48 protein-coding genes and 1 pseudogene (2 of these 49 running past the window's edge) are annotated in these 57671 nt (G+C 66.9%); 33 read left to right on the top strand and 16 right to left on the bottom strand.

All coding sequences use genetic code 11. The features are described 5' to 3' along the window. The 14 genes from recF to POS15_RS17650 all read left to right on the top strand — a co-directional run. On the top strand, window positions 1-457 hold the final stretch of the coding sequence (gene recF, locus POS15_RS17715) for a DNA replication/repair protein RecF (protein WP_284128595.1). It extends 641 nt beyond the left edge of the window; 457 of the gene's 1098 nt are visible here — the last part of the coding sequence; its start codon lies off the left edge, out of view; its stop codon occupies window positions 455-457. A 113-nt stretch (window positions 458-570) separates the two neighbouring features. Continuing rightward, on the top strand, window positions 571-3030 hold the full coding sequence (gyrB, locus tag POS15_RS17710; RefSeq protein WP_070426277.1) for a DNA topoisomerase (ATP-hydrolyzing) subunit B: 2460 nt from the start codon (window positions 571-573) through the stop codon (window positions 3028-3030). A 67-nt stretch (window positions 3031-3097) separates the two neighbouring features. After that, on the top strand, window positions 3098-3949 hold the full coding sequence (locus tag POS15_RS17705; protein WP_261997921.1) for a CPBP family intramembrane glutamic endopeptidase: 852 nt from the start codon (window positions 3098-3100) through the stop codon (window positions 3947-3949). Between the two features lie 71 nt (window positions 3950-4020). Then, window positions 4021-4827 (top strand): M48 family metallopeptidase, encoded by an 807-nt coding sequence (locus POS15_RS17700; protein WP_070426279.1) that lies wholly within the window; start codon window positions 4021-4023, stop codon window positions 4825-4827. Between the two features lie 142 nt (window positions 4828-4969). Beyond that, a complete protein-coding gene (locus POS15_RS17695) occupies window positions 4970-6166 on the top strand; it encodes a tetratricopeptide repeat protein (RefSeq protein ID WP_019184053.1) in 1197 nt (398 codons plus the stop codon). Window positions 6167-6423: 257 nt separating this feature from the next. Beyond that, window positions 6424-6981 carry an energy transducer TonB gene (locus tag POS15_RS17690; RefSeq protein ID WP_026069914.1) on the top strand — a complete coding sequence of 186 codons (558 nt, stop codon included), beginning with the start codon at window positions 6424-6426 and terminating at the stop codon, window positions 6979-6981. Between the two features lie 86 nt (window positions 6982-7067). Beyond that, entirely contained in the window at window positions 7068-7826 is a 759-nt protein-coding gene (exbB, locus tag POS15_RS17685; protein WP_019184055.1) for a TonB-system energizer ExbB, read from the top strand. A 57-nt stretch (window positions 7827-7883) separates the two neighbouring features. Further along, window positions 7884-8309, top strand: coding sequence for a biopolymer transporter ExbD (locus tag POS15_RS17680; RefSeq protein WP_019184056.1), 426 nt, complete (start codon window positions 7884-7886; stop codon window positions 8307-8309). A gap of 3 nt (window positions 8310-8312) precedes the next feature. Beyond that, window positions 8313-8726 (top strand): biopolymer transporter ExbD, encoded by a 414-nt coding sequence (locus POS15_RS17675; RefSeq protein WP_019184057.1) that lies wholly within the window; start codon window positions 8313-8315, stop codon window positions 8724-8726. Window positions 8727-8841: 115 nt separating this feature from the next. Beyond that, a complete protein-coding gene (cls, locus tag POS15_RS17670) occupies window positions 8842-10302 on the top strand; it encodes a cardiolipin synthase (protein WP_046272265.1) in 1461 nt (486 codons plus the stop codon). A gap of 68 nt (window positions 10303-10370) precedes the next feature. Beyond that, window positions 10371-10631 carry a hypothetical protein gene (locus POS15_RS17665; RefSeq protein ID WP_019184059.1) on the top strand — a complete coding sequence of 87 codons (261 nt, stop codon included), beginning with the start codon at window positions 10371-10373 and terminating at the stop codon, window positions 10629-10631. Between the two features lie 4 nt (window positions 10632-10635). Continuing rightward, window positions 10636-11379 carry a pyridoxine 5'-phosphate synthase gene (locus tag POS15_RS17660; protein WP_284128594.1) on the top strand — a complete coding sequence of 248 codons (744 nt, stop codon included), beginning with the start codon at window positions 10636-10638 and terminating at the stop codon, window positions 11377-11379. A gap of 286 nt (window positions 11380-11665) precedes the next feature. After that, window positions 11666-12757, top strand: coding sequence for a PA0069 family radical SAM protein (locus tag POS15_RS17655; protein WP_284128593.1), 1092 nt, complete (start codon window positions 11666-11668; stop codon window positions 12755-12757). A 104-nt stretch (window positions 12758-12861) separates the two neighbouring features. Next, a complete protein-coding gene (locus POS15_RS17650) occupies window positions 12862-13227 on the top strand; it encodes a hypothetical protein (RefSeq protein ID WP_019184062.1) in 366 nt (121 codons plus the stop codon). Here the strand turns inward: POS15_RS17650 and POS15_RS17645 are convergent, their stop codons facing one another. The 3 genes from POS15_RS17645 to POS15_RS17635 form a co-directional block, all read right to left on the bottom strand. Then, window positions 13228-13938: a 2OG-Fe(II) oxygenase gene (locus tag POS15_RS17645; RefSeq protein WP_019184063.1), complete on the bottom strand. Its 711-nt coding sequence runs from the start codon at window positions 13936-13938 to the stop codon at window positions 13228-13230. It abuts the gene before it with no gap. A gap of 109 nt (window positions 13939-14047) precedes the next feature. Then, window positions 14048-15064, bottom strand: coding sequence for a class 1 fructose-bisphosphatase (locus tag POS15_RS17640; protein WP_019184064.1), 1017 nt, complete (start codon window positions 15062-15064; stop codon window positions 14048-14050). 167 nt (window positions 15065-15231) lie between these two features. Beyond that, a complete protein-coding gene (locus POS15_RS17635; RefSeq protein ID WP_019184065.1) occupies window positions 15232-16434 on the bottom strand; it encodes an amino acid aminotransferase in 1203 nt (400 codons plus the stop codon). A gap of 176 nt (window positions 16435-16610) precedes the next feature. On the opposite strand from POS15_RS17635, the gene POS15_RS17630 reads away from it, so the two are divergent. Next, complete coding sequence (locus POS15_RS17630; protein WP_284128592.1) at window positions 16611-18737, top strand: TonB-dependent receptor; 2127 nt, start codon at window positions 16611-16613, stop codon at window positions 18735-18737. Window positions 18738-18747: 10 nt separating this feature from the next. Here POS15_RS17630 and POS15_RS17625 read toward each other — a convergent pair whose 3' ends face one another. After that, window positions 18748-19089 (bottom strand): hypothetical protein, encoded by a 342-nt coding sequence (locus POS15_RS17625; protein ID WP_284128591.1) that lies wholly within the window; start codon window positions 19087-19089, stop codon window positions 18748-18750. Between the two features lie 144 nt (window positions 19090-19233). On the opposite strand from POS15_RS17625, the gene POS15_RS17620 reads away from it, so the two are divergent. The 3 genes from POS15_RS17620 to ligD all read left to right on the top strand — a co-directional run bounded on the left by POS15_RS17620 (window position 19234) and on the right by ligD (window position 23261). Then, window positions 19234-19629: a hypothetical protein gene (locus POS15_RS17620; RefSeq protein ID WP_019184068.1), complete on the top strand. Its 396-nt coding sequence runs from the start codon at window positions 19234-19236 to the stop codon at window positions 19627-19629. A 98-nt stretch (window positions 19630-19727) separates the two neighbouring features. Next, window positions 19728-20669 (top strand): Ku protein, encoded by a 942-nt coding sequence (locus POS15_RS17615; RefSeq protein ID WP_019184069.1) that lies wholly within the window; start codon window positions 19728-19730, stop codon window positions 20667-20669. A 6-nt stretch (window positions 20670-20675) separates the two neighbouring features. After that, a complete protein-coding gene (gene ligD / locus POS15_RS17610) occupies window positions 20676-23261 on the top strand; it encodes a DNA ligase D (protein ID WP_284128590.1) in 2586 nt (861 codons plus the stop codon). Here ligD and POS15_RS17605 read toward each other — a convergent pair whose 3' ends face one another. From POS15_RS17605 to adh, 4 genes are all read right to left on the bottom strand, one after another. Continuing rightward, window positions 23262-23657, bottom strand: a complete 396-nt coding sequence (locus POS15_RS17605) for a hypothetical protein (RefSeq protein WP_284128589.1) — start codon at window positions 23655-23657, stop codon at window positions 23262-23264. 56 nt (window positions 23658-23713) lie between these two features. Further along, on the bottom strand, window positions 23714-24091 hold the full coding sequence (locus tag POS15_RS17600; RefSeq protein WP_284128588.1) for a DUF779 domain-containing protein: 378 nt from the start codon (window positions 24089-24091) through the stop codon (window positions 23714-23716). A gap of 112 nt (window positions 24092-24203) precedes the next feature. Continuing rightward, window positions 24204-25232, bottom strand: coding sequence for an alcohol dehydrogenase AdhP (adhP, locus tag POS15_RS17595; RefSeq protein WP_284128587.1), 1029 nt, complete (start codon window positions 25230-25232; stop codon window positions 24204-24206). Window positions 25233-25318: 86 nt separating this feature from the next. Continuing rightward, the gene (adh, locus tag POS15_RS17590) at window positions 25319-26848 is read right to left on the bottom strand and encodes an aldehyde dehydrogenase (RefSeq protein ID WP_284128586.1); all 1530 of its coding nucleotides are present in this window, start codon (window positions 26846-26848) and stop codon (window positions 25319-25321) included. A gap of 240 nt (window positions 26849-27088) precedes the next feature. Between adh and POS15_RS17585 the strand changes: the two genes are divergently transcribed. After that, complete coding sequence (locus POS15_RS17585; RefSeq protein WP_284128585.1) at window positions 27089-28972, top strand: sigma-54-dependent Fis family transcriptional regulator; 1884 nt, start codon at window positions 27089-27091, stop codon at window positions 28970-28972. A gap of 19 nt (window positions 28973-28991) precedes the next feature. Here the strand turns inward: POS15_RS17585 and eda are convergent, their stop codons facing one another. Together eda and POS15_RS17575 are read right to left on the bottom strand one after the other, a co-directional pair. Continuing rightward, a complete protein-coding gene (gene eda, locus POS15_RS17580; RefSeq protein WP_284128584.1) occupies window positions 28992-29630 on the bottom strand; it encodes a bifunctional 4-hydroxy-2-oxoglutarate aldolase/2-dehydro-3-deoxy-phosphogluconate aldolase in 639 nt (212 codons plus the stop codon). After that, window positions 29617-30633, bottom strand: a complete 1017-nt coding sequence (locus POS15_RS17575) for a sugar kinase (protein WP_284128583.1) — start codon at window positions 30631-30633, stop codon at window positions 29617-29619. The genes eda and POS15_RS17575 overlap by 14 nt, the downstream gene beginning before the upstream one ends. 271 nt (window positions 30634-30904) lie before the next feature. Between POS15_RS17575 and POS15_RS17570 the strand changes: the two are divergent. The 3 genes and pseudogenes from POS15_RS17570 to POS15_RS17560 all read left to right on the top strand — a co-directional run bounded on the left by POS15_RS17570 (window position 30905) and on the right by POS15_RS17560 (window position 41075). After that, window positions 30905-33662: pseudogene (locus tag POS15_RS17570) on the top strand (TonB-dependent receptor). A 263-nt stretch (window positions 33663-33925) separates the two neighbouring features. Continuing rightward, window positions 33926-37105 carry a TonB-dependent receptor gene (locus tag POS15_RS17565; RefSeq protein ID WP_284128582.1) on the top strand — a complete coding sequence of 1060 codons (3180 nt, stop codon included), beginning with the start codon at window positions 33926-33928 and terminating at the stop codon, window positions 37103-37105. A gap of 151 nt (window positions 37106-37256) precedes the next feature. Next, complete coding sequence (locus POS15_RS17560) at window positions 37257-41075, top strand: LamG-like jellyroll fold domain-containing protein (protein ID WP_284128581.1); 3819 nt, start codon at window positions 37257-37259, stop codon at window positions 41073-41075. A 27-nt stretch (window positions 41076-41102) separates the two neighbouring features. On the opposite strand, the gene POS15_RS17555 is transcribed toward POS15_RS17560, so the two are convergent. From POS15_RS17555 to POS15_RS17545, 3 genes are all read right to left on the bottom strand, one after another. Next, entirely contained in the window at window positions 41103-41942 is an 840-nt protein-coding gene (locus POS15_RS17555; protein WP_019184081.1) for a PhzF family phenazine biosynthesis protein, read from the bottom strand. An 80-nt stretch (window positions 41943-42022) separates the two neighbouring features. Then, window positions 42023-42613 (bottom strand): cysteine dioxygenase family protein, encoded by a 591-nt coding sequence (locus POS15_RS17550; protein WP_284128580.1) that lies wholly within the window; start codon window positions 42611-42613, stop codon window positions 42023-42025. Window positions 42614-42729: 116 nt separating this feature from the next. Beyond that, window positions 42730-43548 carry a rhamnogalacturonan acetylesterase gene (locus tag POS15_RS17545; RefSeq protein WP_284129665.1) on the bottom strand — a complete coding sequence of 273 codons (819 nt, stop codon included), beginning with the start codon at window positions 43546-43548 and terminating at the stop codon, window positions 42730-42732. Window positions 43549-43798: 250 nt separating this feature from the next. Here POS15_RS17545 and POS15_RS17540 point away from each other — a divergent pair, with 250 nt between their 5' ends. Then, a complete protein-coding gene (locus POS15_RS17540) occupies window positions 43799-44122 on the top strand; it encodes a hypothetical protein (RefSeq protein WP_157267051.1) in 324 nt (107 codons plus the stop codon). A gap of 33 nt (window positions 44123-44155) precedes the next feature. On the opposite strand, the gene POS15_RS17535 is transcribed toward POS15_RS17540, so the two are convergent. Next, entirely contained in the window at window positions 44156-45778 is a 1623-nt protein-coding gene (locus POS15_RS17535) for a carboxylesterase/lipase family protein (RefSeq protein WP_284128579.1), read from the bottom strand. Continuing rightward, window positions 45771-46763 (bottom strand): alpha/beta hydrolase, encoded by a 993-nt coding sequence (locus tag POS15_RS17530; protein ID WP_037553396.1) that lies wholly within the window; start codon window positions 46761-46763, stop codon window positions 45771-45773. The genes POS15_RS17535 and POS15_RS17530 overlap by 8 nt, the downstream gene beginning before the upstream one ends. A 151-nt stretch (window positions 46764-46914) precedes the next feature. On the opposite strand from POS15_RS17530, the gene POS15_RS17525 reads away from it, so the two are divergent. The 10 genes from POS15_RS17525 to POS15_RS17480 all read left to right on the top strand — a co-directional run bounded on the left by POS15_RS17525 (window position 46915) and on the right by POS15_RS17480 (window position 57554). After that, a complete protein-coding gene (locus POS15_RS17525) occupies window positions 46915-47736 on the top strand; it encodes a hypothetical protein (RefSeq protein WP_019184088.1) in 822 nt (273 codons plus the stop codon). Between the two features lie 37 nt (window positions 47737-47773). Further along, on the top strand, window positions 47774-48778 hold the full coding sequence (locus POS15_RS17520; RefSeq protein ID WP_026069922.1) for a TRAP transporter substrate-binding protein: 1005 nt from the start codon (window positions 47774-47776) through the stop codon (window positions 48776-48778). Between the two features lie 12 nt (window positions 48779-48790). Next, window positions 48791-49321 carry a TRAP transporter small permease gene (locus POS15_RS17515; protein ID WP_019184090.1) on the top strand — a complete coding sequence of 177 codons (531 nt, stop codon included), beginning with the start codon at window positions 48791-48793 and terminating at the stop codon, window positions 49319-49321. Between the two features lie 3 nt (window positions 49322-49324). Beyond that, window positions 49325-50608 (top strand): TRAP transporter large permease, encoded by a 1284-nt coding sequence (locus POS15_RS17510; RefSeq protein ID WP_019184091.1) that lies wholly within the window; start codon window positions 49325-49327, stop codon window positions 50606-50608. Further along, complete coding sequence (pelA, locus tag POS15_RS17505) at window positions 50581-51738, top strand: pectate lyase (RefSeq protein WP_284128578.1); 1158 nt, start codon at window positions 50581-50583, stop codon at window positions 51736-51738. Before POS15_RS17510 ends, pelA begins: the two co-directional genes overlap by 28 nt. 38 nt (window positions 51739-51776) lie before the next feature. Further along, window positions 51777-53357, top strand: a complete 1581-nt coding sequence (locus tag POS15_RS17500) for a family 43 glycosylhydrolase (RefSeq protein WP_019184093.1) — start codon at window positions 51777-51779, stop codon at window positions 53355-53357. A 43-nt stretch (window positions 53358-53400) separates the two neighbouring features. Further along, complete coding sequence (locus POS15_RS17495) at window positions 53401-54459, top strand: LacI family DNA-binding transcriptional regulator (RefSeq protein WP_046274231.1); 1059 nt, start codon at window positions 53401-53403, stop codon at window positions 54457-54459. Between the two features lie 219 nt (window positions 54460-54678). Beyond that, window positions 54679-55527 carry a 5-dehydro-4-deoxy-D-glucuronate isomerase gene (gene kduI, locus POS15_RS17490; protein ID WP_070426314.1) on the top strand — a complete coding sequence of 283 codons (849 nt, stop codon included), beginning with the start codon at window positions 54679-54681 and terminating at the stop codon, window positions 55525-55527. Between the two features lie 66 nt (window positions 55528-55593). Beyond that, window positions 55594-56349, top strand: coding sequence for a 2-dehydro-3-deoxy-D-gluconate 5-dehydrogenase KduD (gene kduD, locus POS15_RS17485; protein ID WP_284128577.1), 756 nt, complete (start codon window positions 55594-55596; stop codon window positions 56347-56349). Window positions 56350-56450: 101 nt separating this feature from the next. After that, window positions 56451-57554, top strand: a complete 1104-nt coding sequence (locus POS15_RS17480; RefSeq protein ID WP_284128576.1) for a GDSL-type esterase/lipase family protein — start codon at window positions 56451-56453, stop codon at window positions 57552-57554. A 79-nt stretch (window positions 57555-57633) separates the two neighbouring features. On the opposite strand, the gene POS15_RS17475 is transcribed toward POS15_RS17480, so the two are convergent. Further along, a protein-coding gene (locus POS15_RS17475) for a DUF4375 domain-containing protein (RefSeq protein WP_284128575.1) crosses the window boundary here: on the bottom strand, window positions 57634-57671 show its 3' end. The gene runs 613 nt beyond the window's last position; only the last 38 of its 651 coding nucleotides appear in the window; its start codon lies beyond the right edge, outside the window — the gene reads right to left on this strand; its stop codon occupies window positions 57634-57636.

The following is a 57671-nucleotide window of genomic DNA, read 5'->3' as shown; positions in this document are numbered from 1 at the left end:
CCTGGCCCCCAATCTGGGCATCCAGTCGCTGAGCTTGAGCCCAGGGTGGCGCAAGCAGGAGGTTTCACTCTCCGATGCCCTGCTTCTGGCCCGGGAACGTGACCGGATGGCCGGCTATACCTCGGTCGGTCCACACCGGGCCGACTGGAGCGTCGGATTCGAGACCATTCCCGGCCGGGATGCACTCTCGCGGGGGCAGGCGAAACTGACGGCCCTCACCTGCCTGCTGGCACAGGCCGAAGACTACGCCGAGCAGCGCGGCGAATGGCCGGTCATCGCATTGGACGACCTGTCTTCGGAGTTGGATCGACACCACCAGGCACGGGTGCTGGAGCGCTTGAAGGCCGGCCCGGCGCAGATCTTCATCACCGCCACTGAAGTTCCGGCGGCACTGATCGACGCGACAGATATCACGCGGTTCCACGTGGAACATGGACAAGTCCAGCTTGTGCCATAGTGGTCCCCCAGGGGCCACGGTGCCCGGCTGGTATAATTGCTGTTGCAACCCCTTATTACTCGGCGCCCCGCCTCACCGCGGCGGACCGACCTGCGGAGCCTACGGCAAGCGCAATGACTGAAGAACAGAACATCCCCGCAAATAGCGGCAACTACGACGCCAACAGCATCACCGCCCTGGAAGGCCTCGAGGCTGTCCGCAAGCGTCCTGGTATGTACATCGGCGACGTCCATGACGGCACCGGTCTGCACCACATGGTGTTCGAGGTCGTCGACAACTCCATCGACGAAGCCTTGGCCGGCCACGCCGACCATGTGTCGGTGATGATCCACGCAGACGGTTCGGTCTCGGTGTCGGACAACGGGCGCGGCATCCCGACCGGCAAGCACGAGCAGATGAGCAAGAAGCTCGATCGCGAAGTCTCCGCCGCCGAAGTCGTGATGACGGTCCTGCACGCCGGTGGCAAGTTCGATGACAACAGCTACAAGGTGTCTGGCGGCCTCCACGGCGTGGGCGTCAGCGTGGTCAATGCGCTCTCGCAGAAGTTGCTGCTGGATATCTACCAGGGCGGCTTCCACTACCAGCAGGAATTCGCTGACGGTGCTGCGGTCAACTCGCTCAAGCAGGTTGAAGCCAGCACCAAGCGCGGTACCACCCTGCGCTTCTGGCCGTCGGTGAAGGCGTTCCACGACAACGTCGAGTTCCACTACGACATCCTGGCCCGCCGCCTGCGTGAGCTGTCCTTCCTCAATTCCGGCGTCAAGATCGTGCTGGTGGACGAGCGCGGCGACGGCCGGCGCGACGACTTCCATTACGAAGGCGGCATCCGCAGCTTCGTGGAGCATCTGGCGCAGTTGAAGACGCCGCTGCACCCGAACGTGATCTCCGTCACCGGTGAGTCCAACGGGATCGTCGTGGACGTGGCGCTGCAGTGGACCGATTCCTACCAGGAAACGATGTACTGCTTCACCAACAACATCCCGCAGAAGGATGGCGGTACCCACCTCGCCGGTTTCCGCGGTGCGCTGACCCGTGTGCTCAACAATTACATCGAGCAGAACGGCATCGCCAAGCAGGCCAAGATCAACCTGACCGGCGATGACATGCGCGAAGGCATGATCGCGGTGCTGTCGGTGAAGGTGCCGGACCCGAGCTTCTCCAGCCAGACCAAGGAAAAGCTGGTCAGCTCGGACGTGCGCCCGGCGGTGGAAAGTGCCTTCGGTGCGCGCCTGGAAGAATTCCTGCAGGAAAACCCCAACGAAGCCAAGGCGATCGCCGGCAAGATCGTGGACGCGGCGCGTGCACGTGAAGCGGCCCGCAAGGCGCGCGATCTGACCCGCCGCAAGGGCGCGCTGGATATCGCCGGCCTGCCGGGCAAGCTGGCCGACTGCCAGGAAAAAGATCCGGCGCTGTCCGAACTGTTCATCGTCGAGGGTGACTCGGCAGGTGGCTCGGCCAAGCAGGGCCGCAACCGCAAGAACCAGGCCGTGCTGCCGCTGCGCGGCAAGATCCTCAACGTGGAACGCGCCCGCTTCGACCGCATGCTCGCCTCGGACCAGGTCGGTACGCTGATCACCGCGCTGGGCACCGGCATCGGCCGGGACGAGTACAACCCGGACAAGCTGCGCTACCACCGCATCATCATCATGACCGACGCCGACGTCGACGGCGCGCACATCCGTACGCTGCTGTTGACCTTCTTCTACCGTCAGATGCCGGAGCTGATCGAGCGTGGCCACATCTACATCGGCCTGCCGCCGCTGTACAAGATCAAGCAGGGCAAGCAGGAGCTGTACCTGAAGGATGACCCGGCGCTGGATGCGTACCTGGCCAGCAGCGCGGTGGAAAACGCCTCGTTGATCCCGGCCGAGAGCGAACCCGGCATCGAAGGCGTGGCGCTGGAGAAGCTGCTGCTTTCCTACGCCTCGGCGCAGGAAACCATCGCGCGCAACAGCCATCGTTATGACCGCCAGGTGCTGGAAGCGCTGATCGATTTCACGCCGATGGATCTGGAACACCTGCGCAAGGCCGGCGCAGACGAGGGCCTGGCCGCGCTGGCCACCCGCCTCAACCAGGGCAGCCTCGGTTCGCCGCGCTATACGCTGGAACTGCAGGAACCCACCGACGAACGTCCGGCAGCCGTGCTGGTCACGCGTCGCCACATGGGCGAACAGCTGATCCAGGTGCTGCCGCTGGCCGCATTCGAGACCGGCGAACTGCGTGCCCTGCACCAGTCCTCCCTGCTCCTCCACGGCCTGGTCCGTGCCGGTGCGAAGATCAGCCGCGGTGCCAAATCGGCCGAGGTCGGCAGCTTCGCCGAGGCGCGCAACTGGCTGCTGGATGAAGCCAAGAAGGGTCGCCAGATCCAGCGATTCAAGGGTCTGGGTGAAATGAATCCGGAGCAGCTCTGGGACACCACGGTCAATCCCGACACCCGCCGCCTGCTCCAGGTGCGGATCGAGGATGCCGTGGCCGCCGACCAGATTTTCAGCACGCTGATGGGCGACGTGGTCGAACCGCGCCGCGACTTCATCGAAGACAATGCGCTGAAGGTCGCCAACCTGGATATCTGACACAATCGGGGCAAGGCCGGCCGGGGGCGACCCTGGCCGGCCATCGCCCCCCGATGCCAGGAATCCGATGTCCGTTACCCCCCCGGCGTCCATGACGCCTCCGCTTCCCCCCGCTGTTCCATCATCACCGCGCAGGCCGGGTTCTCCGCTTGCAGGGTTCTTCATCGATCTGGGCATCGGCGTGGCGGTGCTGCTCTCGCTCAGTCTGATCAGCGGCTTGGCCTGGGGGCTCTACCGCGGTGCGATCGTCGGTTACCAGGCGGCGCGCGACGGTGCGGATGCGTCCGCGGTCGCCGGTCTTGCCCAGCAGCTCGGACAACCCGGTGCCCTCGCCCAGATCCTGATGGCGCTGGTCGCCACCGGTGGCGCGGCACTGGTGCTGTATTTCTTCCGTCGTCGGGCCACGCCCGCCGAACGGGCGCTGTCGTTCCAGGCCGCCCGTCGCCCTTCCACCTGGGGGTGGACACTACTGGTCGCCACCGGGGTGATCGTCGGCAGCAATCTGATCGCGTGGCTGGCCAAACAGGGCGGTATCGAGCCGGTGCCGACCAACCTGGCGCTGATGGAACAGGCGATGACGCGCTTCCCCTGGTTCCTGGCGCTGTTTGCCGTGGTGCTTGCTCCGGCCTATGAGGAACTGCTGTTCCGCCGGGTGCTGTTCGGTCGCCTGTGGCAGGCCGGCCGGCCGCTGCTGGGCATGTTGCTGAGCAGCCTGGCCTTCGCCCTGGTGCATGAAATTCCCGGTACCAGCGCCAACGGCCCATGGGAAATCGCCCAGCTGTGGCTGGTCTATGGCGGCATGGGCGCCGCCTTCGCCTGGCTCTACCAGCGCACCGGCACCTTGTGGGCGCCGATCGCCGCGCATGCGTTGAACAACGGCATTGCCCTGGCCGCCCTCATGTTCCTGGGCATCCAATAACGACTACGCGGCTTGACGAAAATTTACGTCGCCACGTTCCACACTGCGCATATGAACACGGGGGATCGCACATGAAACCAGTGCTGTTGGGAATTGCCATCGCCATGCTGGTGAGCGCGTGCGCCACCACCACCTCACCCACCGGCCGCCGCCAGATGGTGGGCGGGGTATCGCAGGCCGAGCTGGACCAGCTGGGCGCGCAGGCGTTTACCGAGACCAAGTCCAAAGGTACGTTGAGCACCGACCCGAAGCAGAACGCCTACGTCCAGTGCGTGGTGAATGCGCTGGTCGCTCAGCTTCCCGCACAGTACCGTGGCGTACGGTGGGAGACGGCCCTGATGGTCGACAAGGAACCCAACGCGTTCGCTTTGCCCGGCGGCAAGGTCGGGGTCAATACCGGCATCTTCACCGTCGCCAAGAACCAGGATCAGCTGGCCGCCGTCATCGGCCACGAGATCGGGCACGTGATCTCCCGCCACCACGAAGAACGCATCACCCGCCAGATGGGTGCGCAGACCGGGCTGTCGGTCCTCGGCGCGCTGGCAGGCGCGGCCTACGGCGAGGGAGCGGCCAGTACCGTCAGCCAGCTCGGCGGCGCCGGTGCCCAGGCGGCCTTCCTCCTGCCAGGCTCGCGGACCCAGGAAAGCGAGGCCGATATCGTCGGCCAGCGCCTGATGGCCGAGGCCGGTTTCAACCCGGCCCAGGCGGTCGATCTGTGGCAGAACATGATGGCTGCCAGCGGCGGCCGGTCACCGCAGTGGCTGTCCACCCACCCCGATCCGGCCAACCGCATCCGGGAATTGCAGCGAGACGCGCCCTCCCTGAGTGGTGTATACCAACAAGCCCAGGCGGACGGGCGTCGTCCGAAGTGTGGCTGACGCGCCCGTATGCGACCAAAAGATGCTGTATTGCAGCATCGGAAACGATTTCTCACGCCATCAGTTTCTGATACGTTTGGCGGCTCAGATTTTTCTGACAGTCCGTTTTGATGCCGCTGCGGCGGTTCGATCGAGGTGAAAGATGATTTTCAGCAACCACAAGCAAGCCGTCCTTTCCGTCCTCATCGCGACCGCTGTAAGTGGCGCCATGATCACCGATGCCTTCGCCCAGGCCCGCTCGTCGGAGCGTGGCGCGCGTGGTGGGAAGAAGCAGGCCAAGGCCGAAGTGCTCTACCCGAACGCGACCCGCCAGGAGCCGGAGCAGAAGTCCTCGGCCAAGGTCGGCCCGAAGCTGCAGAAAATGATTGACAGCTACAACGACCAGAAGTTCCCGGAGACGCGCGCGCAGGCCGACGAAATCCTGGCCAATCCCGCCGCCAACACCTACGACAAGTCGCTCGCCGCGCAGCTCGCCTCGCAGGCGGCCTACCAGCTGGACGACGTCGCCTCGGCCAAGAAGTACCTCGAGCAGGTGCTGCAGCTCGGCGGCCTGGACAACAACGGCCATTACCAGTCGATGCTGATGCTGGGTCAGCTGCAGCTGCAGGACGACCAGATCAACGAAGGCCTGGCGACCCTGGACAAGTACTTCGCCGAGACCAAGTCGAACAAGCCCGAAGAGCTGATCGCCAAGGGCCAGGCGCTGTACCAGGCCGAGCGCTATGCCGAGGCCATCCCGGTGCTGCAGCAGGCCATCGCCGGCTCGCCCGAGCCGAAGGACAACTGGAACCAGTTGCTGATGGCCGCCATGGCCGAAGCCGGCCAGACCGGCGAAGCGGTCAAGCAGGCTGAAACGCTGGCTGCCAAGAACCCGAACGACAAGAAGGCCCAGCTGAACCTGGCCAGCATGTACATGCAGGCCGACCAGATGGACAAGGCCGGCGCGGTCATGGCCAAGCTGTACGCAGCCGGCCAGCTGACCGACGAGCGCGAGTACAAGCAGCTGTACTCGATCTACGCCAACAGCGAGAACAAAGAAAAGGACGTCATTGCCGTTATCAATGATGGCCTGCAGAAAAACATCCTGAAGCCGGATTATCAGGTATACCTGGCACTGGCCCAGGCGTACTACTACTCCGAGCCGCAGCAGGCGGACAAGGCGATCGAGGCGTGGCAGAAGGCTGCCCCGCTTTCCAAGGATGGCGAGACCTACCTGAATCTGGCACGCGTGCTGCATTCGGAAGGTCGCATTCCGGAGGCCAAGCAGGCCGCCCAGCAAGCGCTGGCGAAGGGTGTGAAGAACCAGGCGGATGCGAAGAAAATCATCAACCTGAAGTAAGTAGGAATAACGCCTGAATGCCTGCACAAGTGATGCGCAGGCGCTCAGGATTGGTATAAGCTTGGAGGTTCCTGCGGTGTCATGCACCGCTGATCATGGGCTACCTGTCCCCGGGTATCCCGGCCCCACTAATGAGCTCTTGGCGCATGACGGAACAACTAGTCGTTCACAGGTACGAACAACGCGATGACACCGGCCTCTCCTGGCCGCGTATCGTGGGTATCGCTTTTGTAATCGCACTGCATCTCGCCGCCTTCATGATGCTTCTGATCCCGGCTGTGGCTCCCAAGGCCGTCGCGGAGAAAGAACGCAACATCATGGTGACCCTGGTCGACGCTCCGCCGCCGCCCCCACCGCCGCCGCCGCCGCCGCCGCCGGATGACACTCCGCCGCCGCCGGTCAAGAACCTGTCGCCGCCGAAGCCGTCCCCGGTTCCGCCGCCGCCGCAGGCTCCTGTGGTCGATATCCCGGACCCGCGTCCGACCGACATCGTCACGCCGCCTTCGCCGCCGTCGCCGCCGCAGCCGCCGAGCACCATTGAGGCAAGCGTCGACATCTCGTCGAAGAACATGAACCCCCCGCGTTACCCGCCGGCCGCGTTCCGTGCTGGTATCCAGGGTGAAGTCATCCTGATCATTGACGTCGATGCCAATGGCAACGTCACCAATGTGTCGGTCGAGAAGTCCAGCCGTAACCGTGACCTTGACCGCGCCGCCATGGAAGCAGCTCGCAAGTGGAGCTTCCGTTCCGCGGAATCGGGCGGGAAGAAGGTCGCAGGTCGCGTTCGCGTCCCGGTCAACTTTGCGCTGAACTGATAGTGGCCGGTGGCCCGCCGGCCACCGCCTCTAGCGGTTATTTCTAGCAATACCCTTTATCACCACACACAACAAAGGTAAGCGTCATGCTGCAGGAACTTTTCATCGCCGCTGCTGCCGGGGGCAACTCCAACGCCCTGTCGCAGATGGGCTTCGAGCACCTGATCCACGAGATGACCACCCAGCCGGGTGACTTCGCCGTCTCCTGGGTCGTGCTGCTGACCCTGATCATTATGTCGGCCATGTCCTGGTACTGGACCGTCATCAACATCTTCCGCGCCACCCGTCTGAAGGCTGCTGCCGACAAGGTCGTGAGCCTGTTCTGGGATACCCCGAACGCCCAGGACGCCATCCGCGCGATGGAAGAACAGCCGGCTTCGGAGCCCTTCTCCAAGATCGCTCTGGACGCTGCACAGGCTGCTGCGCACCACCAGCGTTCGGAAGGCGGCACCTCCGGTGGCCTGGGTGAGAACCTGAGCCGTTCGGAGTTCGTCGATCGCGCCCTGCGTCAGGCCGTGACCCGCGAAAGCAACAACCTGCAGTCGGGCATGACCCTGCTGGCCACCGTCGGCGCAACCGCTCCGTTCGTGGGTCTGCTGGGTACCGTGTGGGGCATCTACGGCGCGCTGATCAAGATCGGTGCCACCGGTTCCGCCTCGATCGACGCCGTTGCCGGCCCGGTGGGTGAAGCACTGATCATGACCGCCATCGGTCTGTTCGTGGCTATCCCGGCCGTGTTCGCCTTCAACTTCTTCAGCAAGATCAACAGCGCCACGATCAGCAAGTTCGATACGTTCGCTCACGACCTGCACGACTTCTTCGCCACCGGTTCGCGCGTTCGCTAATAGCGACGCGCGTCACCCAGCGAGAACGTAGTCAACACGATCTAGACGGAGCCCGTTATGGCTTTCAGTAGTGGTAACAGCGGCGGCCCCATGGCCGACATCAACGTTACGCCCCTCGTGGACGTGATGCTGGTGCTGCTGATCATCTTCATCATCACGGCGCCCCTGATGTCCCACAAGGTCAAGGTGGATCTGCCTGAGGCCAACCTGGTGCAGAATCCGGAAGACGCTGAGAAGCGTTCGAGCCCGATCACCTTGGCAGTCAAGGAAGACGGCTCGATCTACTGGAACGACGAGGAAATCGACAAGCAGACGCTCGAGTCGCGCTTGGCGACCGCCGCCCAGCAGACCCCGCAGCCGCCCCTCAACCTGCGTGGTGACCGCACCACCAAGATGCGCGTCATCAATGAGATGACGAAGATCGCGCAGGAACAGGGCATGCTCGACGTTGGCTTCGTCGCCACCAAAGAGAAGGGGCAGTAAGCCATGGCGTTCAGTACTGGTGGTAACAAAGGCCCCATGGCCGACATCAACGTCACGCCCCTCGTGGACGTGATGCTGGTGCTGCTGATCATCTTCATCGTCACCGCGCCGATCATGACGTACCCGATCGCCGTTGACCTGCCGCAGCGCGTGCTCAACCCACCGCCGGTGACTGTCGAACCGCCGCCGCCGATCGAGCTGAAGGTGGACGCCAGCAACCAGGTGTCGTGGAACAACAGCCCCGTCGCTGTGAGCGAACTGCAGCAGCGTATGGAGCAGGAAGTGCAGCGTGATCCGACCAACCAGCCGGAACTGCGCATCGATGCCAGCCCGGACTCCGAGTACGACGTGATGGCCAAGGTGTTGGCTGCCGCGAAGAATGCTCAGATGAAGAAGATCGGCTTCGTACAGCAGTAATACGCAAGACGCAGTCATGACGCGACTGGAAAACGCCCCTGGAAACAGGGGCGTTTTTTTTGTGCCACCGCCTGTGGATACGCGCCAGCGCCACGCCGCCCGCTATCATCCGGCCATGCTCGCAACCTTCGATCTCTTCGGGGACTGGCTCGACGCCATCCCGCACCTGCGCCCGCTGATGGTGGCGGCCTACATTCTCTATCTGCTGTGGTTGATCGGCTGGATCATGCTGCAGAAGCGCGAGCCGGTCGCCACGCTGAGCTGGATCCTCTCGCTGGCCGCCCTGCCCTACGTGGGGCTGTTCATCTACTACCTGCTCGGCCCGCAGAAGGTGAAACGACAGCGCCTGCGCCGTGGCCGTTCGCGCTCGGGCATGGAGCACTACAGCAGCGTCTGCCCGCCGGATGCGGACTGCACCGAGCTGGCCAAGATCGCCCAGGCCACCACCGGGCTCTCACCGAGCTCGGCCACCGAGGTGGAGTGGCTGGTCGATGGCGCGGCCACCTACAGCGCACTGCTTGCCGCGGTGGCCACGGCCAAGGACCACCTGCACCTGGAGTACTACATCTTCAATCCGGACCACGCCGGCACCGCGCTGCGCGATGCGCTGACCGAGCGTGCGGCGGCCGGCGTGCGCGTGCGCCTGCTGCTCGATGCGGTCGGCTCGTCATCCATCCGCAAGCGCTTCCTGCAACCGCTGCTGGATGCAGGTGCCGAAGTCGTCTGGTTCCATCCGCGGCAGCTGCTCAAGCCGTTCAAGCGGCCCTGGTTGAACCTGCGCACGCACCGCAAGCTCGTCATCATCGACGGCCTGCAGGCCTTTACCGGCGGCATCAACATCACCGATGAGGAAGACGAGAGCGTCCGCCCGGATGCGTATCGCGACCTGCACATGCGGCTGCGTGGCCACGTGGTGCGCAGCCTGCAGCTGGTCTTCATCGAGGATTGGATCTACGCCACCGGCCAGGAGCCGGCGCGCTTCAACATCGCGCAGTTGTGGCCCGAGACCATGCCCAGCCGCAGCGAGGGCAGCATCAATGCGCAGGTGCTGGTGTCCGGTCCGGACTCGTCATGGGAGACCATCCACCGGCTGCACGTGGCGGCGATCCACGAAGCGAAGGAGCGCGTCTGGCTGGTGACGCCCTACTTCGTGCCCGGCGAGGCCGCGCGCATGGCGCTGACCTCGGCCGCACTCGGCGGCCTGGACGTGCGCCTGCTGGTGCCCAAGATGAGCGACTCCTGGTTCGTTACCCAGGCCGCGCGTTCCTACTTCGACGAGTTGCTGCAGGCAGGCGTCAAGATCTACGAGTACGGCCCGCGCATGCTGCACACGAAGGCCTTCATCGCCGATGACGATGTCTGCATCGTCGGCAGTGCCAACTTCGACCACCGCAGCTTCCGGCTCAACTTCGAGCTCTCGATGATGATCAGCGATACCGACCGCGTGGCCGCGCTGGCCGAGATCCTGCTGGCCGAGTACAGCAGCGCCTCGCCGGTCTACAACGATCGCCAGCGTTCGCTGTGGCGGCACCGTGTTCCCGAGGCCTTCGCACGCTTGGCATCGCCGTTGCTGTAGCCACCGCTCCCCGTGGAACCGCACCCGGCGCCAGCGCTACACTGGCCCGGTCAATCGGGGAGAACGACATGTACTGGCTGTTCCTGCTGTTCGCGCTGGCCTGTTTCGGCATGGCGCTCAAGACCCCCCACATGGGGCTGATGGCGCTGTCGCTGCTGGGCACCCTGGTGTTCCTGCTGGCGTGGGTCCGCGGCCTTTACGTGGCCCGCTTCGGTGACGTGCAGCCCACCCGCGCGGCCATCACCGATCCCAACGAACTCCGTCGGCTGCGGGAGCTCGCCCTCCAGGCGCGCACCCCGACCGCTCAGGGTGAGTCCGACCCCTCGTAGTGCCATGACCCAACTCAGCGTCAACGTGAACAAGATCGCCGTCCTGCGCAACTCGCGCGGTGGCACCGACCCGGACGTGCTGCAGGCCGCCCGTGCCTGCCTGGAGGCCGGCGCGCACGGCATCACCGTGCACCCGCGCCCGGACCGCCGCCACATCCACGCCGAGGACGTGCTGGCCCTGTCCGCGCTGACGGCCGAGCGCGGGGTGGAGTTCAACATCGAGGGCAACCCGTTCGCGCCCCCGCGTGAGGGTTACCCCGGGCTGCTGCCGCTGTGCGCGCAGACCCGCCCCGCCCAGGCCACCCTGGTGCCCGATGGCGACGGCCAGCTCACGTCCGACCACGGCGTCGACTTCGCCCGGGATGCGCAGCGCCTGCGCCCGCTGATCGCCGATTTGAAGACGTACGGCTGCCGGGTCAGTCTGTTCGTGGATGCGGGCAACCCCGACATCGCCCAGGCCGCGGCCATCGGTGCTGACCGCGTGGAGCTCTACACCGGCCCCTACGCCGAGGCGCATGCCGCCGGCGACGCCAGGGCCATGCTGGCCGTGTTCGCCGATGCAGCCCGCCGCGCACAGGCGGCCGGCCTGGGGGTCAACGCCGGGCATGACCTGTCGCAGGACAACCTGGCCGATTTCCTGCGGACCGTGCCGGACGTGCTGGAAGTCTCGATCGGACATGCGCTGATCAGCGAGGCGCTGTATGACGGGCTGGATGCCACGGTGAAGGGCTATCTGCGGCTGCTGTGATGCGGCGCGTAGCCCTGCCGCGTAAGGGGCGCCCGGCATCAGGTAGAGCCGACCGTTGGTCGGCTCAGCCGCCGGTGACGGGGCAGGCGAGGCACGCGCTCTGGCCCTGTGGATAATGTAGGGGATCAAATCGGCTCCCACCCCCGGTGAGCCTTACCGGGCGCAGGTTTCACTTCCAATTGCCCCTGTGGTTAGTAATACTACTAACCATGGATATCCCCTATCCCCGCCGTTCCGACGCCACGACGTCTCATTCGCTGCGACATCCGGGCGATAGGCTTTGAAGATGGGTATTGCGATCAAAGGCCGGGGCTCCAGCACGCACCTGGCGGGCCGCTTCGAGGTCACCGTCAGCGAAGCGATGGACGACGGCTGGGCGCCGGACGAGAGTGAAGAGTTCGCTGCCCCGCGCCTGCGCACCGAAGTCCGTGCCGAGACCGCACGCAGCATCATCAGCCGCAACAAGTCGCCGGACGTCGGCTTCAGCCAGTCGGTCAATCCGTACCGGGGTTGCGAGCATGGCTGTTCGTACTGTTTTGCCCGGCCCTCGCACGCCTATCTCAATCTCTCGCCCGGCCTGGACTTCGAGACCAAGCTGTTCGCCAAGACCAATGCGCCGCAGCTGCTGCGCAAGGAGTTCTCGCGCCCCGGCTACGTGCCGCAGCCGATCGCGCTGGGCATCAACACCGACGCCTACCAGCCGATCGAGCGCAAACTCAAGCTGACCCGCCAGCTGATCGAGGTGATGCTCGAAACGCAGCACCCGTTCTCGCTGATCACCAAGAATGCGCTGGTCGAGCGCGACATCGACCTGCTCGCACCGCTGGCGGAAAAGCAGCTGGTCAGCGTGCACTTCTCGGTGACCTCGCTGGACCCGCACCTGTCGGCGAAGCTGGAGCCACGCGCCTCGGCCCCGCATGCACGGCTGCGCGCGATGCGTCGCCTGAGCGATGCCGGCATCCCGGTCGGGGTAATGGTCGCGCCGGTGATCCCGTGGATCAACGATGCCGAACTGGAAGCCGTGCTCGAGGCAGCCCACGATGCCGGTGCCTCCACCGCCGGCTACGTGCTGCTGCGCCTGCCGCTGGAAGTGGCGCCGCTGTTCCGCGATTGGCTCGACACCCACCACCCGGACCGCGCCACGCGCGTGATGAGCACCATCAACCAGCTGCGCGGTGGCAAGGACTACAACAGCGAGTTCGGCACGCGCATGCGCGGCGAAGGGGTCTACGCGGACCTGCTGTCCAACCGTTTCAAGCTGGCCCGCAAGCGCCTGGGCTTCGATGCGCAGCACAGCCATTGGCCGAAGTTGGACTGCACCCGCTTCCTGCGGCCGTTGCCGCCGCGGGTCGACTCGCCCCAGGGTTCGCTGTTCTAACCAGCGCCCCCCGATGGACTTTGGGCCGCGCCCGCCCAACAATCGGGCCAAGGCGCCGCGTCGCGGTGGTCTGACGTCCATATCGGATAGCCAGGGGGAACCACATGTCATCGGCAGCCACCTCGGCCGCGTCGAACGCGGCCAACATCGCGATCAATGCCGCCATCACCGCAGCGGTGCAGCAGCAGCGCGACGCGTTGATCGCACACTTTACCGGCCATCAGGCGCTGTCGCCGCAGAGCGCGATCGCGGCGGACAGCATCGACCCTGCACTCCACGCGCCACTGAAGTACTACCGCGACAACGGCGTCATCCGCGACGCGGGCAGTGATCGTCTCTATCTCGATCTGGACGTGCTGGCCGGGTTGAAGGCCAAGGCGAAGCGCACCGGGCGCAATGTGCTGATCACGGTGATGGTGCTGGCGGTGGTGGTTGTTGCCGGTGCTGTGTTGCTGGTGTTGGCGCGCTGATCAATTCCCACCAAACAATTTCTGCGCACTCTGGAAAAGAACCCAGCTCGTTGCAATGAACTTGTCCCCACCCTGCGGCCGGTTGCCCCGGTGCGTGTGGGTAAACGCCGTCGGTGCGATCAACAGGCTGCCCGTGCGCGGCGCGACCTTGCGGCCCTGGAACAGGAACTCGGTTTCGCCGGCGCCGAAATCGTCATTGAGGTAGAGCGTCCACAGCAGATGGCGGTGCAGCGTTTCGCCGGCCGGATCGCGTGGATACAGCTCGCAGTGCCAGTACGGATAGCCGCCCTCGCCCGCTGCATACCATTGCAGATTGATGGCACCGGGCCGCAGGCAGGTGCGGGCCAGGTCGGACAGCGTGGCGTCGTCCATGTCGGGGAAGTCCTCGGCCGCCAACCGGCGCGGTTGGCCCTGGCTGTCCTGGATCTGCAACATCAATGGCGAGATCAGGGCCTGTGGATAACGGCGTAGATAAGTCAGCAAACCCTTGAAAACCGCTTGCTGCAGCAGCGCTTCGGCCTGCCGCCACTCGGGGCGCCCGCTGATGCGAAGATCCTTGCTGTGCTTGAGTTCCGGGAACACACCGCTGCCCACTTCGCCCGGCTGCAACTGCGCACTGGATCGCATCTGGGCCTGCAGGGCCGCGCAGACCTCGTTGGGGACGGCGTTGTGGATTACTTCGATGAAATCGAGCGGCGCGTCGGCAGTCATGGGGTCATCCGTGGGCACGAATGGCCGATGGTGACCGCTGCCGTGGCCGATGTCACGCCGTTGCCACGTAGCAACAGGGCTGACCAGGCGGCCAGCCCTGCGTAGGAAATCACCCTGCCGCGCTGTCGTGTTCGCGGTGGTAACGGGTGGCTTCTTCCACTTCATTGCGCGAGCCGAGGAACACCGGCACGCGCTGGTGCAGCTGATCGGGCTGGATCTCGAGAATGCGCTCGCGCCCGGTGGTGGCAGCGCCGCCTGCCTGTTCGACCAGCAGGCCCATCGGGTTGGCTTCGTACATCAGGCGCAGCTTGCCGGCTTTGGAGGGATCCTTCGTGTCCCACGGGTAGATGAAGATGCCGCCGCGGGTCAGGATGCGATGCACGTCGGCGACCATGCTGGCGATCCAGCGCATGTTGAAGTTCTTGCCGCGCGCGCCTTCCTTGCCGGCCAGCAGGTCCTGCACGTAGCCCTGCATCGGGGTTTCCCAATGCCGCTGGTTGGACATGTTGATCGCGAATTCCTGGGTGTCCGCCGGGATCTGCATGTCCGGCGTGGTCAGCACGAACTCGCCCTTCTCGCGGTCCAGGGTGAAGGCGTGCGTGCCGTGGCCGACGGTGAGCACCATCTGCGTGCTCGGCCCGTAGATGCAGTAGCCGGCCGCGACCTGCGCGGTGCCCGGCTGCAGGAAGCTGGCATCGTTGGGCTGTTCGGTGCCCGGCGGGCAGCGCAGCACCGAGAAGATGGTGCCGACCGAGACGTTGACGTCGATGTTGGAGCTGCCATCGAGGGGATCGAACAGCAGCAGGAAGTCACCGCGCGGGTAGGTGTCCGGCACCGGCTGGCAATGATCCATTTCTTCCGAGGCGCAGGCCGCGAGGTGGCCGCCCCAGGCATTGGCTTCCAGCAGGATCTCGTTGCTGATCACGTCCAGCTTCTTCTGCGCTTCGCCCTGCACGTTGCCAGTGCCGGCTTCGCCCAGCACACCGCCCAGCGCGCCCTTGCTGACCGCGATGGAGATGCTGGTGCAGGCGCGGGCAACGACAGCGATCAGCTGGCGCAGATCGGCGTTGATGCGGCCGGCATGTTGCTCTTCGATCAGATAGCGGGTCAGCGACGTCTGGGACATGGAATCAGGCGGCCTTCAAAGGGGAAGCGCCTATTGTCGCCCTTCCCCGGAGCCATTACGAGGCGCGGGCCGCCGTAACCGTTCCCACCGCGCGCAACGCGCTGCCGGCGCGGCAAAGAAAAACGGCCGCACAGGGCGGCCGTTCTTCCTCACGGGGGCGATGCCGCTCAGCCCTTGCTGACGGTCGCCACGGCCTTGGCCACGTACTCCAGGTTGCCCTGGTTCAGTGCGGCCACGCAGATGCGGCCGGTGCCCACCGCGTAGATCGCGAACTCGTCGCGCAGGCGGTCCACCTGGGCGCGGCTCAGGCCTGAGTACGAGAACATGCCGGCCTGGTCGTTGATGAAGGCGTACTCCGGTGCGCCGGCGGCGACCAGGTTCTCCACCAGGCCATGGCGCAGGGCATGGATGCGCTCACGCATCTCGGTCAGTTCCGCTTCCCACAGCTGGCGCAGCTCGACGCTGTTGAGCACGCCGGCCACCAGCGCCGCGCCATGGTTGGACGGGCTGGAGTAGATCGTGCGGATGATGCGCTTGACCTGCGACTGCACCGCCTTGGCCGCGTTCGCATCCGGGGCGACCACCGACAGCGCGCCAATGCGCTCGCCATACAGCGAGAACGACTTGGAGTACGAGTTGGCGACCACGAAGCTGTCGATGCCGGCCTCGGCGATGATGCGCACGGCGGCGCCATCTTCGCTGATGCCCTTGTCGAAGCCCTGGTAGGCCATGTCGATGAACGGGAACAGCTGGCGGTCCTTCAGCAGCTCGGCCACCTGCTTCCACTGCGCGACGGTGAGGTCGGCACCGGTCGGGTTGTGGCAGCACGCGTGCAGCAGCACCACGGTGCCCGGCTGCAGCTTGCCGAGGTCGGCCAGCATGCCGTCGAAGTCCACGCCATGGGTGGCGGCATCGAAGTAGGTGTAATCGACCACGTCGAAGCCGGCCGCGCCGAACACCGCGCGATGGTTTTCCCAGCTCGGGTTGCTGATGGCGATGGTGGCGTGCGGCAGCAGCTTGTGCAGCAGGTCCGCGCCGACGCGCAGCGCACCGCTGCCGCCGATGGTCTGCGAGGTGGCCACGCGGCCAGCGGCCAGCAGCGGCGAATCCTTGCCGAAGACCAGCTCGCGGGTGGCCTGGTTGTAGGCCGGCAGGCCGTCGATCGGCAGGTAGCCGCGCGGTTTGGCGTCATTGGCCAGCTGCTGTTCGATCCTGTTCACGGCGCGGAGCAGCGGGATGCGGCCGCTCTCGTCGTAATAGATGCCCACGCCCAGGTTGACCTTGGTCGGACGGCTGTCGGCGTTGTAAGCCTCGGTCAGGCCCAGGATCGGGTCGCCTGGGACCAGTTCCACATTTGCAAAGAAGGACACGGCGGTACTCATTCGGATGACGGAAGGGGGAGGGTGGCGCGACGCAGGATTGGCGGCAGAATCAGCCAAAACCGACCCATCGTAACAAAGCCCTGCCAAGGGCGCCGAGGCCGTCGTCACGTCATCTTCCGTACCATGGCGTGCGGCACGCCCATTTACCGAGGATCCCGCCCCGCATGCTCCGTCTTACCCCGCTGGCCCGCCATTGTGCGCTGGCCTCGGCCGTGTTGCTGCCGTCGCTGGCGCAGGCCCAGAACACCCCCGCTCCCACCGCCCCGATCGAGCGGCTGCCCACGGTCCAGGTCCAGGCTGCGCGCGTGGCGCAGGTGGCCGATATCGACCTGCCCGCCTCGCTGACCACGGTCTGGGTGGATGAAGACCGTACCGGCCCGCTGGCCCAGCTCTCCGAGGCGCTCAACGGCATCCCCGGGGTGGTCGCACGCGATCGTCAGAACTACGCGCAGGACACCCAGCTCTCGATCCGCGGCTTCGGCGCGCGTTCGACCTTCGGCGTGCGCGGCGTGCGCGTGCTGGTGGACGGTGTGCCGGCCACCATGCCCGACGGCCAGGGCCAGCTCTCCCACGCCAGCCTGCTCTCGGCGCAGCGCGTGGAGGTGCTGCGCGGGCCGTTCTCGGCGCTGTACGGCAACTCCTCCGGTGGCGTGGTCCAGGTGTGGAGCGCGGACGGTGCCGAAGGCGACCCGTGGCGCCTGCGGCTGGATACCGGCAGCGACAACACTGTCAGCGCCGGCGCCCAGCTGCGTGGCGTGCAGGGCCCGATCCGCTACAACGTGGCCGCCAACCACTTCCGCACCGATGGCTGGCGCGACCACAGCCAGGCCCGGCGCGAATCGGTCAACGCCCGCTTGGGTACGGATGTCGGCGGCGGCCAGCTGGATCTGGTGCTGAACTACTTCGATGCGCCCGACGCGCAGGATCCACTCGGCCTGACCCGCGCCCAGGTGCGCGAGAACCCGCGCCAGGCCACCGCGGTGGCCACCCAGTACAACACCCGCAAATCCGTGCGCCAGGCCCAGGCCGGGCTGGTCTTCACCCGCACCGAAGGGGCGCAGACCTGGCGTGCGATGGGCTACGCCGGCCAGCGCAGCGTGGAGCAGTACCTGGCGATCCCGCCGGGGCCGCAGGCCAACCCGCTGCATGCCGGCGGGGTGATCGATCTGGACGGCGATTACGGTGGACTCGACGCGCGCTGGGCCTGGCACGGCGACTGGGCCGGACGCCCGCTGGACGTGGTGATCGGCGCCAATGCCGACCGTCAGCAGCAGGATCGCCGCGGTTACGAGAACTTCGTGGGTGATCAGGTGGGCATCAAGGGCCGCCTGCGCCGTGACCAGAGCGACCGGGTCGAGAACCTGGACCAGTTCGCGCAGGCGTGGTGGCAGTGGGCGCCGCGCTGGTCGCTGTTGCTTGGTATGCGCCACAGCACCGTCCGCTTCCGCTCCAACGACCACTACATCACCGCCGGCAATCCCGACGACAGCGGGTCGCGTCGCTACGAAGCGACCACCCCGGTGGCCGGCGTGGTGTTCCGCGCCAGCGATGCGTGGCGGCTGTATGCCTCGGCCGGGCGTGGCTTCGAGACCCCGACCTTCAACGAGCTGGGCTACCGCGCCGATGGCCAGGCCGGGCTGGCGCTGGATCTCTCGGCGGCCCGCAGCCGCAACCTGGAAGTGGGCAGCAAGTGGCACGGCCAGAGTGGCGCACAGGTCGAGGCTGCGCTGTTCCGCGCCGATACCGATGACGAGCTGGCGGTGGCGAGCAACAGCGGCGGCCGCAGCACCTACCGCAACATCGGCCGGACCCGCCGCCAGGGCGCGGAAGCCAGCTATGTACAGCCGCTGGGTACGCAGGCGGATCTATCGCTGGCCTACACCTGGATCGAGGCCACCGTGCGCGACCCGTATGCGCTGTGCGCGGCCAGCGGCTGCAACACGGTTGCGGCCGGGTCACGCCTGCCCGGCGTGCCCAGTCAGCAGTGGAACGCGCGGGTGCAGTACCGACCGGGCCCGTGGCAGTGGGCGGGCGAGGTGGTGGCCTCCAGCGATACCGTGGTGAACGATCTGGCCACGGAACGCGCGCCGGGCTACGCGCTGCTCAACCTGGAAATGTCACGGCGCTGGACCACCGCGCAGGGCACGCTGCGTGCCTTCGCGCGGATCGACAACGCGCTGGACCAGCGCTACATCGGCTCGGTGATCGTCAACGATGGCAACCAGCGCTTCTTCGAGCCCGGCCCGGATCGTCGCTACAACGTGGGCCTGCAGTGGCAGTGGGCGCCCTGATCGGAGCGGCTTACCTGGGCGGCTTGGCCGGCACGAACGGTGAGGTCGGGTCGCTGGCCGGGAAGGTCTCTTCCAGCGCCTCGTCCTGGTTGTCGCTGGCGTGTTCCTTGCGCTGGCGGCGCTGGTATTCATCTTCGCGGCGATGATGGCCGGCGGGGCCTTTCTCGCCGGCCGCCGAATCCTTGCGGTCGCGCGGGACGGGATCGGACGTGACGGCCACCGGCAGGTGATCGGGTTCCTCGTCGGGCACGGACATGCCGGCGCCGCGGTCTTCGGCGTCCTGGTTGTCATGTTTGGCGCGCTGCTCGCCGGGGACCGGGGCGGTGGCGTCGCGCAGGGGATCGCGGGGCATGGGAGTTCTCCAGTTGCTGTGCAGCCCACTACAGCGCGCGGCGGGTGAAGTCGCTGCGAATCCCGGTGCGTCAACGAATCTGTCACGGCTGGATAACGGCGGCGGGTCTATTCCTGCCTCCCCCACCGCTGTCGGAGTCGTGTCATGCCCCGCCTGGACCGCCGTGCCGCACCCGCGTTGTTCAACGCCTACCTGCAGCCGGAACGGAGCGGCCGCCGCGCGCGCCGCGACCGCGCCGAAGACGCGCAGGCGGTCGCCCAGGACTACCTGCAGTACATGCGCAGTGACTACGAGCAGCGCCGCAGCCAAGGGCGCCGCAGCTGGCGCGACCTGTACCCGGCCTATGCCTTCGCCCTGACCACGCATTACGCCGACTGGCCGCGCGGCGCCGATGACACCGACGGCGAGCTGGCCGAGCACTGGGAACAGATGCGCGGCCAATCGCGGCTGGGCTGGCACCAGGCACGGGCGGTGGTCGAGGATGCCTGGCTGGCGCTGGACCACATGCCGGCGGCGGCGGTGCACGGCCTGCTGCAGTAACCGCGGGCGTGCAGCCACGGCCTGCACAGGCCGGACACAGGCGTTTCACGTGCGCCGCGGTACAGCTGCCCTCCCTGTAGTGTTGGAGTGGCGCCACCATGGCCCGACCGATCTGGACCGGCACGCTGTCATTCGGGCTGCTCAATGTCCCGGTGTCGCTGATGTCCGGCGAACGCAATGTCGACCTGCACTTCCGCATGCTGGATTCGCGCGACCGCAAGCCGATCCGCTTCGAACGGGTCAACGCCGATACCGGTGAAGAAGTGCCGTGGAAAGAGATCGTCAAAGCCTACGAGTACGACAAGGGCAGCTATGTCGTGCTGGAGGAAGACGACATCCGCTCGGCCGCGCCGCAAAGCCATGAGGCGGTCGAGGTGGAGACCTTCGTCGACGCCGCCACCATCGATCCGCGGTACTACGAGAAGCCCTACCTGCTGGTGCCCGCCAAGAAAGCCGAGAAAGGCTACGTGCTGCTGCGCGAAACGTTGCGCAGCACCGGCAAAGTCGGCATCGCACGGGTGGTGGTGCGTACGCGCGAATACCTGTGCGCGGTGATGCCGCACGGCGATGCACTGGTGCTGATGATCCTGCGTTATCCACAGGAACTGGTCGACCCGGACGAGTACAAGCTGCCCAGCGGCAGCCTCGCCGAGTACCGCATCAACAGCAAGGAAACGGCGATGGCCGAGCAGTTGATCGCCTCCATGTCCGGCGAATGGAAGCCGGATGAGTACCACGATGAATTCCGCGAGCGCCTGCACACGCTGCTGAAAAAGCGGATCAAGGCCAAGGGTGGCACCACCAAGGTGGAGGAAGAGCCGGCCCCGCGCGAGGACGATGCGACCAACGTGGTCGACTTCATGTCGTTGCTGCAGAAGAGCCTGGATGCCAAGAAGCGCACGCCGGCCGCCAAAAAGTCAGCGGCGAAGAAGGCCACGGCGAAGGTCGCCAAACCCACTGCGGCCAAAAAGGCGACCAAGACTGCGGGCAAAGCGGCCAAGAAGACCACCAAGCGCGCGCCCGCGCGCAAAGCCGGGTAAGCCGACGTGTCCCTGCAGGAATACCGCCGCAAACGCCGTTTCGACGGCACCCCCGAGCCGGATGCCGAGCGTCGCGGCGCGCCGGCGCGGCGGCCGATCTTCGTCGTGCAGCTGCACCACGCCAGCTCGCGCCATTACGACTTCCGGCTGGAAGCCGATGGCGTGCTCAAGAGCTGGGCGGTGCCGAAAGGCCCCTCGCTGCGCGTCGGTGAAAAACGGCTCGCGGTGGAGGTTGAAGATCACCCGCTGTCCTACGCGACGTTTGCCGGCGATATCCCCAGCGGCCATTACGGCGCCGGGCATGTGGACGTCTACGACCACGGCACCTGGGCCTGCGATGGCGACCCGCTGGAGGCGATCGCGGCCGGCAAGGTGGACTTCGTCCTGCACGGTGAACGGCTCAAGGGCGGGTGGAAACTGGTGCGCACCGCGATGAAGGGCAAGCAGCACCAGTGGTTGCTGATCAAACGCGATGACGAGGAGGCCAGGGATATGGAGGCTGATGATCTGTTGGAGGGGGCGCCGAAGGCAGCCAAGCGCACGAGCGCGAAGAAGGTTGCCGCTGCCAACGCCAGCAAAGCTGCCCCGGCAAGGAAGACCGCGCCGGCCAAGGCCGCGACAGGGGGCCCCGCACGCAAGGCCGAACGCAAGGCCGACGCGCGCTGGTCCAAGCGCGCGCTGGCCCTGCAGGGCGCTCGCACAACGCCCTACCCGCACGACTTCAAGCCCCAGCTGACCGATCACCGTGCCACCGCACCGGACGGCGAGCAGTGGCTGCACGAGATCAAATGGGACGGCTATCGCCTGCTGGCCGATGTGCGCGATGGCGTGGTGTCGCTGCGCTCGCGCGGCGGGCTGAACTGGACCGACGATTTTCCCGAGGTGGTGCAGGCGATCGAGCGGCTGCCGGTGCGCGATCTGCGCCTGGACGGTGAGCTGGTGGTACTGGATGCGCAGGGCCGCAGTGACTTCACTGCATTGCAGAAGGTCATCGATGGCACCGCCAAACAGCCGCTGCGCTATGTGGTGTTCGACATGCCCGGCATCGCCGGGGTGGACCTCAGCCGGGTGCCACTGCTGGAGCGCAAGACCCTGCTCAAGGACCTGCTGGGCGCCACGCCGGGCACCCTGGCCTACAGCGACCACGTGCGCGACCACGGCCCGGCGGTGTTTGCCGCCAGTGGCGAGGCCGGCTTCGAAGGCATCATCAGCAAGCGGATCGACGCGCCCTACGTCAACGCGCGTTCGCGCGACTGGATCAAGATCAAGCACGAGAACACCGATGAGTTCCTCATCGTCGGCTATACCGAACCGAAGGGATCGCGCAGTGGCTTCGGCTCGCTGCTGATGGCGACCCCGGACAAGCGCGGGCTGCGCTATGTCGGCCGCGTCGGCACGGGCTTCGACGATGCCGCGCTGCGCGCGCTGACCAGGCAGCTGACCCCGCTGACGGTGAAGGACGCGGTGGTCGAGCTGCCTTTGCATGTGCCGTTCACCGCACGCAGCGTGCACTGGGTGAAGCCGGTGCTGGTGGCGGAGGTCGCGTTCCGTGGATGGGCCAAGGAAGGGTTGCTGCGCCAGGCCAGCTTCAAGAGGCTGCGCGAGGACAAACACGCCGAGGATCTGGGCGCCACAGCTACTGCCGTCTCCCCTACCGCCTCCACTACCGCGGCCTCCGCCACCCCGGCCGGCACGCGCGGGCGAAAGAAGGCAGCTGCGGCCGCGCAGGACGAGAGCACGGTGACGATCAGCCACCCCGAGCGCGTGGTGTTCGCCAAGGCGAAGATCACCAAGGGCGAGGTGGCCGACTACTACCGCCGCATGGCGCGCTGGATCCTGCCCGAGGTGGCGCACCGCCCGCTGTCGGTGCTGCGCTGCCCGGACGGGGTGGACAAGCCCTGCTTCTTCCAGAAACACCACGGCACCGGCCTGGGCGGTGCGGTCAAGGCGATTCCGCTGGAGCAGAAGAGCGGGCGCGAAGACTACCTCTACATCGAGGACGTGGAGGGCCTGCTGCAGCTGGTGCAGATGAACACCCTGGAGCTGCATCCCTGGGGCGCCACCGTCGATGACCCCGAACATCCGGACCGGCTGGTGTTCGATCTGGATCCCGGCGAAGGCGTGAACTGGACGCAGATCAAGGCCGCCGCACGCGATGTGCGCGCGCGCCTGCAGGAAGCCGGGCTGGAGAGCTTCGTCCGGCTCTCCGGCGGCAAGGGCGTGCACGTGGTGGTGCCGCTGCAGCCCAAGGCCGACTGGGCGCAGGCCAAGGACTTCTGCGAGGCGTTTGCGCAGGCCATGGCCACCCAGGCACCCGACCGCTATGTGGCGACGATGAGCAAGGCCAAGCGCGACGGGGTGATCTTCATCGATTGGCTGCGCAATGCGCGCGGCGCCACCAGTGTGAGCTCGTGGTCGCTGCGGGCGCGGCCCGGAGCCGGCGTGGCGGTGCCGCTGCGCTGGGAAGAGCTGGGCCGCATCGCGGCGCCGGACGCCTTCCCGATGGCGAAGGCGCTGCAGCGCGCGGAGCGGCTGAAGCAGGACCCGTGGGAAGGCATCGAGCAGGTGAAGCAGGTGCTGCCCGGCAGCTGATCAGGCGTGCGCTGGCCGGAACCGCGTGCCCACCCACAGGCCCACCAATGCCTGCACCGGCAGCGACACCAGCAGGATCACCACGAACCAGAACGGGAAATCGCTGCCGAAATCCCAGGCGGTGTAGATCGAGGCGGCCGCGATCACCGCCCACACCACGCCGCCGTGCACACGTGGCCAGGTGGGCGCATAACGGCTGGCGAAGGCGATCGCAGCGATGCCGCTGAGGATCGTCCAGGCCAGGTCCCAGGCCAGCTGCGGCTCGCCGCCCGGCGGAATGCGCAGCAACGGCACCAGCCAGGAACCGAGGCTGTTGACCAGCACCATCACCGCGAACGCGAACACGACGGCCAGCACGGACAGCAGTGGATTCTTCAGGGCGGACCACACAGGCATGGCAGGGGCGTCACGGCGGGAGAGCCGCCATTATGGACGGGTTGCCGCGGCGTGGTTCAGACCCGGCCGGCGGCCTTGAGCCGCGCGAACTCCTCATCGCTGAACAAGCGCGAGCGGACCAGGAAGCGCACGCCCTCGCCGTTCTCCAGCGAGAACATGCCGCCCCGGCCGGGCACCACGTCGATGATCAGCTGGGTATGTTTCCAGTACTCGAACTGCGCGGGGCTGATGTAGAACGGCGCCCCGCCGATCTCGCCCATGCGCACGTCGCGGTCGCCCACGATGAAATCGCCCTGGGCGAAACACATCGGCGAGGAGCCGTCGCAGCAGCCACCGGACTGATGGAACAGCAGGTCGCCATGGCGTGCCTGCAGGGTCTGGATCAGCTGCAGCGCCGGGAGAGTGGCCATTACCTGGAGCGGGAGGTCGGTCATTATCGGGGTCCCAAGGGCGCCGGCCAGTGGCCGGCAGGACGGAAGAACCGGCGCTGCCGTCCTGCTGCCACCGGGAGAGGGGAAGCGGCGCAGGACGGCAACGCGCAGCCGGTTACGCGCTCATGTCCAGCACCACGCGGCCTTCGATCTTGCCGGCCTGCATGCGCGCGAAGATGTCGTTGATGTTCTCCAGCGAATCGCTGGTGACCGTCGCGGCGACCTTGCCCTGCTCGGCGAATTCCAGCGATTCCTGCAGGTCCAGCCGGGTGCCGACGATGGAGCCACGCACGGTGATGCCGTTGAGCACCATGCCGAAGATATCCAGCGGGAAGTTGCCCGGCGGCAGGCCGTTCAACGAGACGGTGCCGCCGCGGCGGACCATGCCCAGTGCCTGCTCGAAGGCCTTCGGCGAGACCGCGGTGACCAGTGCGCCGTGCGCGCCGCCGATCTCCTTCTTCAGGAACGCGGCCGGATCGGTATTGCGCGCGTTGACGGTGATCGTCGCGCCCAGCCGCTCGGCCAGCGCCAGTTTGCCGTCATCGATATCCACCGCGGCCACGTTCAGGCCCATCGCCTTGGCGTACTGCACGGCCATGTGGCCGAGTCCGCCGATGCCGCAGATCACCACCCACTGGCCGGGCTTGGTATCGGTGACCTTCAGGCCTTTGTAGACGGTGACGCCGGCACACAGGATCGGCGCGACCTCGATGAAGCCCACGCCCTTCGGCAGCAGGCCGACATAGGCCGCATTGGCCAGGGCATATTCGGCGAAGCCACCGTTCACCGAGTAGCCGGTGTTCTGCTGCGCTTCGCACAGGGTTTCCCAGCCGCCCAGGCAGTGCTCGCAGTAGCCGCACGCCGAATACAGCCACGGGATGCCGACGCGGTCGCCCTCGCGGATGTGGCTGACACCCGCACCCACCGCAACCACGTGGCCGACCCCTTCATGGCCGGGAATGAAGGGCGGGTTGGGCTTGACCGGCCAGTCACCATCCACCGCATGCAGGTCGGTGTGGCACACGCCACAGGCTTCGATCTTCACCAGGATGTCGCCGGGCCCCGGACGCGGCACCTCGACCTCCTCGATGCGCAACGGCTTTCCGAATTCGCGGACGACAGCGGCCTTCATGGTCTTGTTCATGCGTGGATCTCCGTGGATTGCCAATGACAGCACTGTGGCGCCGGCCGCATGCCGGCGCCTTGATCGGGATCAAGCCCGGCGCGGGCTCAGAAGAAGCCCAGCTTCTTGGGCGAATAGCTGACCAGCAGGTTCTTGGTCTGCTGGTAGTGGTCGAGCATCATCTTGTGGTTCTCGCGGCCGATGCCCGACTGCTTGTAGCCGCCGAACGCGGCATGTGCCGGATAGGCGTGGTAGCAGTTGGTCCACACGCGCCCGGCCTGGATGCCACGGCCCATGCGGTACAGCCGCGACGCATCGCGGCTCCACACACCGGCGCCGAGGCCGTACAGGGTGTCGTTGGCGAGTTCCAGCGCTTCCTCCTCGGTCTTGAACGTGGTCACCGAAACCACCGGCCCGAAGATCTCTTCCTGGAACACGCGCATCTTGTTGTGGCCCTTGAACACGGTGGGCTTCACGTAGAAGCCGCCGGCCAGGTCACCGTCCAGCTTGGCCTGCTCACCGCCGATCAGCACCTGCGCACCTTCCTGCCGGCCGATGTCGAAGTAGGAAAGAATCTTCTCCAACTGCTCGGAGGAGGCCTGCGCACCGACCATGGTGTTGGGGTCGAGCGGGTTGCCCTGCTTGATCGCGGCCACGCGCTTGAGCGCGCGTTCCATGAATTTCTCGTAGATCGACTCCTGGATCAGCGCGCGCGACGGGCAGGTACACACCTCGCCCTGGTTGAAGGCGAACAGCACGAAGCCTTCCACGGCCTTGTCGAGGAAGTCGTCGTCCTCGGCCATGACATCGGCGAAGAAGATGTTCGGGGATTTGCCGCCCAGCTCCAGCGTCACCGGGATCAGGTTCTGGCTGGCGTACTGCATGATAAGCCGGCCGGTGGTGGTCTCGCCGGTGAAGGCGATCTTGGCGATGCGCGGGTTGGACGCCAGCGGCTTGCCCGCCTCCACGCCGAAGCCATTGACCACGTTGAGCACGCCCTTGGGCAGCAGGTCGCCGATCACCTCCATCAGCACCAGGATCGAAGCCGGGGTCTGCTCGGCCGGCTTGAGCACCACGCAGTTGCCGGCGGCCAGGGCCGGGGCCAGCTTCCAGGCGGCCATCAGCATCGGGAAGTTCCACGGGATGATCTGCCCGACCACGCCGAGCGGCTCATGGAAGTGGTAGGCGACGGTGTCCTTGTCGATCTCCGACAGGCTGCCTTCCTGCGCGCGCACGGCACCGGCGAAGTAGCGGAAGTGGTCGGCCATCAGCGGCACGTCGGCGTTGAGCGTTTCGCGGATCGGCTTGCCGTTGTCCCAGGTCTCGGCATGCGCGAGCAGCTCGAGGTTTTCCTCGATGCGGTCGGCGATCCTGTTGAGGATATTGGCGCGTTCGGTGGTCGAGGTCTCGGCCCAGGCGGCCTTGGCCGCGTGGGCAGCGTCGAGCGCCGCTTCGATGTCCTCGGCGTTGGAACGGGCGACCTCGGTGAACACCTTGCCGGTCACCGGGGTGGTGTTTTCAAAGTACTGGCCGCTGCGCGGCGCCACCCATTCCCCGCCGATGTAGTTGCCGTAGCGCGGCTTGAAGATGGACTGCGGATCGGTGGCGTGCGGCTTGGCGGACGTGACGGCATTCATGGGTGCATCTCCGGATGGCAGTGGACAGGCCCGGTAAGGGGTCTGTTCCATGGCGCAAGGACGATGCCAGGTTCGGTGTGGTGCGGTGCGGCATGGCGCTACACGGCGCACGGACTGGAGAGGGCCACTGAAACTGATGCAGTGCACCACGGCCGGTCATTGCGCGGTAACCCCGGGTGTGGTGTTTATCGGAACAGGCCCCGCTACAACTGTCGCAGATTGCGACACTGGAGAACCCAGGTGTCCCAGCTTCCGCTCCAGCACCGTGTCGGCAATGCGCGCCGCTCGTTCTTCGAACGTGGCGCGGCACCGGTCGGTATCGTGCCCGACACCATCCTGCAGTCCTGGCAACGCTGCCAGCGCGGTGGGCTCTCGGTGGATGCGCAGCCGGAGGTCGAGCCGCTGCCGGACGCGCGCCTGCGCGAACTGCGGCAGCGCCAGGAAACGCTGTGGCGGCTGGCGCGCCCGGAGCTGGATGGCCTGGCCGCCGACATCGCCGCGACCGGCAGCATCGCGCTGCTGACCGATGAAGCCGGCTGGATCCTGGATGCCGAAGGCAACCCGGCGTTTCTGGACAAGGCCGGGCGCGTGGCGCTGATGCCCGGCGTGCGCTGGGATGAAACCACGGTGGGCACCAATGCGATCGGCACCGCGATCGTCGAAGGCCGCTCGGTGGAGGTGCGCGGTGGCGAGCACTACTTCGCCCCGCACGCGATCCTGACCTGTTCGGCGACGCCGATCTTCGATCCCTACGGGCAGCGCGTGGGGGTACTGGATATCTCCGGCGATGCGCGCCAGCAGCACCTGCATGCCCGCGTCCTGGCGCGGCAGGCGGTGGCGCACATCGAACACCGTTACTTCGAGGCAGGGCTGGGCGACTGCGAGGTGGTCCGCCTGCATCACGACGCCGGGCTGCTCGGCACCGCGCGCGAAGGCGTGCTGGGCTTCCGCAATGGCCGCCTGGTGGCCGCCAACCGTGCCGGGCTGGCCCTGTTCGGCCTGGACCACGGCGACATCGGCAGGGCGCCCTACGAGGCGTTGTTCGATGGGCCGCTGTCGCGGCTGCACGATGATGGCGCGCTGGTCGACCGCCAGGGACGCGCGCTGTATGGCCACGTGAGCCCGTCTGGTGGCGCCATGGTGCGCTCGCCGCTGCCCGCGCGGCCGACCCCCGCGGCCCCCGCGCGCGCCGCCGCAGCTGCGGTGCGGGTGGACGCCACGCCGCTGTTCGATGCGGCCCAGCAGCAGGTACTCGAGCGCGCCTGCCGCGTGCTGGATGCGCAGCTGCCGGTGCTGCTGCAGGGGGAGACCGGTACCGGCAAGGAAGTCTTCGCGCGTGAGCTGCACCGGCGTAGTACGCGTGCCGACAAGCCGTTCGTGGCGGTCAACTGCGCTGCGCTGCCGGAAGGCCTGATCGAAGCCGAGCTGTTCGGCTACGAGGAAGGTGCCTTCACCGGCGCGCGCAAGAGCGGCAACACCGGCCTGCTGCGCCAGGCCCAGGGCGGGGTGCTGTTCCTCGATGAGATCGGCGACATGCCGCTGGCGCTGCAGCCGCGGCTGCTGCGCGTGCTGCAGGAGCGCACGCTGTCACCGCTGGGCGGCGGCAAGCCGGTGCAGCTGGATTTCGCCCTGATCTGCGCCACCCACCGCGATCTGGACCAGGCAATGGCCGCCGGTGATTTCCGCAGCGATCTCTACTACCGCATCGCCGATCACAGCGTGCGCCTGCCGGCGCTGCGCGAGCATGCCGAGCGTGCAGCGCTGGTGCGTGGCCTGTGGCAGCGGCTGGGCCAGGGCCGCGAACTGGAGACCACGGCGCTGGAGGCGCTGGCTGGATACACCTGGCCGGGCAATGTGCGGCAGCTGTGTTCCTGCCTGCGCACGCTGGTGGCGCTGAGCGATCCGGGTGACGTGATCCGGATCGGCATGCTGCCGGCCTATCTGCAGGCGGCGCCTGCGCCGGTGATGCCGTCCACGGCCGAGGGTCTGGAGGCGATGACCGAAACCGCCATGCGCGATGCGCTGCGCGCCAGCCATGGCAATGTCGCCCAGGCCGCGCGCGCGCTGGGCATCAGTCGCAGCACCCTGTATCGCCGCGTCGGGGCGACGGCCCGCCGCCACTGAGGCGGCAGGCCGTGCGGGCTCAGCCGACCAGCGCGGCCGAATCGCGCGCGAGCTGCTCGATGCCGGCCCAGTCCCTGGCCTGCAGCAGCGCCCGCGTGGTGAGCCATGAACCGCCCACGCACAGCACGTTGGGCAGATGCAGGAAATCGCGCGCGGTCTGCGCGCTGATGCCGCCGGTCGGGCAGAACCGCACATCGCCGAACGGGCCGTTCCATGCCGACAGCATGGCCGCGCCGCCGGCCTGCACCGCCGGGAAGAACTTGAAGGTATCCAGGCCGTGCTCCAGGCCGAGCATCAGCTCCGACGAGGTCGCCACGCCCGGCAGGAACGGCAGATCGGTATCGCGCGCGGCGGCGTACAGGCGCGGGGTCGCGCCCGGCGATACCGCAAAGCGCCCGCCCACGTGCTTGACCTTCTCCATCTGCGCGGCGGTCAACACGGTACCGGCGCCGACCACGGCATCGGGCACGGCCTCGACCATCGCCTGGATCGCCTCCATCGCCATCGGCGTGCGCAGCGTCACTTCGATCACCGGCAGGCCACCGTTGAACAGGGCACGCGCGACCTCGACCGCATCCTCGACATTTTCCGGGGTGAACACCGGAATCACCGGGGCCAGTTTCAGGACTGCGCGTACGCGCGGATCAGCGCCGGACATCGAATCGCTCCTCGCCCGTGAGGGCCATGATGTCAGCCTCGCTGACAGGGTTGAAATCGCCGGGGATGGAATGCTTCAGGCAGCCTGCGGCCAGGCCGAAGCGCACGATCATGTCCGGCGCGAAGCCGCGCATCATGCCATGCAGGATGCCGGCGGCGAAGGCATCGCCACCGCCGATGCGGTCCACGATGCCGATCATCTCGCGGGTGGGTGCCACGGCGCGGGTGCCATCGCGGCCGATCAGCATCGCCCCGAGCGAATGGGTGTCCACACTGTGCGGGGTGCGCTGGGTGCAGGCCATCCACTGCAGCCGCGGGAAGGCCGCGAAGGCCTTCGCGGCGGCTGCATCGACCCGCTCGTGCACATCGGCCTGCCCGAATTCACCCCCGAGCACCACCCCGATATCGCGGTAGTCCGCGAAGACCAGATCGGCGCAGGCGAACAGCTCGCGCAGGATGCCGGGTGCATCACCCTGCCAGCGCGCCCACAGCGACGGGCGGAAGTTGCCATCGAAGGACACCTTCACGCCCCGCGCGCACGCCGCACGCGCGGCGGCCAGCGTGGCCTGGGCCATGGCCGGGTTGAGCGCCGGGCTCACCCCGGACAGGTGCAGCCAGTCGGCACCGGTCAACAGCGTGTCCCAGTCGTAGTCGGCGGCGCTGCTGTTGGCGAAGGCCGAATCGGCGCGGTCGTAGACCACTTCGCTGGCACGCTGCACGGCGCCGGTGGTCAGGAAGTACAGGCCCATGCGGCCCTCGGTGCGGCGCACCGCCGCGGTGTCCACTCCGTGCCGGCGCAGTTCGCCCAGGGCGTACTCGCCCAGCGGGTTGGCCGGCACCGTGCTGACCGCGGCCACCGCATGCCCCAGATGGGCCAGGGAGACACCGACATTGGCCTCTGCACCGCCGGCGTGCACGGCCAGCTGCGGGCTCTGCAGCAACAGCTCCCGGCCGGGCGCGCTCATGCGCAGCAACAACTCTCCGAAACAGACAACACGACTCATGGTCCTGGATCCTTGTGAGGGCCGCGGCCGCCACGAAGGCGCCCGACAGCAATGGCTAGCGGTGTCATTCTAGCGATGGACGCCGCCCCGTCCACCTGTCCCGAATGTCGGAACCATTGTCCTGCAAGCGTCTGCGGGACATTGAAAGTCTGCTGCGGTGCAAGATGCCGGATCAGTAACGGGCTGTTAACGTCCGCCCTGACCAGCGGTGTCATTGCACTGACATGTCGTTGGATAGCTGTTTCATGTAGCACCTTGGGAGAGGGAAAACATGCAAGTCCAGAACACGCAGAAAAAGACACCGGTTACCTTGCTCGCATTGTCGATCGGCCTGGCGCTGAGTGGTACCGCGCTGGCCCAGGATGCGGGGACCAACCCCACCGATCTGGATACCGTCGTCGTCACCGGCTACCGCGCCAGTGTCGAGAAGGCGCTGGACATCAAGCGCGGCGAAGCCGGCGTGGTCGACGCCATCGTCGCCGAGGATATCGGCAAGTTCCCGGATCTGAACCTGGCCGAGTCGCTGCAGCGCATCCCCGGCGTGGTCATCACCCGCGAAGCGGGCGAAGGCCGCAACATCTCCGTGCGTGGCCTGGGCCCGGATTTCACCCGCGTGCGCATCAACGGCATGGAAGCGCTGACCACGGTCGGTGCCGGTGACCAGAGCGGCGGCACCAACCGCGGCCGCGGCTTCGACTTCAACGTGTTCGCCTCGGACCTGTTCTCGCAGCTGATGGTGCGCAAGACCGCCTCGGCCGACGTCGAGGAAGGCTCGCTGGGGGCCACGGTCGACCTGCGCACCGCGCGCCCGTTCGACTATGACGGCTTCACCTTTGCCGCCAGCGGCCAGGCCGGTTACAACGCGATGGCCGAAAAAGCCGACCCGCGCATGGCCGCACTGATTTCCAACACCTTCGCCGACGGCACCTTCGGTGCGTTGCTGTCGGTGGCCTACTCCGAGCGCCAGGCGCTGGAAGAAGGCTCCAACACCGGCCGCTGGGCCAACGGCCCGAGCAACGGCAACTTCAACGCGGCCTCGCCGTTCGCCGCCGCCCGTTCGGCCGACGTCTACCACCCGCGCTTCCCGCGCTACGTGCAGATGGAGCATGAGCAGAAGCGCCTGGGCGTGACCGGCACCCTGCAGTGGAAGCCGAGCGATGCCACCGAATTCTCGCTGGATGCGCTGTACCCCCAAGATCGATGCGACCCGCGACGAGCACTACATCGAAGCGATCTCCTTCAGCCGTGGCACCAGCACCACGCCGCGCCTGGTCGGCAAGCCGGCGATGATCGTCAAGAACGGCGTGATCGAGAACAATGCGCTGGTCTACGGCGAGTTCGACAACGTCGACATCCGCACCGAAAACCGCCATGACGAGTGGAGCACCGAGTTCAAGCAGCTCAGCCTCAATGGCCAGCACCGCTTTGGCGATGACTTCACCGTGTCCGGCAAGGTCGGCATCTCGCGCTCCAAGCACGAGAACCCGGTGCAGACCACGATCATCATGGACAAGTACGACGTCGACAATTACAGCTACGACTACCGGGGCAACAGCCGCTTCCCGACGCTGAACTACGGCATCGACCCGACCAACCCGGCGGGCTGGGAACTGGCGGAAATCCGCCTGCGCCCGCAGTACGTGGACAATGACTTCGATACCGGCCAGCTCGACTTCAACTGGAACATCAGCCCGGGCTTCCGCCTGAAGGGCGGCGTGCTGGCCAAGGACTACACCTTCAAGACCACCGAGCTGCGCCGTGCCAGCGAACTGGCCGTGCCCAACTTCGCCGATGGCACCAAGATCGTGCCGGTGGACATGACCGAGCAGGCCGGCCTGAAGGGCATCAACGGCAGCCCGTCCAACTGGGTGGTGCCGGACCTGAACGCGATTGCCGATCAGTTCGACATCTACAGCAACAGCGGCATCTTCGCCGTCGCCCCGCGCGCCAACAACGTGCGCAGCGTCGAAGAGAAGGACCGTGGTGCCTACCTGATGGGCGAGTTCTCCACCGAACTCGGCAGCCTGCCGCTGTCGGGCAACGTGGGTGTACGCTACGTGCGCACCAAGCAGAGCTCCACCGGCCTGTCCACGCTGGCCACCGGTACGGTCTCCACCACCGAGAACCGCACCTACAACGACACCCTGCCCTCGTTCAACCTGGTGGCTGAAGTCACCCCGGACTTCCTGATCCGCCTCGGCGCGGCCAAGGTGATGAGCCGCCCGGGCCTGGGCAGCCTGACGCCGGGCGCAACGGTGGCCGTGGCCGGTGGTGCGCGCACCATCTCCAGCGGCAACCCGGACCTGGAGCCGATCCGCGCGACCAACGTCGACCTCGGCTTCGAGTGGTACTTCGCCGAAGGCGCGATGGCCGGCATCGGGCTGTTCTACAAGGACATCGAGAGCTTCGTGCAGACCACCCGCGAAGTGCGTCCGTACTCCGACAGCGGCCTGCCCGCCTCGCTGCTGATCGGCACCGGTGCCTCGCCCGCCGACGACTTCACCTACAGCCGCCCGGTCAACACCCCGGGCGGTGAACTGCACGGCGTGGAAGCCAATTACACCCAGCCGTTCACCTTCCTGCCGGGCAAGTGGTCCAACCTGGGCGTGCAGTTGAACTACACCTGGGTGGAATCGCAGATCCAGTACCTCAACGCGGCCGGCCAGCCGGTGATGAAGACCGACCTGACCGGCCTGTCCAAGTCGTCCTGGAACGCCACGCTGTTCTACGAAGGCAAGGTCTTCTCCGGCCGTGTCTCGGCGACCAACCGCGATGACTACCTGACCCAGGCGCCGGGTACGGAAGCCGGCTTCAACCTCGACGGTTACCACGGCATGACCGGCACCACCGTCATCGATGCCTCGATCCGCTACACGATCAGCGACCAGCTCGAACTGAGCCTGGAAGGCATCAACCTGACCAACGAAGCCTCCGACGAGTGGGTCTACTCGCCGGCCACCGGTCGCCTGCCGCTGCAGTACACCGAAACCGGCCGCCAGTTCCTGCTCGGCGTGCGCTACAAGTTCTGATTCAACGGCAGTACCCGCCGGCGGCGTGAGTGATCACGCCGCCGGCTGCGCGCGCGCCGCCATCGTTGCCATCCCACGACTCTCTCCAGCGAATGCACGCTGCTGCGGCGCAAGATGCCGCCGCGTGAAGGGTTTGTTACGTTTCGGATGACCAGCGGTGTCACCGCGGCAATGCGCGCTGGACGCTCCGGGGGAGGCCGGACGTCATGACTCATCAACATCACGGTCGCATGGCGGCGAACCCTGGGAGGGGCTTACACACGATGGAACGACTCGACACCCGTAAAAAGACACCGGTTACCTTGCTCGCGGTATCGATCGCCTTGGCGCTGCAGGGCGTGGCTGGCATCGCCGCGGCACAGCAGACGCCGGAACAGGCCGCATCACTCAACGCGGTCGATCTGGACAAGGTGGAGGTCAAGGCGACCTACCGCGAAAGCCTGCAGCAGTCGCTGGATGAAAAGCGCTACAGCGTCGAGCAGGTCGATGCGATCTACGCTGAAGACATCGGCAAGTTCCCGGATCTGAACCTGGCCGAGTCGATGCAGCGCATCGCCGGCGTCTCGATCGACCGTGAAGGCGGCGAAGGCCAGCAGATCTCCGTGCGCGGCCTGGGCTCGGACTTCACCCGCGTGCGCATCAACGGCCTGGAAGCGCTGTCCACCGCAGGCAGCGGCACCACCGGCGTCAACCGAAGCCGCGGCTTCGACTTCAATACCTTCGCCTCGGAGCTGTTCAGCCGGGTCAAGATCAACAAGACCCAGTCGGCGCAGACCGATGAGGGCTCGCTCGGCGCCACTGTCGACCTGCGCGGCTCGCGCCCGTTCGATTTCGAGGGCTTCCAGGCCTCGCTCGGCGGCCAGTACGGCTTCAACGAACTCTCCAGGAACAAGGACCCGCGCATCTCCGGGCTGATCAGCAACACCTGGGCTGACGGCCGGGTCGGCGCGCTGATGTCGGTGGCCTACAGCAAGCGCACCATCTTCGAAGAAGGCTACAACCCGGTCCGCTGGGAGCACGGCAACTACCGCAACTCCAACCAGAGCACCGCGGCCAACAACGGCACCTACGGCTTCTGCAGCCCGGCCGGCTACGACCCGCAGACCCCGCGCAACCCGCTGGCCAATGAAACCGCCGCCGGTGTCGGCAGCGCCGCCAACCAGGCGCGCAGCAACGGCTGGGGCAGCTACGGCATCGATGCGACCCACTGCGGCCCCGGCCTGGATCGCCCTGCGGCGACGGCGGAGAACATCGCCGCCTACGAGACCGCGACCAACGCCTGGATCCCGCGCTACCCGCGTTATATCCGCACCGAACATGAGATCGAGCGCCTGGGTGTCACCGGCGCGCTGCAGTTCAAGGTCAGCGACGACACGCAGCTGAACCTGGACATGCTGTACTCCAAGCTCGACAAGAACGTGCGCGAAGACTCCATCGGCGCCAACCTGCATCGCACCGCGCAGTACGGCGGCAAGACCCAGATCGTGGTCCGCGAGGCGCAGGCCGATGAGCAGAACCGCCTGACCTACGGCGTGTTCGACAACGTCGACTTCCGCACCGAATCCACCGCCATCGAAGAAAGCACCGAGTTCAAGCAGTTCAGCCTGAACCTGGAGCATCGCTTCAACGATGCGGTGCGCCTGGATGCCGTGGTCGGCCACTCCGAGTCGAACTATGAGCGGCCGGTCTTCTCGATGGTCAGCTTCGACAACAGCAACCTGGACGGCTTCGTGCTGGACATGCGCAACGGCAAGGTGCCGGCGATGTCCTTCCCGTTCGATCTCAACGCCGTGGACAACTGGAAGTGGCTCGGCTACGGCAGCACGCCGGTCAACGCCAACGGCACCGCGCGTGGCGGCAACATCAGTGAAGTGCGCTTGAATCCGCAGTACGTCGACAACGCCTTCGACACGGCCAAGGTCGATCTGACCTTCGATATCAGCCCCACCTTCACCCTGCGCGGTGGTCTGGCCTACAAGGACTACGACATGAGCACGCAGGAGTTCCGCAACATCAGTTACGGGCGCCTGTCGCAGGCACTGCCGGCCGGCGTCACCGTCGGTGACCTGAGCGATACGCTGAGCGGCTTCGGCAAGGGCATGGACGGCAACCTGCCCAACAGCTGGCTGGTGCCGGACTTCAACCAGATCGCCAAGCTGCTGGACATCTACTGCAACTGCGACACCGGTACCCTGGGCGGCGACTACCGCCTGGCCAGCGTGGGCCACTTCGGCGCGTCCAACAACAACTTCGACGTCAACGAGAAGAGCTACGGCAGCTACCTGCAGCTCGACTTCAACACCGACCTGCTGGGCCGCGCGTTCCGTGGCAACCTCGGCGTGCGCTATGTGCAGACGCGGATCACCGCCGATGGCTATGCGCCGTGCACCGCGGCCAATGCGACCGATCTGTCTTCGGCCTGCGCGCCGTTCTTCGGGGTGGCCAGCGCCACCGCCGATCCCGGCGAGCGCCTGCAGGTCGCCACCCGGGTCGGCCACAAGTACGACGACTGGCTGCCCTCGCTGAACCTGGCCTGGGACCTGAGCGACACCTTCGTGCTGCGCTTCGGCGCGGCCAAGACCATGGCCCGCCCGACCCTGTCCAACCTGTCGCCCAGCGTCAGCGGGGGACCCACCGCGTACTTCGATGACGACCGCAGCTACTCGATCAACCTGGGCAACCCCAAGTTGGATCCGTTCCGCTCGACCAACTACGACCTGAGCGCGGAGTGGTACTTCGAGGAAGGGGCCCTGCTGTCGGCGGCGCTGTTCTACAAGGACATCGACAGCTACGTGCAGCGCACGCGCCTGCTCACCACCTGGGCGGACATGGGCTACTCGCTGGACCTGCTGCCGACCGGCTTCAGCCCGGACACCGTGTTCAACGTGCAGAGCTACTTCAACACCCCGGGCGGCCCGCTCAAGGGCTATGAAGTGTCCTACCAGCAGCCTTTCAGCTTCCTGCCCGGCTTCTGGAAGAACTTCGGCGTGCAGCTGAACTACACGCACGTCGAATCCAAGATCAAATACATGTTCAGCTCGGGCACCGGCAGCACGATCGTCACCACCTACACCGAGAACGACCTGCTGAATCTCTCGCCGAACTCGTACAACGCCACTCTGTACTACGACGACGGCCGCTTCAGCGCCCGCGTCTCCACCAGCTACCGCGACGCGTACATCAGCACGATCCTCTCGCAGGAGAACGTGTGGGACCTGGACGGCAACCAGTTCGCCACCGCCGACGTGCAGGGCAAGTACAGCGTGGAGAACGTGGACTTCAACATGTCCTACAAGGTCAACAAGAACCTCTCGCTGACCTTCGAGGCGATCAACCTGCTTGACACCGCCGACGAGCGCTATGTCGATTCAGCGCTGTCGCTGCCGGATCGCTACACCCATACGGGCCGCCAGTACTACCTCGGCCTGCGTTACAAGTTCTGACCGTGCTGCGTCTTCCGCCACAGGTATCGCGTCCGCTTGCATCCTTCTCTCCGGGATGGCGGGCGCGGTGCCGGGGCGGGAGGCCACCGTGAGCGGCTGACCCCCGCTGCTGGTTCCGCTGTACTGTTTCTGCTGTCGAAAGGAAGGTCTCATGCATCGCGTTGTCGCCGCCTCGATCCGCCCCTCCCGCCTGTCCGCCAGCCTGCTGGCGCTGCTGCTTGCGGGCAGTGGCACCGCCTGGGCGCAGACCGCGCCCCAGCTGCTGTTCCACGTGTCGGCCGACCAGGGCCTGCAGGCCGATACCGCCGCAGGCGACCCGGTCCCCAACTTCGTGGACAAGGTGAAGCGGGTGCCCGACGGGGCGCATGGCAGTGCGATCGAATGGGCCGATGACGGCGTGCTGTCGTGGAATGCCCCCGGCAACATCCAGGCCCAACGCGGTACGCTGGGCTTCTTCTGGCGTTCGCGCTACGCGGTGGGTGAAGCACCGTTCGTGATCTTCCGGGTTGGTTATGCCGACCACAGCAGCTGGGACATGGCCTGGCTGCGCATCGACTGGAACGGCCACGGCTTCGATGCCTTCGTCACCGATGCCAACCTGGCGCGCACCCGCGTGTCGTTCAAGCTCGACCAGAACCCCTCGCCGCAGCAGTGGCAGCACATCGCCTTCGGCTGGGACGAAAACCACGGCGTGCGCCTGTACGTGGACGGCAAAGAGGTTGCCCGCCAGGAGACCACCGCCGACTACGACGCCGCACTCGATCAGCTCGGCCTGGCCGGACGCGTGATGGCGCCCTACCAGGTGCAGAGCCGCTACAACTTCCTGCGTGGCAGCGATTTCGACGAGATCCGCGTCTACGACCGTCTGCTCGATCCGGCCGGCATGGCCGCACTGGCCCGGAATGCTGCCCCGACCACGGCCGTGGCCGCGCCTGACCCGATGCGCGCCTGGCGCCATCGCCATGGGTGGGACGCCACGCCGCCGCCGGCACTGAGTGCCCCGACCACCACGATCCGCAAAATCGAATTCGCCGATACCAAGGACCACAAGCAGTGGATGTGGAAGGCGACCGACGGCATCGCCGAGACCACCTGGCCGGGCGTCTACAACCGCTCGCGGCTGGCCGGGCGGGATGATTACTTCCAGCTGCCGGACTGGAATACCTATGTCGAGGGTGGCCAGCAGCTCGACCTGACCCTGCCGGCCGGTGAAACCGTCAACCGCATCGAAGTGCGCGGTGCAGCGTTTGGCGGGCTCAGCCACAGCGTGGACGGCCAGCCGGCACAGACCCTGTTCCAGCGCCCGCAGGGCGTGGTCCGCAGCGTCAACAGCATTCCAGCCCAGGACGGCGGCGTGCTGCACTTCCGCAATACCGCGCAGGAAACCCCGATCCAGGAAATCTGGGCCTACCAGGTCAGCGACGCCGCCGAGCCGGAGGGCACGGTGAAGCAGCGCTACCTGATCGACAGCCAGGCGCTGCCGGATTACACCAACATCGCCGCACTGCGCGAGTACATCGACGGCCGCTACCCGGCGGCCGAACGCAGCACGGTGATGGCGCTGCCCAAGGGCGCCGGCTCGCGCAAGCGCACGGCCGACACGCTGCCCGCGCAGCCGCTGCCGATCGTGCACGTGCTGATTCCCTCCGGCGTGAGCGACGCGCCGGCCGCGCAGCCGCTGATCCGCAGCTGGGCACACAGCTGGGAGAACATGCATGACGGCCTGGATGGCATCGCCATCGATCTGCCCAAGCTGGATCTGCCGGCCACGCAGGACGGCCTGATCCCGCTCAACATCCGCATCAAGGACCCGATCTGGCCGGCGCGCGACATGATCGACGTGTCGGTCTCGGTCAAGCCGGGCCAGAAGCGCACCCTGTGGCTGGACCTGCGCGATCGCATCCTGACCGCCGACAGCCTGTGGATCTCCATCGCCTCTGCGGCGCCCGGCTTCAACGCGACCTCGCTGGATGGGGCGGAAATCCGCATGGTCTACAAGGACCGCGAGGAGGCGAAGAAGGAACACATCGCCGACCGCTTCAATCAGGTACGCGACAACTGGGGCTTCCTGGTCGAAGAGCACACCACCTCCAAGCGCCAGCGCCTGTATGCGCGCGTCTATGCCGACCTCAGCGATCTGCTGCGCGTCGATCCGGACCACGAACTGGGCCGGCTGTACTGGAACTACATCAGCTACAACAGCCAGGGCAAACCGCCGTTCACCCAGCCCGACGCGCCCAAGGGCGTACCGCTGTGGGCCTTCCGCCAGACCGAAGACCTCAAGTACGTACGCCGCTTCATCGACTGGTGGATCGACAACCGCCAGATCGCCTATGGCGACTTCGGCGGCGGCATCTCCGACGACTCCGACCTGACCCAGCAGTGGCCTGGGCTGGCGCTGATGGGCGTGCAGCCGGACAAGCTCAACGCCTCGCTGACCGCACTGTCCGACGCGGTGTACCGCAATGGCATGTTCAGCAACGGCTTGAGCACCATCGAGACCGACGAGCTGCATGCCTACGAGGAAGGCATCAACACCAACAGCGCGATGCTCTACCTCAACTGGGGTGATCCGCTCACCGTCGAGCGCCTGATGGAAACGGTGAAGGCCTTCGATGAACGCATCATCCTGCCCAATCCGCAGGGGCATCTGCTGTTCTCCAGCAACTGGTTCGGCGGCAACAAGGTCTACCGCGAGCCGAACTGGCAGTGGCAGAAACCGTACTCCTTCCCGGTGCTGCACCCGGCGTTCCTGATCGGGCAGTACAACGCCGACCCGACCGGCCGAAAGCTGGTCACCGGCCTGGCCGACAGCTACCTGGCCCACGCCTACACCGACGACAAGGGGCGCTGGGCGCTGCCGAACGAGATCCACTGGGCGACCGGCAAGACCCGCGGCGGCGAGCTCAACAACGGCTCAGGCAGCGGCGACATCATGCATACCTTCTGGGCGGCATGGCGCTGGACCGGCGATGACAAGTACCTCAAGGCGCTGGACTACCGCGTGGAGCGCGGTGGCCCGGGTGCCTTGTCCAACCTGGGCGAGAACTACGTCGAGGCGCTGGGCCGCGGTGCCGAGTGGAACCCGCGCTTCATCAGCGATGCCGACGGTGGCAACACCGGCTTCTCCAGTCTGATGGCGTGGCAGGCCACCGGCGACAAGAAGTACCTGGAGGCATTGCACGCTGATGGCATCCAGGCCAAGGCGCAGCGCGAATACATGAACACCGAAGGGCACTGGTGGTCTGACCGTGTCGAAGCGCCGAGCGAATTCCTGCAGCGCGCGCGGTTGGGCGGTATCGCGCTCAAGCGCAACCAGAGCTGGCCCGGCCACACCGTGAGCTGGCGCTTCGCCCAGCCGGACGCGGCCGAACAGGTGGCGCTGCTGGTGCACGCGCCTTCGCCGGACCGCTTCAAGGTGATCGCCTACAACCTGGGCACGCGCGCGGTGGACGCGGAGATGAGCACCTGGAACGTCACCGCCGGGCAATGGCGGATGACCAGCGGCGTGGACCGCGACGGCGATGACCGGATCGACGGCAAGGCGACCACGCGCGATCTGGCGCTGGAACGCAGCGCCTCGACCACGCTGCGCTTCGCGCCGGGGCAGAGCCAGGTGTTCGAGTTCGAGCTGGTGCAGGCCGGCACGCCGGTCGAGCAGCGGGCCGACCTCGGCATCGGGCGGGGCGATGTGCGCGTGGAGGACGGCCAGGTGCAGGTGACCGTGCACAGCCTGGGCCACGTCGCGACCAGCCTGGGCGTGGCGGTGCTGGAAGATGCCAAGGGCCGTGAGCTTGCCCGGGTCGAGATACCCAGCCTGCCTGCGCCGAGCGATCTGGTGCCGAAAACCACCACGATCAGCCTGCCGCTGCCGGCGGGGGATCACCGTGGGCTGCGCGTGCGTGTCATGCAGGCCGATGGCGCCGCCGAGGTGACCCAGCGCAACAACCTGGTGGTGCTGGACCGGTAGTGCCATGCCATGCATGGCAGCGACGGATCACAGCGTGACCTGCCCCTCGATGCAGGTCACGCAGTCCCCGCCGATCCACAGTGCTTCGCCCACGCGCTCTACCCGCAGCCGCCCAGCACGGCCCATGGCGGTGCCCTGGCTGATCACATAGCGCTCCGGCGCCTCGCCGGTGCTCAGCAGCCAGCGCGCGATGCCGGCATTGAGGCTGCCGGTGGCCGGGTCCTCCGGTGCGCCGTCACCGGCAATGAAGGCGCGGCTTTCGTACTGGGCCTCGTCGCCATCGTCGGCCTGCCACGGCCCGAACACGCCGACCTTCAGCCCCTGCAGCTGCGCGTAATCCGGCTGGATCGCCAGCACCGCGGCGCGGTCACGCAGGCGCAGGGCCAGCCAGCCGGTACCGTTGTCCGCCCAGCGCGCGTCCACCACGTCCTGCGTTGCCACGCCGAGCCCGCGTCGCACCTGTTCACGCAGGTCCGGCGCCAATGCGTCGCCCCGCAGCAGCGGCGGCGCCAGGAACGCCAGGCCCGCCGCGCTGCGGCGGATCCGCACCAGGCCGATGCCGCACTCCTGCACGATCTCTTCGCCCTTGGGCACGCCGCCATGGGCCAGCCAGGCATGACAGCTGCCCAGCGTGGGATGCCCGGCGAACGGGAGTTCTTCCAGCGTGGTGAAGATGCGCACGCGATAGTCCGCCTGCGGATCGGTAGGCGGCAGCAGGAAGGTGGTCTCGCTCAGGTTGGTCCAGTGCGCGAACGCGGCCATGCGCGTGTCGTCGATGCTCTCGGCATCAAGCACCACGGCCAGCGGATTGCCGCGCAGGGGATCCCGGCTGAAGACATTGACCTGTTGGAACGGCAGCGTAGGCATGGCGGAACGTCGGTAACCGGGTGGAACGCGCATGATGCGCGCTACCGCGGCGTCGGGTCGAGCGGTGCGCCCGCCGCGCCCTAGGCCGCGTCGGTTTCCATCACCTGCACGCGGCGCTGGTACCAGCCATCGGCCTCGGGTTCGAAGATGGCACTACGGGTCATCTCGCCCTGATAGACGTGCACCGAGATCGCCAGCTCCGCATCGCTGGTATTGCGGATGGTGTGGTACTCGTGCGGCGGGATCAGGCTGCCGGCGCTGCCACAATCGCCCACCACGGCTGCTTCGGGGCGGAAGCGAAACCGCTCGCCGTCACGCTCCAGCAGCTGGTACTGGGTGATTTCCAGCTGGCCCATCCACACGCCCTCCACGCACCACAGCCCGCTGTGGTCATGCAGCGGCGTGCCCTGCCCCGGCCCCCAGCTCATCGCCACGATGCTGTAGCCGTGCACGGGGCTGCGGTACAGCTCTCGGCGCGCGTAGTGGTCCTGGATGGGGCGATGCACGCAGGCCGGCAGCTGGATCCGGCTGTCGGCGATCGCCTCACGCAACGCCGAGCGCAGCGTGGTGGCGATCTGGTGCGCGTGCTCGTGCTGCACCGCATGGTCGACCGCGGCGATCAATCGATCGCGGCCATGGAACGGCGGAAACGGGTTGCATTGGTCTTGCATGCCCCGAGTCTAGGCGATCCCGGTGAACAACGTGTTTGACCTGGATCACATCCGTTTGCCCCACCATCTCCGACATACCCCGCCATTCGAAAGAAATCGTCGGGCTTGCCTATCGATCAGGGAATCAGCAGCGGCCGCAACGAGGGAACCTGACGGGCGAGTTCCTCGGTGACCAGCGTGGCGAACAGCGCCGCGCCGTCCGGGCCCAGATGGGTGTAATCAAAGGCGACCTTGGCCTGCCCCATGGGCTCGGTGGCGGCGTTGTTCTGCGCGACGGGTGCGCCAGCGACGGGCGCTGCGCCCACGGTCGTACCGCCCAGCGCCGCACTCACCTGCGCAGGCGTGGCGGCCGCCTGTGCCAGCGGCATCGAGGCTACCGGCCCAAGTGCCTGCACCACCGCGCGGCTGCGTGCGTGGAGGTCGACCAGCGGCACCTCCAGTTCCCGCGCAACAGTGCGCACGGCCTCGGCCCACGGGGCCAGATCATCGATCAGCACGCCGTCGGCGAACTGGCGGCGGGTCAACGGGGTCAGCAGCACCGGCTGTGCACCGGCGGCGCGGACCTCGCGCACGTAGCGGCGCAGATTGTCCGGGAACTCGCGCTGCAGATCGGTGGAGCGGCCCGGCTTGCCTGGCTGGTCGTTGTGGCCGAACTGGATCAGTACCCAGGTCTGCGCATAGCCCGGCATGCGCATCTCCGCCTCGGCCAGCGCCCACGAGCCTTCGGCACGGTAGTTGTAGGTGCTGCGGCCGCCGCGGGCGAGGTTGGTGCAGGTCAGGAACGAGGTCACGTGCCGTGCGCAGAACGCCGGCCCCCAGCCGCCCTGCACGGCCGTGGTGGAATCGCCGACCAGCACGATCTTGCTGGCGCGGATCGGGGTCGGTGCCGGGCGGTCCATCACCGCCGGATCCACGGCGGCCTGCGCCGCGCTCATCAGGGCGAACAGTGCGCTGCCGAGCAGCCAGGACGTACACCGCATTGGTCTTTCTCCGTTCAATGAAATGGATACTGATCGTGGAATGCAACACGTCGGCGACCTGCCGGTATTTGTCGTCTAAAGCGTCACCTCGTGGGCACGTCCCAGCGAGCAACGCCAGTGGTCGCGGCAGTCGCACGGCCGCAACGCGCTAGTATCGCCACTGAAACGGTCCTCCCCCGTCAGCTGACGCTGCCACTTCTCAGTGATGAAAAATAGCGACATTGCAACGATCAAGGCGATGCTTCATAGCAGGACGCGTATCTGGATCAACGTCGACTACCTAGAATCAGGTGAACCGGCGCATCAGGAGTTCTTTCTCATGCTGAGTGGCGACCGGTACAATCTGGGCTTGGACCGCTACTTGGAAAAGTACGAGGACGCCGTCGATCTATACTCACTTCATCTGCGAATGAGCTTTGACGAACTCACCGCGGCCGTCGACTACGCTGTCCAACACCTCGGTATCCAAAAGAGCGACCTCCTTCGAGCGCGCAAAGTCACCTATGACCTTCGCCCCGGCTGGCCGTAGGCCGTTGGAAGACGCTGTCGAGTGGCATACGCATCAGAATGTGCCTCGTTGGATGAAGGGGGCCTGCTGATAGAGACGACGCTCGCCACCGCGCGGGTCGTCGGCCTGCTGTGAGGTGGCATCGAACAGCATCGTTTCGCGGCGGTTGATCGAATAGGTCTGCCAGCGTGGCAGTCCGCCATGATTCGGATCGCCATGGCGGGCGAAGGCGATCAGGGCCTCGCTCATCGTGGCCGCCACGCGGCTGGCTTCCTCGCCGTTGCCGGTGCGCGAACCGGGGCGGTCGATGTTGTCGAACACCAGCGGGATATCCAGGGTGTGGAACGCACCGAACCTGCCGCCGTCCAGCGGCGAGCTCCAATCGAGTTGATAAGCCCAGGTGGGTGCGCCCTGGCGTGCACGCGCTTCCAGTTCCTCCACCGCACCGCGCCATGAACGACCGGCGGTGGTGGCGGCGAAGAACACCTCCGAAGGCGTGTAGTGCGGATACAGGCGGCGGTACTCGGCGATCACCACCGAGGGCAGCAGGTCCACGTACTGCTCTTTTTCCAGCTTGGCCGGCAGCGTCTCCCAGGTCAGGGCGAAGTTGGCCGGGTCGTTGCCGAGGAAGGCGCGGGTTTCATCGTGGGTGTTGCCGATCACCATCGGGATTCCGGCGGACTGTGCCGGCGCCTCCGGCCAGAACGGATGCACCGGCAGCGAGCGACCGTCCAGCACGGGGCCCACGTACAGGCTGCTGTTCTCCACGCGCGAGGGATCGCGTGCACGGGTGGCGGCCAGCAGCGCTTCCATCGGCATCGTGCGCAGCGCCTCGGCATCGGCCGCCCCCACGGCCTGCATCGCGATCTGCGCGCGCTGGGTGGCCGCACGCGGGCCGGCAGCGGTGACCTGCTGCCCGCTCATCGTCCACGCGCGCTGGAACAGGCCGCGTGCGGCCGGCATCGCCATCAGCGTGGCGATCTTCGCCCCGCCACCGGATTGGCCGACCACGGTGATGTTGCCCGCATCGCCACCGAACTCCGGCGCGTGCTGGCGTACCCACTGCAGCGCCTGGACCAGATCGAGCTGGCCGACATTGCCCGAATCGGCGAAGCGCGCATCGCCCAGCTGCGCCAGGTACAGGTAACCGAACACGTTGAGCCGATGGTTGACCGTGACCACGACCACGTCGCCACGCCGGCACAACGCGCTGCCGTCATACAGCGGGTCGCTGCCCGAGCCGTTGTTGTAGGCACCGCCATGGATATAGAACACGATCGGCCGCTTGCCGCCGTCGCGCAGCGCCGGGGTCCACACGTTGAGGTAGAGGCAGTCCTCGCTGCCCGGCCCTTCGTTACCGCCCTGCGGCGCGGCATTGCCGTACGCCAGTGCATCACGCACGCCACGCCAGGCCGATTCCTGCACGGCCGGCTGGAAGCGTCGTGGCGCGGTATCGGCGCCGTAGGGAATGCCGCGGAACACATTCACGCCCTGCTCGAGCTGCCCGCGCAGGCGCCCGCTGCGTACACGCGCCAGCGGCGCGGCATCGTGGCGCGGGCCGGGCACCCCGGCAAAGGCCGGCAACAGCGGCAGGCTGGTAGCACCGAGCATGAGTGCGTAGCGCGCACTGTCGCGCAGGAAACGACGCCGTTGAAGATCGGCGGGGGTATCAGTCATGGCGCGCGGGCTCCGTGTGGCGCGAGGGGATCCAGCGCAGGGCCAGCTCGGGCCACTGCGCGGCGGTCAAACCGGCCGGGATGCGCACGCCGAAGCCGTGGCCGCCGAACGGGAACAGATGCATTTCGGTGGCGACGCCGGCGCGCCGCAGCGCCTGGTAATACACCAGGCTGTTGTCGACCGAGACCACGGTGTCGTCCTGCGCATGCACCAGGAAGGTCGGCGGCGTATCGGTGCGGACCTGCTCCTGCATCGAGAACCGTGCCTGCAGCGCGGCATCGGGGTGCGGGCCAAGCAGGCGCGCACGCGAGCCGGTATGCGCGTGCGCGCCCATGTCGATCACCGGGTAGATCAGCAAAGCGACATCCGGGCGTGCGCTGAGCGCATCGATGGCATCGCGATGGGGATAGACCGGTGCATCGAAGCCATTGCTCAGCCGTGCCGCGACGTGGCCGCCGGCCGAAAACCCCATTACCCCGACGCGCTGCGGATCGATCTGCCAGCGCGAAGCATCCGCGCGGATCACCCGCATCGCGCGCTGCGCATCGGCCAGGGCGGCCTGGCGATCACTGCGGCCGGCGGGCAGCCGGTAGCGCAGCACGAACAGGGTCACCCCGCCCTGCTCGACGAACGCCGGCACCAGGGCAGTGCCTTCCTTGTCGAGCACGATGCGCTGGTAGCCGCCGCCAGGCACCACCAGCAACGCGCTGCCGTTCGGGCGCGGTGGCCGGTACACCACCAGGTAGGGCGCACTGACGTTGTCGATGTAGCGATCCGGCAGGGCGGGATCATGGCTGCGCTCCACCACGTTGGGCACGCTGGCCGGGCCGGCTTCGCCCGGCACCTCGCCCGCCGGCCACAACGCGATCCGGTCCGCCGCGCCAGCGGCCGGCTCGGTGTCCGGCACGGCATGCTCGGCTGCGCGCGCGAGGCCGCAGGCCAGCAGCAAGAAAGGGAACAATGACAACACTAGGGGGCGGCGCATCGGCGGACGTCCTTCCGGCAGGGGAACAGGCATCGTGCCTGACCGGCAGCCGTTCTGATGCGCTGCACATTGCCAATGACACCGGTTTACCATATACAGCACATCCAACCGCTGTCGATTGGCAGTGCAACAATTTTTCCGGGAGACCCGCTTGAGCAACGACCACGGCAAACAGGACCTGCCCGACCAAGGGTTGGGCGAGATCGCCCGGCACTTCGTCAACGCCCGCCAACACGGCCAATCCCTGCCGGATTTCCCGGGCACCATCCCGGAAGACCTCGTCACCGCCTACCAGGTACAGGACCAGGCCATCGCGCTGTGGGACGACCAGGTGGTCGGCTGGAAGGTGGGCTACATCGCCGCCGAGCGCCGCGATGTCTCCGGCGACGACCGGCTGCTGGGCCCGATCTTCTCGCGTCAGCTCTGGAATGCTACCGGTGGAACAGTAGAGATTCCGGTGTTCGTCGGGGGCTTCGGCGCGGTCGAGGCCGAGTACGTGATCCAGCTGCAGGAAGACGCCCCGGCGGACAAGCTGCAGTGGACTCCGGAAGAAGCCGAGGCCCTGGCCGCCAAGCTCTTCATCGGCGTTGAAGTGGCCAGCAGCCCGCTGGCGACCATCAACAAGCTCGGTCCGCGCGTGGTGGTGTCGGACTTCGGCAACAACAATGGCCTGGTGCTGGGCCCGGAAATCCCGGACTGGACCCGCCTGGACGATGCCGACCTGCGTGCGGAAACCCGCATCGAGGGCGAGGTGGTCGGCACCGGTGGCGCGACCCTGCTGCCCGGTGGCCTGCGTACCGCCTATGCCTTCGCCCTGGGCCGCTCGGCGCAGCGTGGGCGGCCGTTGAAGGCCGGCGACCTGATCGCCAGTGGCAACGCTACCGGCATCCACGACATCGCCGTGGGCCAGCAAGCATTGATCCGTTTCGTCGGCTACGGCGACATTACCTGCAAGGCCATCGCCGCCGGGTAACCGCGCGGACATGGCGAGCACGCTTGGGAGGGCGCAGATGTTCACTCGCAGAAGTTTCCTGGCCACCAGTCTGGGCGCGCTCGCCGCGCCCGCGCTGACGGCTTGTTCGCGGTCGTCCAACGCCGCACCGGCTGGTGCGCAGTTGCTGACCGCCACCGACGTCCACGTCGCCGACTACCCCACCGTCACGGCGGTGAAATGGATCGGGAAGACGCTGGAAGAAAAAACCGGCGGCCGGCTGCGCCTGCGCCAGTACCACTCCGGCCAGCTCGGCCGCGAGTCCGAGGCGATCGACATGGCCCGCTTCGGCGCCATCGACATCACCCGCGTCTACTCCGGCGCGCTCAACAACGCATTTCCGCTGACCCAGGGCCTGTGCCTGCCGTACGTGTTCGAGTCGGTGGCGCACATGCGCCGCGCCCTCGATGGTGGCGTTGCCGATACGGTCCTGCAGGGCTTTGAAACCCGCGATCTGGTCGGCCTGGCCATCTACGACTCCGGCGCGCGCTGCTTCTACAACACCAAGCATCCGATCGTGGAACCCAAGGACCTGCATGGCCTGAAGCTGCGCGTGGCGTCTTCGGACATCTTCATCCAGTTGATGCGCCTGCTCGGTGCCAACCCCACCCCGATGTCGCTGGGCGATACGTTCTCGGGCATGGAAACGCACATGATCGACGGTGCGGAAAACAACATGCGCAGCTTCCACTCCAGCCGCCACTTCGAGGCCGCGCACTACTGGTCGCAGAGCGATCATTCCTACGCGCCGGACGTGCTGCTGATGTCGCGCCAGAGCTTCGATGCGCTGAGCCCGGCCGACCGCACCCTGGTGATCGAGACCGCACGCGAGTCGGTGCAGGTGATGCGCGAGCAGTGGGATGCCTCGGAAAACACCGCCCGCCAGGCCGTGGCCGACTTCGGCATCAAGTTCAACGAGGTCGACATGCCGGCCTTCCGCAAGGCCGCCGACCCGCTGCTGCAGCGTTACCTGCAGCAGCCGGAGCTGGCCGCCCTCACCCGTCGCATCCGCGACTTCGCCTGAGGCCCCGACGCGATGTCCGACTCGACTTCCGAAACCGTCATCACCCCGACCGCGCCGCAGCGCCTGCTCAACGTCATCGCCGATGTGGCGATCTACATTGCCGTCATCGCCCTGCTGGGCCTGGTGGTGGTGCAGGGCTGGCAGGTGTTCGCCCGCTATGTGATCAATGATTCGCCCAGCTGGACCGAGCCGGTCACGCTGCTGCTGCTCGCCACCGCGATGAGCCTGGGCGCGGCCACCGGCGTGCATACCCGCCGCCATTTCGGCTTCTTCCTGCTCGCCGCGCACATGGGCCCGGGCCTGCGCCGCGCGGTCGATGTGTTCGCCGCGCTGGTGGTGGCCGTGCTGGGCGTGGTCATCGCCTGGTGGGCGGCCGTGCTGCTGATGGACGGCCTGGACATCAAGGCCGCCGGCGCCAACCTGCCGCAGAGCATCAACTACCTGCCCCTGTCGATCGGTGGCGCCTTGATGGCGATCTTCGCCGTGAACCAGATGGCGCTGGCTGTACGGCCGGCCGATGCCGTTGCCGAGGGAGATCGCTGAGTCATGGGTATCACCATTCTTTTCACCGTGTTCGCGGTGCTGTTGCTGCTCGGTGTGCCGGTCGCGTTCGCGCTCGCCGCCGCCGCCCTGGCTACCTTGTGGTACCTGGATCTGCCGACGCTGGTGCTGGTCCAGCAGATCTCGGCCGGTACCGGCTCGGCCTCGCTGATCGCCATTCCATTGTTCATCTTCGCCGGCGAAATCATGATGCGCGGCGGCATCTCCGAGCGCCTGATCTCGCTGGCGTCTTCGCTGGTCGGGCGCATGCGCGGCGGCCTGGGCCAGGTGTCGATCCTGTCCTCGCTGTTCTTCGGCGGTGTATCCGGTTCGGCCATCGCCGATGTCTCGGCGGTCGGCGGCACGATGATTCCGCAGATGGTCAAGCGCGGCTATGACCGTGACTTCGCGGTCAACGTCAGCATCACCGCCGCGCTGGTCGCGCTGCTGGTGCCGCCCTCGCACAACCTGATCCTGTTCTCGGCCGCGGCCGGGGGTGGCCTGTCGATCGCCGATCTGTTCGCGGCCGGCATCGTGCCGGCGCTGCTGATGACCGTCGCCCTGATGATCACCGGCTACGTGGTCGCGCGCCGTCGCGGCTATGGCGTGGAGATCTTCCCGGGCTGGCGCGCGGTGCTGCTGCGGCTGGTCTCGGCCCTGCCCGGCCTGGGCCTGGTCGCGCTGATCTTCATCGGTATCCGCGCCGGCATCTTCACCGCGGTGGAAAGCGCGGCGATCGCCGTGGTCTACGCGCTGCTGGTGACCACGGTGCTGTATCGCCAGCTGGACTGGCGCGAGTTCCTCGGCACGGTCACCCATGCCGCGCGCAGTACCGGCGTGATCCTGTTCGTGATCGCGACCGCGGCGGTGTTCGGCTGGCTGCTGGCCTATCTGGAAGTGCCGTCGGCGGCGGTCAATTTCCTGCAGTCGTTCGCGCACAGCCAGTTCATGGTGCTGTTGATGATCGTGATCATGCTGTTGCTGCTGGGCACCTTCATGGACCTGGCGCCGATGATCCTGATCTGCACGCCGATCTTCCTGCCGGTGGCCAAGGCCTACGGCATCGATCCGATCCACTTCGGCCTGGTGCTGGTGCTGACCGGTGGCCTGGGCCTGGTGACGCCGCCGGTGGGCTCGGTGCTGTTCATCGGTACCGCGATCGGCAAGATCAGCGTGGGTGAGAGCATGCGCTCGATCTGGCCGTTCTGGTTCGCTGCCCTCGGCGTGCTGCTGATCGTCACCTTCTTCCCGGAAATGTCGCTGTGGCTGCCCGCCCTGCTGCGCGCGTAAGCGTGCGGCGGCTGGCTGCCCTGCTGTGGGTCGCCCTGCCCTGCGCCGCCATGGCGCAGGGCCAGGACATCGCGCTGCGAGGCTTCCAGGACGGCATCAACCATTGGCAGAGCGGCCACGGCACGGACTACCCGCGCTATCGGCCCGATCAGTACCGGCAGATCGCCGACAACCTGGTCGCGCTGCAGCGGCACGGTGGTGGCTGGGCGGTCAACCAGGATCCCCAGCGGATCCTCGACGAGGCCGCCAGGGCCCAGGTATCGGCCGACCAGGCCACGCCCGGCGGCAGCTTCGACAACCGCAACATCTACACCCAGGTCAGCTACCTGGCCGAGGCCTTCGCGCGCAGCGGGGAGGCCCGCTATCGCGATGCGGCCGTGCGCGGCCTGGACTTCATCCTCGCCGAGCAGATTCCAACGTGTGGCGGCTGGCCGCACTCGGTGCCGTCGCGCACCTCCTACCATGGCCATATCACCTTCGCTGACGACGTCACCAGCGGTGTGCTGACCACGCTGCGGCGGGTGCAGCGCGAGCCGGTGTTCGGCTTCATCACGGCCGATCAGCGTGCCCGCGTGGACGCGGCCGTGACCGCCGGCGATGCCTGCCTGCTGCGCCTGCAGGTGCGCCAGGACGGTGTGCCGACGATCTGGGCCGGCCAGTACGACCGCACCACCCTGCAGCCCGCGCAGGGCCGGAAGTTCGAACTGCCGGCGCTGGTCACCGACGAGAGTGTCGGCGTGGTCCGCTACCTGATGTCGATCCCGGATCCATCGCCGGAGGTGGTCGCCTCGGTCAACGCCGCCATGGCGTGGTTCCAGGCGCACGCGCTGACCGGCTGGCGGCTGGAGACCTTCCAGACCACGCCGGAACAGTTCCAGTTCCATCGCACCACGGTGGATCGCCGCCTGGTCGCCGATACGGATGCCCCACTGCTGTGGGGGCGCTTCCATGACCTGCGCGACAGTTCGGTGGTGCTGGCCAACCGGGAGGGCGAACGCGTGGCCACCTTCGATCAGATTCCGCGCGAGCGCCGCACCGGCTACCACTGGTACGGCACCTGGCCGCAGGCCCTGATCACCACCGAGTACCCACGCTGGCAACAGCGTCTTGCCGGGCCCGGGGCGCGCTGAGCGCGGCCGGCCCACGATACGTTCAAGGGAGAGAGACGATGCACTTGAGGAAGACCCTGGCGAGCTTCGCCACCGCCTGCCTGCTGCTGGCCGGCGCCGGACACGCCGCCGAGCCGGCCACCGCCTGGAAGCGCGGGATCGAGAACCAGCGCCAGGCCGACCTGGGCAACGGTACCTTCCTCAACCCGGTGTTCGCCGGCGACCGTCCGGACCCGTCCGTGCTCAAGGATGGCGACGACTATTACCTCACCCTGTCCTCGTTCGATGCATACCCCGGCCTGCCGATCTGGCACTCGCGCGACCTGGTCAACTGGCAGCCGCTGGGCCATGCGATCACCAAGAACGTGGGGGCGATCTGGGCCCCGGATATCGTCAAGCACGGCAGCCGCTACTACATCTACTTCCCCGCCCGCACCGGCGAGACCCGCAGCAACTTCGTGGTCTGGGCCGACAACATCAAGGGCCCGTGGAGCGAGCCGATCGACATCGGCCTGGGCAGCTACATCGATCCCGGCCATGCGGTGGGCGAAGACGGCAAGCGCTACCTGTTCCTCAGCGGCGGCGACTATGTGCAGCTGGCCGACGACGGTCTGAGCGTGGTCGGCACGCCCAAGCACGTCTACGACGGCTGGAAGTACCCGGAAAGCTGGGACGTGGAGGCCTATGCGCAGGAAGGCCCGAAGATCAATTTCCGCGATGGCTGGTACTACATGACCACCGCCGTGGGCGGCACCGCCGGCCCGCCCACCGGCCACATGGTGATCACCGCGCGCTCGCGCTCGATCCACGGCCCGTGGGTGAACGCGCCGAACAACCCGATCATGCGCACCCAGTCGGCCGCCGAGCCGTGGTGGTCGCGCGGCCACGCCACGGTGATCGAAGGTACCGACGGGCGCTGGTGGATGATGTATCACGGCTACGAAAACGGGTACTGGACGCTGGGGCGCCAGGCCCTGTTGGAGCCGATCGAATGGACCGCCGATGGCTGGTTCGTGGCCAAGGGCGGCGACCTCGGCCAGCCGCTGGCCATGCCTTCGGGCACATCGGTCGGCCAGCACGGCATGGCGTTGTCCGATGACTTCCGCGGCAAGACCCTCGGCGCACAGTGGTCGTTCTTCAACCCGGCCCAGGACGAGTACAAGCGCCTGGGCTTCACCGGCAAGGGCATGGTGCTGCAGGGCAAGGGCAGCACCCCGCGCGACAGCTCGCCGCTGACCGCCATCGCCGGCGACAAGGCCTACCAGTTCGAGGTGGAGATGGAGATTGCCCCGGGCGCGGTGGGCGGCGCCCTGCTCTTCTACAGCGACCGCCTGTACGTGGGCGTGGGCAGCAACGGCGAGAAGTTCATCATGCACCGCTACGGCGAGGAGCGCCCCACCCGGCTGGCCCCCAGCGCCACCGGTGGCACGCTGTGGCTGCGGGTGACCAACAACCGCCACATCGTGACCATCCACTCCAGCACCGATGGCAAAACCTGGCAGAAGTACCCGGTTCAGATGGAAGTCTCCGGCTACCATCACAATGTGGCGGGCAAGTTCCTGGCCCTGAAGCCGGCGATCTATGCTGCCGGTGACGGCAAGGTCCAGTTCCGGAACTTCCGCTACCGCGCCCTTGATTGAGCTCCCCGCTAGAATCCCCTGACTCATCCCCGGTTTGAACGACATGTCATTGCGCAGCAAAACCGATCCGTCGCCGCACGGATTGACCAAAGGCAAGGCCGCCACGATCAACGACATCGCGCGTCTGTCCGGGGTATCGAAGAAGACCGTTTCGCGGATCATCAACAACTCGCCGCTGGTGCGCAAGGACACGCGCGAGAAGGTCGAGGCGCTGATGCGCGAGGTCGGTTACACGCCGGACCCGCTGGCCCGGGGGCTGGCGTTCCGGCGCTCGTTCCTGATCGGCATGGTGTACGACAACCCGACCGCGCAATACATCGTGGACATGCAGTACGGCGCGCTGGACGCGCTGCGCGGCTCCAGTTTCGAACTGGTCGTGCACCCCTGCGATTCCCGCAGCCCCGGCTACATCGAGGGGGTGCGCCGCTTCGTGCAGCAGCAGAAGCTGCACGGCGTGATCCTGGTGCCGCGTGCCTCCGAAGACCAGGCGCTGGTGGACATGCTCGATGAGATCGGCTGCCGCTTCACCCGGATCGCCTCGCTGCCGCTGGATGACACCTCGCAGATGGTGGTCACCCACGATCGCGACGGCGCGGCCGAAGCTGCCGATTACCTGCTTTCCCTGGGCCACCGCGACATCGCCCTGGTGACCGGCCCGAGCGCGTACCGCTCGGCGCACGAACGCACCGCCGGCTTCATCGATGCGCTGGCCAAGCGCGGCATCGAGCTGCCCCCCGCTCGCATCGTCGAGGCCGGCTACACCTTCGAATCCGGCGTGGCCGCGGCCGAAAAGCTGCTGCTGGGCAAGCAGCGCCCGACCGCCATCTTCACCGGCAACGATGAAATGGCCGCCGGTATCTACAAGGTCGCCCTGCGGGCGGGCATCAACATTCCGCGCCAGCTGTCGATCATCGGCTACGACGACAGCCCGCTGGCGTCGCGCCTGTGGCCGTCGCTGACCTCGGTGCGCCGCCACACGCGCGACACCGGCCGCACCGCCGCGGCCATGCTGATCCAGCCCGATGGCCAGGCGGTGATGCAGCACGCCAGCGTGCGCCCGCACCTGATCGTGCGCGACTCCTGCCAGCCCCCCGAGGATTGACGCGTGCCGCGATGGCAACGACGTGCGTTCATGATGAACGCGTCGCCACGCACCCGTGCCATCCGTTGCCGATCGCACGGCTTTTCTGACATGGACACCACGCCGGGCCCGCCCCGGTCTATCGTGCGCTGCAAAATGACACCGGTTTACCAAATCGCTACAATCACTTGAAATCGCGCCGGGGCCGACGCATCGCCCCACCCCTGCTCTGGAGACGCCATGTACTGCAAGACCCACTACGCCACCCATCCCGACGCCATCAAGGGCGCCAGCAATGACGACCTGCGCGAGCTGTATCTGCTCGACGGTCTGTTCAACGCCGATGCGGTGACCCTGAAGTACACCCATTACGAGCGCTTCGTGCTCGGCGGTGCGGCCCCGGTCAACGGCCCGGTCTCGCTGCCCAAGCAGACCGAGCCGGCCTCGGCTGCCGGCCACGCGTTCCTGGAGCGCCGCGAGCTGGGCGTGATCAACGTCGGCGCCGGCAGCGGCACCGTCACCGTGGACGGCACCGTGTTCACGCTGGGTCCGAAGGACGGCCTGTACGTGGCCATGGGCAGCACGGAGGTGGTGTTCGCTTCCGATGACGCGGCCAACCCGGCGCAGTTCTACCTGGCCTCGACCCCGGCGCATGCGCGCTTCGAGACCAAGGCGCTGTCGATCAAGGACGCCGTGGCACTGGACCGTGGCGCGCTGGAAACCAGCAACGAACGCACCATCTACCAGTACATCGTGCCGGCCACCTGCCAGTCCTCGCAGCTGCTGCTGGGCCTGACCGTGCTCAAGCCGGGCAGCGTCTGGAACACGATGCCGCCGCACCTGCACGACCGCCGCAGCGAAGTCTATTTCTACTTCGACCTGGGCCAGAACGACCGCGTGTACCACTTCATGGGCGAGCCGGACGCGCAGCGCCACATCGTCATCCAGAACAACGAAGCCGTCGTCTCGCCGCCGTGGTCGATCCACATGGGCGCCGGCACCAGCAACTACGCCTTCATCTGGGCGATGGGCGGCGAGAACCTGGATTACACCGATATGCACGTGCTGGACATCTGCCAGCTGAAGTAACCCCGACACGCCGCCGGCATCGCGCTGGCGGCGTCTGTTATGCATTGGACAAGGACCACATACGCAATGGCTAATCCGTTCAGTCTGGAAGGCAAGGTCGCCCTCGTCACCGGTGGCAACACCGGCCTGGGCCAGGGCATCGCGGTCGCATTGGCGCAGGCCGGTGCCGACGTCGCCGTGGCCGGCATCGCGCCGCCCACCGAAACCATCGCCAAGATCACCGCCCTGGGTCGCCGCTGCCTGGCGATCGAAGCGAACCTGATCAGCATCGAGCCGGTCGAGCGCGTCATCCGCGAAACCATCGAAGGCCTGGGCGGCCTGGACATCCTGGTCAACAACGCCGGCCTGATCCGCCGCGCCGACGCGGTGGAGTTCAGCGAGCAGGACTGGGACGACGTGATGAGCGTCAACATCAAGTCCGCGTTCTTCATCTCGCAGGCCGCCGGCAAGCATTTCATCGCCCAGGGCCGCGGCAAGATCATCAACATCGCCTCGATGCTGTCCTTCCAGGGCGGTATCCGCGTGCCGTCGTACACCGCGAGCAAGAGCGGCATCGCCGGCATCACCCGCCTGCTCGCCAACGAATGGGCCAGCAAGGGCATCAACGTCAACGCGATCGCCCCGGGCTACATGGCGACCGACAACACCGCCGCACTGCGCGCCGATGAGGACCGCAACAAGTCCATCCTCGATCGCATCCCGGCCGCACGCTGGGGCACCCCGGAAGACCTCGGCGGCACCGCCGTGTTCCTGGCCTCCAGCGCCTCGGACTACGTCAACGGCGCGGTCCTGCCGGTCGACGGTGGTTGGCTCGCCCGGTAACACCCTCGCTACGCGCTGGCGCGCCCACGATCTGCGCTGCGGATCGTGGGCTCCGGTCGTGCCGGCCGCTGGCCGGCAGCTCTCCACCCAGGAGCATGACCATGTTGCGTTTGCTGTTGTCCCTGTCGTTCCTGCTCGCGGCCCCCAGCGCGCTGTGCGCCCCGCACCGTATCTTCATTGCCGGGGATTCCACCGCCGCCGAGTACGGCCCGGAGCGCGCGCCACAGGCCGGCTGGGGCCAGGCCTTGCAGAGCTATCTCGATCCCGCCGTGTGGGAGGTCCGCAACCATGCCAAGGGCGGCCGCAGCACGCGCAGCTTCATCGATGAGAAGCGCCTGGATGCGATCGCCGCCGAACTCCAACGTGGCGACGTGCTGCTGATCCAGTTCGGCCACAACGACGCCAAGTTTGAAGATCCCACCCGCTACGCTGATCCTGCCGTTGCCTACCCGCAGTTCCTGAAGCGCTACGTGCAGCTGGCCCGCGACAAGGGCGCCACGCCGGTGCTGATCACCCCGGTGGCGCGGCTGCTGTACGACTTCGGCTCGCTGCTGGATACGCATGGCGTGTACACCCAGGCCGTGAAAGCGCTGGCCAGCCGTGAGCAGGTCGCGCTGATCGACCTCAATGACAGCTCCACGCGCTGGATCCGCGGGCTGGGCGAGCAGGGTGCCAGGCCATATTTCATGTTCGTACCCGAGCAGAACAAGGCCGACGGCACGCACTTCAGCGTGGCCGGTGCGACGGCGGTGGCGTGCCTGGTGATGCGTGACTGGGTGGCGTTGCAGCCGGAACTCGCCTCGGCGCTGAAGCGCGATATCGACTGCGAGGTGCGCAGTGCAGGGCGGGGTGGTGAGGCCACCAAACCCTCGCGCGTGGTCCACGAGCGTGACATCGCGGTAACCCAGCCCGGCCCGCATGGTGGAGCGGGGCCGACCACGGCGTACCCGTTTTTCGCCGAGGACACGGACCTCCCGTTCGTGCTGCGCAAGCGCGTGCTGCACAAAGGCGCGGGGATCGGCCTGCATCCCCAGCACAAGGACGAGATCTACTACATCGTCAGCGGGCAGGGCAGCTACGTACTGGATGGGAAGCAGTACGACGTGGCGGCGGGGGATGCGCTGCTGACGAAAACGGGCAGTTCGCATGCGCTGCAGCAGGTGGGCGAGGAGGATCTGGTGGTGCTGCTGGCGTACCCGCGGTGATCGAAACCCAGCCGAGCACGGGCTCGGCGCTACACGGGCTGCGTTGCGCTGTAGCGCCGGGCCTACGCTCGGCCTGGCCCTACAAGGGCTCCGGGCCGAAGTGCTGCAGCCCCAGCC

Source organism: Stenotrophomonas sp. BIO128-Bstrain (assembly GCF_030128875.1).
GTDB classification, from domain to species: domain Bacteria; phylum Pseudomonadota; class Gammaproteobacteria; order Xanthomonadales; family Xanthomonadaceae; genus Stenotrophomonas; species Stenotrophomonas bentonitica_A.
The sequence above is the reverse complement of the archived record's forward strand: the minus strand, read 5'-3'. Positions and strand labels throughout refer to the sequence as shown.

Excerpts from the sequence above, each read along its gene's own strand:
- gyrB (WP_070426277.1), top strand. The coding sequence starts at position 571 with ATGACTGAAGAACAGAACATCCCCGCAAATAGCGGCAACTACGACGCC.
- POS15_RS17705 (WP_261997921.1), top strand. The coding sequence starts at position 3,098 with ATGTCCGTTACCCCCCCGGCGTCCATGACGCCTCCGCTTCCCCCCGCT.
- POS15_RS17700 (WP_070426279.1), top strand. The coding sequence starts at position 4,021 with ATGAAACCAGTGCTGTTGGGAATTGCCATCGCCATGCTGGTGAGCGCG.
- POS15_RS17695 (WP_019184053.1), top strand. The coding sequence starts at position 4,970 with ATGATTTTCAGCAACCACAAGCAAGCCGTCCTTTCCGTCCTCATCGCG.
- POS15_RS17690 (WP_026069914.1), top strand. The coding sequence starts at position 6,424 with ATGATGCTTCTGATCCCGGCTGTGGCTCCCAAGGCCGTCGCGGAGAAA.
- exbB (WP_019184055.1), top strand. The coding sequence starts at position 7,068 with ATGCTGCAGGAACTTTTCATCGCCGCTGCTGCCGGGGGCAACTCCAAC.
- POS15_RS17680 (WP_019184056.1), top strand. The coding sequence starts at position 7,884 with ATGGCTTTCAGTAGTGGTAACAGCGGCGGCCCCATGGCCGACATCAAC.
- POS15_RS17675 (WP_019184057.1), top strand. The coding sequence starts at position 8,313 with ATGGCGTTCAGTACTGGTGGTAACAAAGGCCCCATGGCCGACATCAAC.
- cls (WP_046272265.1), top strand. The coding sequence starts at position 8,842 with ATGCTCGCAACCTTCGATCTCTTCGGGGACTGGCTCGACGCCATCCCG.
- POS15_RS17665 (WP_019184059.1), top strand. The coding sequence starts at position 10,371 with ATGTACTGGCTGTTCCTGCTGTTCGCGCTGGCCTGTTTCGGCATGGCG.
- POS15_RS17660 (WP_284128594.1), top strand. The coding sequence starts at position 10,636 with ATGACCCAACTCAGCGTCAACGTGAACAAGATCGCCGTCCTGCGCAAC.
- POS15_RS17655 (WP_284128593.1), top strand. The coding sequence starts at position 11,666 with ATGGGTATTGCGATCAAAGGCCGGGGCTCCAGCACGCACCTGGCGGGC.
- POS15_RS17650 (WP_019184062.1), top strand. The coding sequence starts at position 12,862 with ATGTCATCGGCAGCCACCTCGGCCGCGTCGAACGCGGCCAACATCGCG.
- POS15_RS17645 (WP_019184063.1), bottom strand. The coding sequence starts at position 13,938 with ATGACTGCCGACGCGCCGCTCGATTTCATCGAAGTAATCCACAACGCC.
- POS15_RS17640 (WP_019184064.1), bottom strand. The coding sequence starts at position 15,064 with ATGTCCCAGACGTCGCTGACCCGCTATCTGATCGAAGAGCAACATGCC.
- POS15_RS17630 (WP_284128592.1), top strand. The coding sequence starts at position 16,611 with ATGCTCCGTCTTACCCCGCTGGCCCGCCATTGTGCGCTGGCCTCGGCC.
- POS15_RS17625 (WP_284128591.1), bottom strand. The coding sequence starts at position 19,089 with ATGCCCCGCGATCCCCTGCGCGACGCCACCGCCCCGGTCCCCGGCGAG.
- POS15_RS17620 (WP_019184068.1), top strand. The coding sequence starts at position 19,234 with ATGCCCCGCCTGGACCGCCGTGCCGCACCCGCGTTGTTCAACGCCTAC.
- POS15_RS17615 (WP_019184069.1), top strand. The coding sequence starts at position 19,728 with ATGGCCCGACCGATCTGGACCGGCACGCTGTCATTCGGGCTGCTCAAT.
- POS15_RS17605 (WP_284128589.1), bottom strand. The coding sequence starts at position 23,657 with ATGCCTGTGTGGTCCGCCCTGAAGAATCCACTGCTGTCCGTGCTGGCC.
- POS15_RS17600 (WP_284128588.1), bottom strand. The coding sequence starts at position 24,091 with ATGACCGACCTCCCGCTCCAGGTAATGGCCACTCTCCCGGCGCTGCAG.
- adhP (WP_284128587.1), bottom strand. The coding sequence starts at position 25,232 with ATGAACAAGACCATGAAGGCCGCTGTCGTCCGCGAATTCGGAAAGCCG.
- adh (WP_284128586.1), bottom strand. The coding sequence starts at position 26,848 with ATGAATGCCGTCACGTCCGCCAAGCCGCACGCCACCGATCCGCAGTCC.
- eda (WP_284128584.1), bottom strand. The coding sequence starts at position 29,630 with ATGTCCGGCGCTGATCCGCGCGTACGCGCAGTCCTGAAACTGGCCCCG.
- POS15_RS17575 (WP_284128583.1), bottom strand. The coding sequence starts at position 30,633 with ATGAGTCGTGTTGTCTGTTTCGGAGAGTTGTTGCTGCGCATGAGCGCG.
- POS15_RS17565 (WP_284128582.1), top strand. The coding sequence starts at position 33,926 with ATGGAACGACTCGACACCCGTAAAAAGACACCGGTTACCTTGCTCGCG.
- POS15_RS17560 (WP_284128581.1), top strand. The coding sequence starts at position 37,257 with ATGCATCGCGTTGTCGCCGCCTCGATCCGCCCCTCCCGCCTGTCCGCC.
- POS15_RS17555 (WP_019184081.1), bottom strand. The coding sequence starts at position 41,942 with ATGCCTACGCTGCCGTTCCAACAGGTCAATGTCTTCAGCCGGGATCCC.
- POS15_RS17550 (WP_284128580.1), bottom strand. The coding sequence starts at position 42,613 with ATGCAAGACCAATGCAACCCGTTTCCGCCGTTCCATGGCCGCGATCGA.
- POS15_RS17545 (WP_284129665.1), bottom strand. The coding sequence starts at position 43,548 with ATGAGCGCGGCGCAGGCCGCCGTGGATCCGGCGGTGATGGACCGCCCG.
- POS15_RS17540 (WP_157267051.1), top strand. The coding sequence starts at position 43,799 with ATGAAAAATAGCGACATTGCAACGATCAAGGCGATGCTTCATAGCAGG.
- POS15_RS17535 (WP_284128579.1), bottom strand. The coding sequence starts at position 45,778 with ATGACTGATACCCCCGCCGATCTTCAACGGCGTCGTTTCCTGCGCGAC.
- POS15_RS17530 (WP_037553396.1), bottom strand. The coding sequence starts at position 46,763 with ATGCGCCGCCCCCTAGTGTTGTCATTGTTCCCTTTCTTGCTGCTGGCC.
- POS15_RS17520 (WP_026069922.1), top strand. The coding sequence starts at position 47,774 with ATGTTCACTCGCAGAAGTTTCCTGGCCACCAGTCTGGGCGCGCTCGCC.
- POS15_RS17515 (WP_019184090.1), top strand. The coding sequence starts at position 48,791 with ATGTCCGACTCGACTTCCGAAACCGTCATCACCCCGACCGCGCCGCAG.
- POS15_RS17510 (WP_019184091.1), top strand. The coding sequence starts at position 49,325 with ATGGGTATCACCATTCTTTTCACCGTGTTCGCGGTGCTGTTGCTGCTC.
- POS15_RS17500 (WP_019184093.1), top strand. The coding sequence starts at position 51,777 with ATGCACTTGAGGAAGACCCTGGCGAGCTTCGCCACCGCCTGCCTGCTG.
- POS15_RS17495 (WP_046274231.1), top strand. The coding sequence starts at position 53,401 with ATGTCATTGCGCAGCAAAACCGATCCGTCGCCGCACGGATTGACCAAA.
- kduI (WP_070426314.1), top strand. The coding sequence starts at position 54,679 with ATGTACTGCAAGACCCACTACGCCACCCATCCCGACGCCATCAAGGGC.
- kduD (WP_284128577.1), top strand. The coding sequence starts at position 55,594 with ATGGCTAATCCGTTCAGTCTGGAAGGCAAGGTCGCCCTCGTCACCGGT.
- POS15_RS17480 (WP_284128576.1), top strand. The coding sequence starts at position 56,451 with ATGTTGCGTTTGCTGTTGTCCCTGTCGTTCCTGCTCGCGGCCCCCAGC.